This is a genomic window from Mesorhizobium sp. M8A.F.Ca.ET.218.01.1.1 (assembly GCF_004791165.1).
Taxonomy (GTDB): Bacteria; Pseudomonadota; Alphaproteobacteria; order Rhizobiales; family Rhizobiaceae; genus Mesorhizobium.
Window position 1 is genome coordinate 715,537 of the sequence record NZ_SRUZ01000002.1, and the last position, 57,671, is coordinate 773,207.

The following is a 57,671-nucleotide window of genomic DNA, read 5'->3' on the forward strand; positions in this document are numbered from 1 at the left end:
AGGCCGATGCCGAGATTGAGGATGAGGATCACGCCGAAATGCACAGGATCGACGCCATAGGCCATGACCACCGGCAGGAAGATCGGCGTCGTGATGATGATCAGCGGCGACATGTCCATGAAGGTGCCGAGAATGAGCAGCACGATGTTGATCAACAGCAGGATGACCAGCTTGTTGTCGGATACCGACTGCAGAAAGGCGACTAGCGCCGCCGGCACCCTGAGATAGGCGAGCAGCCAGCCGAAGGCCGCCGCGCAGCCGATAATCATCAGCACCATGGCGGTGGTCCGCACCGAGGCCGTCGTCGCCGCGACGAAGTCACCCCAACTCATCGAGCGGTAGATGATCAGCGTGACCAGGAAGGCGTAAACGATAGCGATGCAGGAGCTCTCGGTCGCGGTGAAGATGCCGGACCTGACGCCACCGAAGATGATGGCGATCAGGATAAGGCCCGGAATGGCGGCGACAAGCAGCTGCAAGGCCCGGCCGAAGCCCGCGAAGGGCTCCGTCGGGTAGCCGCGGCGGCTGGCGACCCAATAGGCCGTTATCATCAGCGACAGCGCCAGCAGCAGACCCGGCAACACGCCAGCCGTGAACAGATCCGCGATCGAGATACGGCCGCCGGCCGAAATCGAGTAGATGATCATGTTGTGCGAAGGCGGGATCAAAAGCGCGATGATGGCGCCGACCGAGGTGATGTTGACGGCGTAGTCGATGCCGTAGCCGCGCGCCTTCATCTGCGGGATCATCAGCCCGCCGACGGCCGACGCGTCCGCCACCGCCGAGCCGGAAATGCCGCCGAACATGGTCGACGCCGCGATGTTGACCTGCCCCAGACCGCCGCGCAAATGGCCGACCAGTGAGCCTGCCAGCGCGACCAGCCGCGCGGCGATGCCGCCACGCACCATGAGGTCGCCGGCGAAGATGAAGAAGGGTATGGCCATCAGCGAAAAAACGCTGACGCCGGAATTGAGCCGCTGGAACACCACGACCGGCGGAAGGCCTAGCGTGAGGATCGTCGCGAAGCTGGCGACGCCCAGACAGAACGCGATCGGCGTGCCGATGACCAGCAGGAACACGAAGGTGCCGAAAAGGACCATCAAGGCCATGGTTCAGACCTCCTCGCCGGTTGCATGGATGTCGGCGTCGACGGGCAGGCCGGCAAAACGCCCGGCCAGCCGTTCCAGTGAAAACAGGCAGACCAACGCGCCTCCCAGGATGACCGGCAGGAAGCTGACGCCGCCCGGCAGGGCGAGCGAAGGCATCACCGTATTCCAGGTCAGCCTCGCCAGTTGCACGCCGTAGACGATCATGCCGGCGCCGAAGGCCAGCACGACAAGATCGGAAATGCTGCGCAGCACCGCCTTGGCCGAAACAGGCAGGACATAGAGCAATACGTCGAAGCCCAGATGCGTGCGCTCGCGCACGCCGACGGCCGCACCCAGGAAGATGAACCAGCCCATCAGCAGCACCGAGAAGGATTCCGTCCAGCTCGGCGAGCGGTTCAGCATGTAGCGCGAGAAGACCTGCCAGAAGATGATGATCGTCATCAGCGTCAGGCCGGCGCCGCTGACCCACAACGCCAGCCGGGCAAGCCCGGAGAGAACGCGCTCGGCAGCGAGCCAGAAGCCTCTCGTGGCAGGGGCGTCCGAAGGCAGCGCAGGAGTCCTCGCGCTGCCTGACCTGTTAGCCCCGTTCATTTCTCGGCCTGTATCTTCGCCGCCAGATCCTTCAGTTCCGGCGTCGACAAATATTTGTCGTAGACCGGCTTCATTGCGTCGATCAGCGGCTGCTTGTCGATCTCGCTGACCTTGACGCCGGCCTTCTCGACGATGTCGCGCGACTTCTTCTCCTGCGCGTCCCAGAGCTCGCGCATCTTCACGACGCTGTCCTTGGCCGCCTGCCGCACGATCGCCTGGTCTTCCGGCGACAGCTTCTCCCAGCTTGCCTTCGACATGACCAGCACTTCCGGCACGATCTGGTGCTGGTCCATGGTGTAGTGCTTGGCCACTTCGTAGTGCTTGGCGGATTCGAAGCTCGGCCAGTTGTTCTCGGCGCCGTCGATGACGCCGGTCTGCAGCGCCGAGTAGACCTCGCCATAGGCCATCGGCGTGGCATTGGCGCCAAGCGCGTTGACCATGTCGACGAACACGTCGGACTGGATGACGCGGAACTTCATGCCTTTCATGTCCGCCATCGAGGTGATGTCCTTCTTGGTGTTGTAGAAGGAACGCGCGCCGGAATCGTAGAAGGCGAGGCCGACGAGGTCATGCGCCTCGAACGCCTTGAGTATCTGGTCGCCGATCGGCCCGTCCATGACATGGCGCATGTGCTCGACCGAGCGGAACATGTAGGGCAGCGACGGCACGGCGGTTTCCGGCACGATACCGTTGAACGGTCCCATCGAGACACGGTCGAGGTCGATGACCCCGGCCTGGGTCTGCTCGATCGTGTCCTTCTCCTCACCGAGCTGCGCCGAGTGATAGACCTCGATCGAATAGCGGCCGGCGGTGCGCTGCTTGATGAGGTCGCCCATGTACTTGACCGCTTCGACGGTCGGATAGCCGTCCGGATGGGTATCCGAGGATCGCAGCACGGTCTCGGCATTTGCAATGCCGATCAGCAGCGAACCGAAGGCGAATGTGGCCGCCGTCAATTTCGAAAAATGCAACATGACTTCCTCCCTTTGAAAAATCGGAGCGTCCCGTTCAGAGCCGGTACGCCGTCTTGGCGAGCGTGTAGGCAAGCTCCTTCGCGAGTTCATGAGCCTCGTCCTCGCGCAGCCTGTGCTCGGCGACGAGGCGCGCCAGGAACGCGCAGTCGACCCGCCGCGCCACGTCGTGACGGGCCGGGATCGAGGGAAAGGCGCGCGTGTCGTCGTTGAAGCCGACGGTGTTGTAGAAGCCGGCGGTCTCGGTGGTCATCTCGCGGAAACGGCGCATGCCTTCCGGGCTGTCGTGGAACCACCAGGCCGGCCCGAGCTTCAGCGCCGGGTAGACGCCGGCCAGCGGCGCCAGCTCGCGCGCGTAACTGCTCTCATCCAGCGTGAACAGAATGACGGTCAGGTCGCGCTCGAGCCCGACGCAGTCGAGCAGCGGCTTCAGCGCCGTCACATAATCGGTGCGGGTCGGGATATCGAAGCCTTTGTCCCTGCCGAATTTCTGGAAAATTCCAGGCGAATGATTGCGCCAGGAGCCGGGATGAATCTGCATCACCAGCCCGTCATCCCGGCTCATCTTGGCCATTTCGGTCAGCATCTGGGCGCGAAACAGCTTTCGTTCACGCTCGTCCTGCGAGCCGGAGCGAATCCGGTTGAACAGCTCCTGCGCCGCAGCATCGGAAAGGTTGGCGGTCTCGGCCGTAGGATGGCCATGATCCGACGAGGTCGCGCCGAAGCTCTTGAACAAGGCGCGCCGCTGGCGGTGCGCGTCGAGATAGCCGGCCCAGGTCCCGGTGTCGCACCCGGTGATCTCGCCGAGCCGGTCGAGATTGACCGAAAACCCCTCGAAATCGGGATCTATGACGGCGTCCGGCCGATAGGCGGTGACGACGCGGCCCTCCCAGCCGCTGTCGCCGATCATCTGGTGCCATTTGAGATCGTCGAGCGCACCTTCGGTCGTTGCGATGACCTCGATGTTGAAGCGCTCGAACAGGGCGCGGGGGCGGTAGTTCTCCCACTGCAGCACCGTCGCGATCGTGTCGTAATGGCGATCTGCGGTTGCGGCGCTCAACGGCTCTTCGATGCTGAACAGATGCGCAAGCACATGGTCGAACCACAGCCGGGTCGGCGTGCCACGGAAGAGATGATAGTGCTCGGCGAACAGCCGCCAGATCGCCCTGCCATCGGTCTCGACGGGCGCGCCATCGAGCGTTGGCACGCCGAGAGCCTCCAGCCGCACGCCCTGGCTGAACAGCATGCGAAAAATATAGTGGTCCGGCACGATGAGCAGTTGCGCGGGATCGGGGAACGGCTCGTTTAGCGCATACCAGCGCGGGTCGGTGTGGCCGTGCGGGCTGATGATGGGCAGGTCCTTGATGCCGGCGTAGAGATCGCGGGCGATCGAGAGCGGACGCGCCTCGGCTGGAAACAGCAAATCCGCATTCGTCAGTGCCACGGGCATCCTCCCAGGGTCGCTATCGGTAGGGTTGGCTGGAAATAATGTCAACATACAAAAATTGGATTGTTGTATGATGACTTTTGAGCAATGCTGAGCATTGTCGGCAGGCGCCGCCGATGTTACGCCGCTTGCGATCCGCCCGTGGCTCACCAGCCATCCCATGACCAGCCGTTCCCCGAGATGAGTGCCGCAAACCGATGACAGCCCTTCGCCTTTCCAACCGCACGGCGCAGGCTTTGCCGACCAAGGTCGCCGCGCCTCGATACGATCGTGGCGCGATTACGCCGGGCATTGTGCATCTCGGCGTCGGCGCCTTTCACCGGGCCCATCAGGCCGCGTACATCGATGAGTGCCTGGCCGCCGGCGAGACGGGCTGGGGCATAACAGGCGTGTCGTTGCGCAGCGCCGACACCCGCGACGCGCTGGCGCCGCAGGATGGGCTGTACACACTGGCGGTTCGAGGCAGCGGCGGCGAGAAGCTGCATGTCATCGGTTCCATCGGCTCGCTGCTGGTGGCGCCGGAGGACCCGGCTGCGGTGCTGGCGGTGCTGACCGATCCCCGCACCCGCATCGTGACGTTGACCATCACCGAGAAAGCCTATTTGCGGGCGGCCGGCGGCGGGCTGGACACGGCGCATCCCGACATCGTCCACGACCTGGCCAATCCGCAACAGCCGAAGACCGCGCATGGTTTTCTGACCGAAGCGCTCGCCCGGAGGCTGGCCGCCGGCACCCCGCCCTTTACCGTGCTGTGTTGCGACAACCTGCCGGCCAACGGCGCCACCTTGCACAGGCTGCTGATCGAATTCGCTGAATTGCGCGATGCCAGGCCTGGTTCGGCGGGCGGTGCTGGAATTGCCGGCCACATCGCCGGTCAGGTCGCATTTCCCTCGAGCATGGTCGACCGCATCGTGCCGGCCACGACCGATGCCGACCGGGCGCGGATATCAGGCGAACTTGGCATCGAGGACGCCTGGCCCGTGATGACCGAACCTTTCCGCCAATGGGTGATCGAGGACGACTTCCCGGCCGGGCGTCCGGCCTGGGAAAAATTCGGCGTCACCATGGTCGGCGATGTTGCCCCCTTCGAGGACATGAAGCTGAGGCTGCTCAACGGCGCGCATTCGGGCATCGCCTATCTTGGCCTGCTCAGCGGCCACCCCACGGTCGATCGCGCCTTCGCCGATCCGGCGATCCGGCGGTTCGTCGATGCGCTGTGGGAGGAGGCCAAATCGACATTGCCTGACGATGCCGGCCTCGACACATCGGCCTATACGGCCGAGCTTGCCGAGCGTTTTTCGAACACGGCACTTGCCCACCGCACGGCGCAGATCGCCAATGACGGCAGCCAGAAACTGCCGCAGCGCATCATTGCCTCGGCCATCGAGTGCCTGGAGGCCGGCACCGAGCTGGTCCACCTCACGCTGGTGGTGGCAGCCTGGATCGCCGCCTGCGCGGCGCGCGGAAAGAGCTTGCCGGAGGGCCATTTCACCGATCCGCTCGATGCGGAGCTGATGGCGCTTTTGGACCAGCAGCTGCCGGCCAACGAAACCGTGACGGCGGTGTTCGATCTGGCCGGCTTCGCCGGGGATCACGCCGAACGCCAGACGCTGATCGAACTCGTGGCCATCCATCTTGTCCATCTGCGGAGGGACGGCACGACCTTGGCCTTCGCCGCGCTCGGCATAGACGGCGAAGGACCGTAAGGCGGAGCTGGACGGGTCAACAGGCGGTACAGGACCTCGATGTCGGCGGTACGATATCGCCGCCGCAGCTGAAACGCCTGACACCCCAACAAACAAAAAAGCGAGGCAAGGCCCCGCTTTTCATCAAGTCATCTGAACCGAATTTTAGGCCGGCAGGATTGCGCCTTCCAGCGTGGTGAGCTGGCTAAGGAACTGCTCCGCCTTGCTGCGCGACTGGTCGTCCTTGGCGTCGGCGGCGTCTTCCCTGGCTTCCTTGATGCGGCGGGCGAGGTCGGCGCGGTCGACATCCTTCACCGCCACAGCCGATTCCGCCAGAAGCGTGCAGCCGGCCGGGACGATGTCGGCGAAGCCGCCGAACACGACATAGCGTTCTTCGCTGCCCGAGGCATTCTTCACCGTGACGACGCCCGGCTTGATCGTGGTCATGACCGGCGCGTGATGGGCCATGACGGTCATCTCGCCCTCGGCGCCCGGAATGACCACGGATTCGACCTCGGCGGAAACCAGCAGGCGCTCCGGCGAGACCAGTTCGAACTTGAAAGCTTCAGCCATGTCAATTTAGTGAGTAGGGAATAGTGAGTAGGAAGTAGGGAGAGAGGACAACCGCCCCGATCACCCAGCTGCTATTCACTACTGACTACTGACTACTCCCTATTCCCTTGATTAAGCCGCTTCAGCCGCGAGGCGCTGTGCCTTCTCGACCGCTTCGTCGATGCCGCCGACCATGTAGAAGGCGGCTTCCGGCAGGTGGTCATAGTCGCCGTTGCAGAGGCCCTTGAACCCCTTGATGGTATCGGCGAGGTCGACCAGTTTGCCCGGCGCGCCGGTGAACACTTCGGCGACAAAGAACGGCTGCGACAGGAAGCGCTCGATCTTGCGGGCGCGGGCCACGGTCTGCTTGTCCTCTTCCGAGAGCTCGTCCATGCCCAGGATGGCGATGATGTCCTGCAGCGACTTGTAGCGCTGGAGGATCGACTGCACCTGGCGGGCAACGGCATAGTGCTCGTCGCCGACGACCAGCGGGTCGAGCATGCGCGAGGTCGAGTCCAGCGGATCGACAGCCGGATAGATACCCTTTTCGGCGATCGAACGGTTCAGCGTCGTCGTCGCGTCAAGGTGGGCGAACGAGGTCGCCGGCGCCGGGTCGGTCAAGTCGTCGGCCGGCACGTAGATCGCCTGCACCGAGGTGATCGAGCCCTTGGTGGTGGTGGTGATGCGTTCCTGCAGCGCGCCCATGTCCGTGGCGAGCGTCGGCTGATAGCCCACGGCCGACGGGATACGGCCGAGCAGAGCCGACACTTCCGAACCCGCTTGCGTAAAGCGGAAGATGTTGTCGACGAAGAACAGCACGTCCTGGCCCTGGTCGCGGAAATATTCAGCGACCGTCAGGCCGGTCAGGCCGACGCGGGCGCGCGCGCCCGGCGGCTCGTTCATCTGGCCGTACACCAGCGCCGCCTTCGAGCCTTCGCCGCCACCCTTCTTGTTGACGCCGGATTCGATGAACTCGTGATAAAGGTCGTTGCCTTCGCGGGTGCGCTCGCCGACACCGGCGAACACCGAGTAACCACCATGCGCCTTGGCGATGTTGTTGATCAGTTCCTGGATCAGCACGGTCTTGCCGACGCCGGCGCCGCCGAACAGGCCGATCTTGCCGCCCTTGGCGTAGGGCGCGAGCAGGTCGAGCACCTTGATGCCGGTGATCAGGATCTGCGCTTCCGTCGACTGTTCGATATAGGCCGGAGCCGGCTGGTGGATCGAGCGCAATTCGACCGCGTCGACCGGGCCTGCCTCGTCGACCGGCTCGCCGATGACGTTGATGATACGGCCGAGCATGCCCGGGCCGACCGGCACGGCGATCGGGCCGCCGGTGTCACGCACTTCCTGGCCACGCACCAGGCCTTCGGTGGAGTCCATGGCGATGCAGCGCACGGTGTTTTCACCCAGATGCTGCGCAACTTCGAGCACCAGGCGATTACCGACATTGTTGGTCTCGAGCGCGTTCAGGATCGGCGGCAGATGCTCGCCGAACTGCACGTCGACGACGGCGCCGATGACCTGGCGGACCTTGCCGACAACGCCGGTCGCCTTGGTGGCCACGGCCTGCGTCTTGGCAGCGGCGGCCTTGGCCGGCGCTGCTGCCGCCTTGGCCGGAGCCGCCTTTGCTGCCGGAGCCTTGGCCGCCTTCGCGGGAGCTGCTGCCTTGGGGGCTGCCGTCTTCGGGGTCGCTGCTTTCGCCATCGTCTTTACCCTTTTCGTCCTTTGTTTCTCACGCGGTCCGGTTCGCGGGCCAATGACCCGCTGACCGCGCCTAGAGCGCCTCGGCGCCCGAAATGATTTCGATCAGTTCCTTGGTGATCTGCGCCTGCCGCTGGCGGTTGTAGGTGATCGACAGCTTGTTGATCATCTCGCCGGCGTTGCGCGTCGCATTGTCCATGGCGCTCATCTTGGCGCCCATTTCGCCCGCCGCGTTTTCGAGCAGCGCACGGAATATCTGCACCGCGATGTTGCGCGGGATGAGGTCGGACAGGATTTCGCCCGGCTCCGGCTCATACTCGTAGACGGCGCTGGCGCCATCCGCCGTTTCGGGCTGAGCCGAAGAGGCGGACGCTGCCGGAATGATCTGCTGCGCGGTCGGAACCTGGCTGATCACCGACTTGAACTGCGAGTAGAACAGCGTGCAGACGTCGAAGGCGCCCTCGTTGAACAGATGGATGACCTTGCGGGCGATCGCATCGGCATTGACGAAGCCGAGCGTCTTGACCTCGCGCAGATCGACGCGTTCGATGATCATCGCGGCATAGTCGCGGCGCAGGATGTCGAAACCCTTCTTGCCGACGCAGATGATCTTGACCTGCTTGCCGTCGGCCAGGAGCCTGCGGATATGGTCGCGGGCATGACGGGCGATCTGCGAATTGAAGCCGCCGCACAGGCCACGCTCGGCGGTGCAGACGACGAGCAGATGCACGTCGTCCTTGCCGGTTCCGGTCATCAGCGCCGGGGCATCGCCACCGCCACCGACAGCCTGGGTGATGTTGGCCAGCACGGAACCCATGCGCTCCGAATAGGGACGCGCCGCTTCCGCCGCCTCTTGCGCACGGCGCAGCTTCGCCGCGGCGACCATCTGCATCGCCTTGGTGATCTTCTGCGTCGCCTTGACCGAGGCGATACGGTTACGAAGGTCTTTTAATGAAGGCATGCTTCAAACCTGATCCCGTCTTGTCTCATCCGGACTGGCACTTCGCTCAGGCGAAGGTTTTGGCGAAGGCGTCGATCTCGGCCTTCAGCTTGGCGCGCAGATCGTCCGACAGCGCCTTTTCCTTGCGGATGGCGTCAAGCACGTCCTTGCCGGCCGAACGCATGTGGCTGAGCAGGCCGTGCTCGAACTTGCCGACCTGGTTGACCGGCAGCTTGTCGAGATAGCCGTTGACGCCGGCGAAGATCACCGCGACCTGCTCTTCCGTCTTCAGCGGCGAGAACTGCGGCTGCTTCAAGAGCTCGGTCAGGCGCGAGCCGCGGTTGAGCAGGCGCTGCGTGGCGGCATCGAGATCCGAGCCGAACTGCGCGAAAGCAGCCATTTCGCGGTACTGCGCGAGCTCGCCCTTGATCGAGCCGGCAACCTGCTTCATCGCCTTGATCTGCGCCGACGAACCGACGCGCGACACCGACAGGCCGACGTTGACGGCCGGACGGATGCCCTGGAAGAACAGGTTGGTTTCGAGGAAGATCTGACCGTCGGTGATCGAGATCACGTTGGTCGGGATGTAGGCCGAAACGTCGTTGGCCTGCGTCTCGATGACCGGCAGCGCGGTCAGCGAGCCGCCACCCAGATCGTCGTTGAGCTTGGCGGCGCGCTCGAGCAGGCGCGAGTGCAGGTAGAAGACGTCGCCCGGATAGGCTTCGCGGCCCGGCGGGCGGCGCAGCAACAGCGACATCTGGCGATAGGCGACGGCCTGCTTCGACAGATCGTCATAGCTGATCAGCGCATGCATGCCGTTGTCGCGGAAATACTCGCCCATGGTGCAAGCCGTGAACGGCGCCAGGAACTGCATCGGCGCCGGATCGGAAGCGGTGGCGGCGACGATGATCGAATATTCGAGCGCGCCGCGCTCTTCCAGCACCTTGACGAACTGCGCGACGGTCGAGCGCTTCTGGCCGACGGCGACGTAGACGCAGTAGAGCTTTTCCTTCTCGGGGCCGTTGTCGTGCACCGACTTCTGGTTGAGCATCGTGTCGAGGATGATGGCCGTCTTGCCGGTCTGGCGATCGCCGATGACCAGCTCGCGCTGGCCGCGGCCGACCGGGATCAGCGCATCGATGGCCTTGAGGCCGGTCGACATCGGCTCGTTCACCGACTTGCGCGGGATGATGCCGGGCGCCTTGACGTCGACGCGCTTGCGCTCGACCGCCTTGATCGGACCTTTGCCGTCGATCGGATTGCCGAGCGCGTCGACGACGCGGCCGAGCAGGCCGGGGCCGACAGGCGCGTCGACGATGGCGCCGGTGCGCTTGACGGTGTCGCCTTCCTTGATGTCGCGGTCGGCGCCGAAGATGACGACGCCGACATTGTCGGCTTCGAGGTTGAGCGCCATGCCGCGGATGCCGCCGGGGAATTCGACCATTTCGCCGGCCTGGACATTGTCGAGGCCGTAGACACGGGCGATACCATCACCGACGGACAGCACCTGTCCGACTTCGGAGACCTCGGCCTCCTTGCCGAAATTCTTGATCTGGTCTTTCAGAATTGCGGAAATTTCCGCGGCGCGGATGTCCATCAGCCGACCTCTTTCAGTGCAAGCTTGAGCGAATTGAGTTTGGTTTTGAGCGACGTATCGATCTGGCGCGAGCCCATCTTGACCACCAGCCCGCCGAGCAGCGACGGGTCAACGGTGACGGAAATGGCCACGTCCTTGCCGGCAACGCTTTTCAGCGCCGCCTTGAGTTCGGTCTGCTGGGCCGCGGTCAGCTCATGAGCCGACGTCACTTCGGCCGCAGCCTCGCCACGGGCTTCGGCCGCGATCTGGCGGAACGCCTTGATCATGCCGGGCACCGCGAACAGGCGGCGATTCTTGGCGACGACGCGCAGGAAATTGCCGGTCAGGCCGGTGATGCCTGCCTTGTCGGCGATCGCCGCGATGGCCTTGGCCTGGTCTTCGCTGGAGAACACCGGGCTGTTGATCAGCCGGGTGAGGTCCGCGCTCCCCGCGAGCAGTGCCTCGAAACCGTTGAGGTCGGCCTCGACCTTGGCCACGGAATTTGCTTGCGATGCCAGTTCGAACAGCGAACCGGCATAGCGCTCTGCGACACCTGAGATTGGCGATGACGATTGGGCCACGGACCGTCTTTTCTCTTGTCTGACAGGCCGCAGATTGTTGGCGCGAGCAAAAACTCTGGCTAAATCTTTGACCTTACTGCATTTTTCCAAGCACGGAGGCGCGGCTTCCGCTATCCCCGGCCGAAAGTCGATTGCCGTCTAGCACAGGCATTTTAAGACCGCAATGCGTCGTTCCGCATGGTTTTCAGGCACTATTGTCGCATCCGGCGAAAGATCAGCGTCCTGCGCGCCGGAATACCCTTGGATTCAGGGCACAAAGCCGAAGGCAAAGGCGAGCGGCAAGGCCGCGAGCGCCAATTCCACCACAATGGAAACCCAATTGAAAGGCGTATTGGCGCCATCCGACATCATCGACAGCAGCCGGCCGAAGGCAGTGAACAGCCAGGAGAAGCCGAGCGCCATGTAGACCAGCGGCTGCGCGAGCAGGATGCAGCACAGGCCGACCCCGAGATAGAAGCCCGACATGCGGCCTCGCCCCTCGGCGATCGCCGCCGCCTTCTCGGGTTTCGCCTGCAGGCGCAGGATGCGGAACGCCAAGCCCGGCGCCAGGAAAAACAGAAGGCCGAGCAGCACTGTGAAGACCGCGCTCGACCAGGCCAGCCATTCGCCCTGGCTCGTCGGCCATGGAAGCGCAAAATCCATCGTGTCCCTCGAAATGCCTATTTTGAAATCGCGGGCATTCTAGCGGAGGAAAAATGCCGCGCCAGATGGCTCAAGGCACTTTAGGAGACCCGCATCAACCGAGCGCGAATTCCACCGCCGCCTCGGCATGGATGCGCGTCGTGTCGAAAACCGGAATGTCGAAATCGCCCTGGCCGATGAGCATGGTGATCTCCGTGCAGCCCATGATGATGCTGTCGGCGGCCTCTTCACGGCGCAGGCGTTCGGCCAATTCGATATAAGCGGCCTTCGAGGCTCCGGTCACGATGCCCTGGCACAACTCGTCATAGATGACGCGATGCACCATGTCGCGCCCGGCCGCATCGGGCACGACAGGCGACAGGCCGTATTTGTCGGCGAGCCGGCCCTTGTAGAAATCCTGCTCCATGGTGAAGCGCGTCGCCAGCAGCGTCGGGCGCTGCATGCCTGCGCGCTTGACCGCCACCGCCGTGGCATCGGCAATGTGGATGAGCGGGATCGACACCGAAGCCTGCACCTGGTCAGCCAGTCTGTGCATGGTGTTGGTGCACAGAAGCAAGCCTTCCGCGCCGCCGGCCTCGAGCTTGCGCGCGGCATCGACCAGCAGCGCGCCGGCGCCGTCCCAATCACCATGATGCTGCCGCTCGGCGATCTCGGCGAAATCGAACGACCACATGAGAAGCTTCGCCGAATGCAGCCCACCCAGCCGCTCGCGCACGATCTCGTTGAGCAGGCGATAATAGATGGCGGTCGATTCCCAGCTCATGCCGCCGAGCAGGCCAAGGGTTTTCATGTGATCTTTCCGTTTCTCTCGCCGAGACAGCTGTAGCTGAAATTGCGTCCCTACAGAAAGCTCTGCGGGTCGATGTCGACCTGCACCCGGACCGAGCCGCGCTGTTTCGGTCCATTGGCCAGCATAGCTCTGATAAAACCTTGCATGTCGGCGCGGCGCTCGCCCTGGATCAGCAGGCGGAAGCGATGGCGGCCGCCGAGCAGGGACAGCGGCGCCTCGGCCGGCCCGAGCACGAACAGGTCCGACGCCTCGGGCGCGGCGCGGCGCAGGCCGCGGGCATGGCCTTCCGCCTCCGCCCGCGTCACGGCGCTGACGATGACGCCGGCCAGCCGGCCGAAGGGCGGCAAGGCAGCGCGTTCGCGCTCAGAAATCTCACGCTGGTAGAAAGATTCGGCGTCGCCGGAGACGATCGCCCGCATCACCGGATGGTCGGGCTGGAACGTCTGCAGCAGGCCCAGGCTCTTCTTGCCGGTGCGGCCGGCACGGCCGGTCACCTGGCTGAGCAACTGGAAGGTGCGCTCGGCGGCGCGCGGATCGCCATTGGCAAGGCCGAGATCGGCATCGACGACGCCGACCAGCGTCATATCAGGGAAATTGTGGCCCTTGGCGACCAGTTGCGTGCCGATGACGATATCGGCCTCGCCATTGGCGATTGCCTCCAGCTCCAGCCGCAACCGTCGTACACCCCCCATGATATCCGACGACAGCACGATGGTGCGCGCGTCCGGGAAATGCGTGACGACCTCCTCGGCGATGCGCTCGACCCCCGGACCGCAAGCGACCAGGTGGTCGAGCGTGCCGCATTCCGGGCAGGCTTCGGGACGGCGCTCATTGTGACCGCAATGGTGGCAGACCAACTGGCCGCGAAAGCGGTGTTCGACCAGCCAGGCCGAGCACACCGGGCAGCCGAAGCGATGGCCGCAGACCCGGCACAGCGTCAGCGGCGCGTAGCCGCGTCGGTTGAGGAACAAGAGCGACTGCTCCTTCTTCTCCAGCGTCCGGCGCATATGGTCGATCAGCACCGGCGACAGGAAGCCGCCACGCGCCGGTGGCGCGCGCCGCATGTCGATCGACTTGAGGTCGGGAAGTGCCGCCTCGGCGAAGCGGGCGGAAAGCACAGCCCTGGCATAGCGGCCTTGGCTGGCATTGACCCGGCTCTCGACCGACGGTGTCGCCGACGCCAGGACCACGGGGAAGCCGCCTATATGGCCGCGCACGACGGCCATGTCGCGCGCATTGTAGAAGACGCGGTCTTCCTGCTTGTAGGCGGGGTCGTGTTCCTCGTCGACGACGATCAGGCCAAGCTCCTTGAATGGCAGGAACAGCGCCGAGCGCGCGCCGGCGACGACGCGCACGCCGCCTTCCGCCACTTGCCGCCAGACTTTTTCGCGCATTCGCGGCGGCAGGTCGGAATGCCACTCGGCCGGCTTGGCGCCAAAACGCTGCTGGAAGCGTTCGAGGAAGGCATGCGTCAGCGCGATTTCCGGCAGCAGGATGAGCACTTGGCCGCCCTGCTCGAGCGCGGCCGCCACCGCCTCGAAATAGACCTCCGTCTTGCCCGAACCGGTGACGCCGTCGAGCAACGCGACATTGAACTCGCCGGCCGCGACATTGGCGCGCAGCATTGACGCGGCCTCGTTCTGGTCCGGCATCAGTTCGGGAACGGCATAGCTTGGGTCAGGCGCGGCCACCACCGGGCGCGGCGGGATCATCACCGTCTCAAACACGCCCTGCGCTTTCAGCCCCTCGATCACCGTCGACGACACGCCGGCGGCGTGCGCGAGGCCGGAGCGCGTCCAGGCCAACCCACCCTCGGCCGTCTCCAGCACGCGTGCCCGCGCATCCGTCATCCGGTCGGGCACAAGCAGGGTGCGCTGCAGCCCCTCGATCCAGGGTTCGGGATCAAAGGCCTCCGGCGCCCTGAGCAGCATGCGCGCCACCATGCCCGGCGCCGACAGCGTGTATTGCGCCACCCAGTCGACGAAGCGGCGCATGGCGCGGTCGATCGGCGGACAGTCGAAAACCTGCTCGATCGGGCGCAATTTCCTGGCATCGACCTGCTCGACCGTGCCGTCCCAGACGATGCCGGCGACCTGGCGCGGCCCAAGCGGCACGCGCACGATCGAACCCGGCACCACCCGCATGCCGGCCGGCACGGCATAGGTGTAGGGACGTTCGGCCGGCATCGGCACCAGCACCGGTGCGGCCGCGACAAAGGGCGAATCTTCGATCATGAGGCGTGACCTTGCCCTGACTTTGGTCTAGATCAAAGAGCAACGCTGAACGCGCCTTCCCAAGCACGACGAAATCGTCAGGAGACCCGCCATGAAATTTTTTGCCGACACCGCCGATATCAAAGAGATCAAGGAACTGAACGATCTGGGACTGCTCGATGGCGTCACCACCAACCCCTCGCTGATCCTGAAATCGGGCGGCAAGATCGCCGAGGTCACCAAGCAGATCTGCGACATCGTCGAAGGGCCTGTCTCGGCGGAAGTCGTGGCGATCGAATACAAGCAGATGATGGCGGAGGCCGAAGTGCTGGCCAAGATCGCGCCTAATGTCTGCATCAAGGTGCCGCTGACGCTGGACGGCCTGAAGGCCTGCAAGACCATCCGCACCGAGATGAACCGCATGGTCAATGTCACGCTGTGCTTCTCGGCCAACCAGGCGCTGCTCGCCGCCAAGGCCGGCGCTTCCTTCATCTCGCCCTTCGTCGGCCGCATCGACGATACCGGCTCGGACGGCATGGAGCTGATCCAGGAGATCCGTCAGATCTACGACAATTTCGATTTCCAGACCGAAATCCTGACCGCTTCCGTGCGAACGGTGAACCACGTCAAGCAGGCGGCTCTCATCGGCGCCGACGTCATCACCGCGCCGCCGGCGACGCTGAAGGCGCTGGTCAACCATCCGCTGACCGACAAGGGCCTTGCCGCTTTCCTCGCCGACTGGGCCAAGACCGGCCAGAAGATCGGCTGAGCGGTCCGACACCAGATACAAAAAAAGGCCGGGCAACCGGCCTTTTTTACGCGCTGCGGATCAGGAGCAGCCTGCCCGGTCAGTCCGTGCCGTCATCGGGGAGCGCGGCCGCCGGCTGGCGCTTGCCCGCCATGATCTCGCGCTTGCCGACATGGTTCGGTGCGCCGACCAGACCTTCCTTCTCCATCCGTTCGACCAGTGACGCGGCGCGGTTGTAGCCGATGCCGAGGCGGCGCTGGATGTAGGACGTCGAACATTTCTTGTCGCGCAACACCACCTTGACCGCCTCGTCATAGCTGGAATCGCCATCCTCGGCGGCAACGGCTCCCTTGTCGAAGACCGCTCCCTGGTCGCCTTCCTCTTCTTCTTCATCCTCGTCGGCCGTCACCGTCTCCAGATATTCGGGGCGGCCCTGCGCCTTCAGATGCGCCACGACATGCTCGACCTCGGCGTCGGACACGAAGGGGCCGTGCACACGGGCGATGCGCCCGCCGCCCATCATGTGCAGCATGTCGCCCTGGCCGAGCAGCTGTTCGGCGCCCTGCTCGCCCAGGATGGTGCGGCTGTCGATCTTGGAGGTGACCTGGAAGGAGATGCGGGTCGGGAAATTGGCCTTGATCGTGCCGGTGATGACGTCGACCGAAGGCCGCTGCGTCGCCATGATCAGGTGGATGCCGGCGGCCCGCGCCATCTGCGCCAGGCGCTGGATGGCGCCTTCGATCTCCTTGCCGGCGACCATCATCAGGTCGGCCATCTCGTCGACGATGACGACGATGTAGGGCATCGGCGCGAGGTCGATTTCCTGCTGTTCGAACAGCGGTTCGCCGGTGCCCTTCTCGAAGCCGGTCTGCACGGTCATGACGACCGTCTCACCCTTGTCGCGGGCTTGGGCGGCGCGCTCGTTGTAGCCGTCGATGTTGCGCACGCCGAGCCGCGCCATCTTGCGATAGCGGTCCTCCATCTCGCGCACCGCCCATTTGAGCGCGGTAACGGCCTTCTTGGGGTCCGTGACGACAGGGGTCAGAAGGTGCGGGATGCCGTCATAGACGGACAGTTCGAGCATCTTCGGGTCGACCATTATCAGCCGGCATTCTTCCGGCTTCAGCCGGTAGAGCAGCGACAGGATCATGGTGTTGATGGCGACCGACTTGCCGGAGCCGGTGGTGCCGGCGACGAGCAGGTGCGGCATCTTCGCCAGCTCGGCGATGACAGGTTCGCCGCCGATCGTCTTGCCAAGGCAAAGCGCCAGCTTGCAGCTGGTTTTGCGGAAGCCCTGCGATTCGATCAGTTCGCGGAAATAGACGGTTTCGCGGGTCTCGTTCGGCAGCTCGATGCCGATGACGTTGCGACCGGGCACCACGGCGACGCGCGCCGAGACCGCCGACATGGAGCGGGCGATGTCGTCGGCGAGACCAATGACGCGCGAGGATTTGACGCCTGGCGCCGGCTCGAATTCGTAGAGGGTGACGACCGGGCCGGGGCGCACGTGGATGATCTCGCCGCGCACGCCGAAATCCTCCAGCACGCTTTCCAGGAGATCGGCATTCTGCTCGAGCCGCTCCTGCGACATGTAGAAGCCTTGGCCCTCGGGAGGCTGCTGCAGCAGCTCCTCCGAGGGAAGCTCGTAGCCTTCGCCCGTCTCCGGCTGGGCAACCTTGCCAGCCATGGGCAGCGACGGTGCGCGCGCTGCGGGAACGGCTTCGCCCACGCGTTGCACAATCGGCGCCGGGGCGGCGCTGCTTGCGGCAGGTGCGACTGCGGCCGCCATCCGAGCCTGCCGGGCAGCCCTGCCAGCCGGAACGGACGGCTCGGCCACGGCCTTGTTGGAGTTGGCCGGAAAGACGTCGGGCTGGGCGGACGGTGCCTGGCCGGGAAGGCATTCGATGACACGGAACAAGGCGGTGACATCGGCCGCGGCGGACGCGGAGACGTCGGCTCGCGCCGCGGCAAGCGGTGGAGCCGCGACCGGTGCGCGCGGAGCCGGGCTGACCTGCCGGACCGGCGACGTCACATCGACCAGAAGGGGCGCCAGGCCCTCGAAGAAGGCGTGATCCGAAAGATAGGGCCGCCGGGCTTTTTCAGCGGTGGCTGCTTTGGCCGGCGCGCCATTCCCGGCGACGGGTGCCGGACGCGTGGCCGCTGGTGCCGTTGCGGGCACCTTCGGAGCCGCCGGCACAACGCCTTTCGACGTCTCGCCGCCGCGCGCTGGCTGAGCGGACCCGGCCGGTGACGCCCCGCGATGCATGACGGCGCCAGGCCCGGCCTGCTGCGTCGGGAGCGCCTGCGGGCAACCCTCCCCGGCAACCTCGTCCTGCTGGCGATGCTTGGGCTCATAGTCCGGCGTGCGTGTAAAACGCACATTGGGCGCAAGGAAAAAATACTCTTGCCAGGCAGGGCTTTCGGTGTCGCCGCCGAAATCGGCGACCCGCTCGGAATGACCTGCGTGAGAAGCGCCGGGCTGGCGAACATCCGCCTTGCCGCGCGGGCCGCCGGAACGCTCTCCTTGGGGGTCATCGGGCGAAACTGCGTGCAACGAATTGACCCGAGAAAAACGCCTGGCTTCCATGCTCAAGACTCACTGTGAAATGTCTGCTGAGCAATAGGGAGCGAGTGGTTAACAGTTGCTTCCTGTCAGCGTCGCTGGAGCGATCGAGACGCATCTTTCGCGGCGACGCCGCACGATGAGGAATTCGAGCAGCCGATCGTGTTTCCACAACCGGTTGCTCATCCGAATGCGGCTATTGGAAAAAGGGCGAGCCTTTGCTCGCGTGACAACCAGCGGGCGGAGATTTACATGCCGCCAAACAGCACGGCTGCCGACGAGTCCGATCGCCGGGAACAGGAAATGCGATCAAGGAGAGAGGGGCGATTCGGCCTCTTCTGATGCGGCGACTCGCGCTAGCTGGCCGTCTTGCCGTGCCGGGCCAGATCCTGGGCGATGGACAGTTGCAGGGCTTCGGCCAGTTCGCGCGCGGCACGGTTCTCGGCGTCGATCTGCGCCCGGTAGGAAGCAAACTCCTGACGCGGCCTGTCGAAGGACGAGGTGATCGCCCGCTTGCCGACCGCGATCACCGCGCCGGTTTTCGCATCGGTTAGCGTGTAGCCGGCGGTCAGTGTCACCGAACCGGCGGTCGGCTCGTCTTGATCGGTTCCAACCTGGACCAGCGCCGAGGATTCAACGGCTTCGGTCACGCCGAGATCGAGCGAATAAAGCGGCGAGGCCGGTTCGCCGGCGCCGCGCCCGAACCCGAAGATCAGATTGTTGCGCACCTGCTGGGCATAACGCGTCCGGACCGGCTTGACGGCAATCGACGCCAACTCGGCATTGGCGGTCGAGCCGGTCGACAGCGGCGCGCTGGAATAGAGCGGCCGCACCTGGCAGGCCGAGACGAGCGCAAGCGAACCGACAAGACCGGCAAGCGCGATGCGGCGCAGCAGACCGCTCAACTCTGTCTTTTCCCGATCAGGCAACGACATTGACGATCCTCTGCGGCACGATGATCACCTTGCGCGGAGCCTTACCTTCAAGTGCTTTCTGCACGAAGTCGAGAGCCAAGACCGCTTTTTCGACCGCACCTTGGTCCGCGTCGCGGGCAATTGTCAAATCGCCCCGCTTCTTGCCGTTGACCTGCACCGGATAGGTGACTTCGTTGTCGACGACCAGCGCCGGATCGAAGACCGGCCACGGCCGTTCGGCGAGCAGATCGGTGCCGCCCAGCACCTCCCAGCACTCTTCGGCAAGGTGCGGCATCACGGGCGCGATCAGATGCACCATGATCTCCACGGCCTCGCGGCAAGCGCTTTTCAGCGCCGTATCAGCCTTGCCTTCCGTCACCTCGTTGAGCGGAGTGGTCAGCGCGTTGGCCAGTTCATAGATGCGGGCGATGGCACGGTTGAAGGCGAGCTTCTCGATGTCTTCGCCGACCGCCTTCAGGATTTTGTGCGCGGCCTTGGAAACCGCTCCGGCCTCGCCATCATTGGCGGCCTTCGGTGCGATGCCTGCCAGCGTCTCGGCCGCCGTCGACACCAGCCGCCAGATGCGCTGCATGAAGCGATGCGCGCCGGCCGCACCATCGTCGGTCCACTCGACATCGCGTTCGGGCGGCGAATCCGACAGCATGAACCAGCGCGCCGTGTCGGCGCCGTAGCCATCGGTGATGTCTTCCGGGCTCACCGTGTTCTTCTTCGACTTCGACATCTTTTCGAGCGGGCCGATGGTGACCGCATCGCCGGTGGCGATGTCGATGGCGCGGCGCTTGCCGTCGACATCCTCCAGCCGCACTTCGGCCGGCGCCAGCCAGCGGCCGTTCGATGCCGAACCGACACGGTAGGTTTCGTGCACGACCATGCCTTGCGTGAACAGGCCCTTGAACGGCTCGGCCAGGTCGACATGGCCGGTCTCGCGCATGGCGCGGGTGAAGAAGCGTGAATAGAGCAGATGCAGGATCGCATGCTCGATGCCGCCAATATACTGGTCGACCGCCAGCCACTCGTTCGCTGCCTTGGGATCGGTCGGGTCATCCGCCCACGGCGCTGTGAAGCGGGCGAAATACCAGGACGAATCGACGAACGTGTCCATCGTATCGGTTTCACGGCGCGCGTCCTTGCCGCATTGCGGGCACTTCACATGCCGCCAGGTCGGGTGACGGTCGAGCGGATTGCCCGGCCGGTCGAAATCGACATCGTCCGGCAGCTTGACCGGCAGGTCGGCCTTCGGCACCGGCACCACGCCGCAATCCTCGCAATGGATCATCGGGATCGGGCAGCCCCAGTAACGTTGCCGCGAAATGCCCCAGTCGCGCAGGCGGAAGTTCACCTTGCGCTCGGCCATGGGGCGATTACCGATGGTCTTTTGTTCCAGCAGCCTGGCGACCTCGTCGAAAGCTCGGTCCGGAGTCATGCCATCAAGGAAGCGCGAGTTGATCATCGCCCCATTGTCGGTATAGGCCACGTCGATCACCTGGAAAGCCGACGGGTCCTCGCCGTCCGGCATCACCACGGGCACCACCGGCAAGCCGTATTTGTTGGCGAAGTCGAGGTCGCGCTGGTCATGCGCCGGGCAGCCGAAGATGGCGCCGGTGCCATATTCCATCAGCACGAAATTGGCGACATAGACCGGCAGCGTCCAAGTACCGTCGAAGGGATGGACGACGCGGATGCCGGTGTCGAAGCCCTTCTTCTCAGCCGTCTCCAGCGCCGCCACCGAAGTGCCCATATGGCGGACTTCGTCGATGAATTTCGCCAGCGCCGGATTGGTCTCGGCGGCCTTTTTGGCCAACGGATGATCGGCGGCGATCGCCATGAACGAGGCGCCGAAAATGGTATCGGGCCGCGTCGTGTAGACCTCAAGCTCGTGCTCGCCGGCAATTTCCGAGGCCAGCGGCCAGCGGATCAGCAGACCTTCCGAACGGCCGATCCAGTTCTGCTGCATCAGCTTCACTTTTTCGGGCCATTCGTCGAGGCCGTCGAGCGAATCCAGCAGGTCCTGCGCGAAATCGGTGATTTTGAAGAACCACTGCGTCAATTCGCGCTGCTCGACCAGCGCGCCGGAGCGCCAGCCGCGTCCGTCGATGACCTGCTCGTTGGCGAGCACCGTCATGTCCTCCGGGTCCCAGTTGACCTTGGAGGATTTGCGCGTCACCAGCCCCTTCTCGACGAAGTCGAGGAACAGCATCTGCTGGCGGTGGTAGTAATCGACATCGCAGGTGGCGAATTCGCGCGCCCAGTCCAGCGACAGGCCCATCACCTTGAGCTGCTCGCGCATGGTGGCGATGTTCTGGTAGGTCCACTCCTTGGGATGAACCTTGTTCTGCATGGCGGCGTTTTCGGCCGGCATGCCGAAGGCGTCCCAGCCCATCGGATGCAGCACGTTGAAGCCCTTGGCCCGCTTGTAACGCGCCACCACGTCGCCCATCGTATAGTTGCGGGTGTGGCCGATATGGATCCGCCCCGACGGATAGGGGAACATTTCCAGCACGTAGTATTTCGGGCGCGGATCGTCATTGTGCGCTTCGAAAAGCTTCTTTTCGGCCCAGGCCTTCTGCCATTTGGGTTCTGACGCGCGCGGATTGTATCGTTCGGTTGCCATGGGACGTTTTTCACTTAAAAGCATGCCGACTGCGGGCAAGAGCCCGGCAGTTCACGAAATGTGGTCCGGGTGTTCACCATGGTTTGGCAAACCCGTCAACCATATGGGCATCGCGTCCGACAAAAACGCGGGTCAAAACAGCGGGATTTGCATATGGGCGACACCGTTCAGCAGTTTTTCGCGGTCAAGGCGAGGATCGCCGCCGCCGAGCAGGAGGCTGGCCGTGAAGCCGGCGCGGTGACGCTGGTGGCGGTCTCCAAGACCTTCGACGCCGTCGATATCCAACCCGTGATCGAGGCCGGGCAGCGCGTCTTCGGCGAGAACCGCGTCCAGGAAACACAAGGCAAATGGCCTGACCTGAAGGAGGCTTTCCCCGACATTGAATTGCACCTGATCGGCCCGCTGCAGTCGAACAAGGCCAAGGAGGCGGTAGCGCTGTTCGACGTCATCGAAACGGTGGATCGCGAAAAGATCGCCGCCGAGCTCACCAAGGAAATTGTCCGGCAAGGTCGGGCGCCAAAACTCTATGTCCAGGTGAATACCGGTTCCGAACCGCAAAAGGCCGGCATCGAACCGCGCGAGGCGGTCGCCTTCGTCAAACGCTGCCGGGAAGTCCACGGCCTCACCATCGAAGGCCTGATGTGCATCCCGCCGGCTGACGAGAATCCCGGCCCGCACTTCGCCTTGCTGGAAAAACTGGCGCGGGAGGCCGGCGTCGCCGGACTGTCGATGGGCATGTCGGGCGATTACGAAACGGCGATCGCCTTTGGCGCCACCAGCATACGAGTCGGCTCCGCCATCTTCGGCAGCCGCTAGCCGTTGGGCCAGATCGACGAGGTCGCTGCGCCAGCACTGGAAACGAAACGTACCGTTCCTATTTGTTTCGTGTCATCACACATTTCTCTGGAGCTTTCGCCATGCGCTACAATCAGCTTGGAAATACCGGGCTTTTCGTTTCCGAACTTTGCCTCGGCACCATGACCTTCGGCGCCGCCGGCCAGAACGCCCAATGGGGCCTGATCGCCAGCCTCGACCAGAAGGGCGTCAACGAGATCGTCGGCCGTTCGATTGCCGCCGGTGTCAACTTCTTCGACACGGCGGACGTCTATTCCTTCGGCGAGTCCGAACGCCTGCTCGGCCAGTCGCTCCGGGATCTCGGCATTGCCAGGTCGAGCGTGGTCATCGCCACCAAGGTCCATGCCGCCACCGGCGATGGGCCGAACCAGCGCGGCTCCTCGCGCGGCCACATCATGGATTCGGTCGATGCCAGCCTCGAACGGCTGCAGCTCGACCATATCGATCTCTATCAGTTGCACGGCACCGACGCGGTAACGCCGATCGACGAAACGCTGCGGGCACTCGATGATCTCGTCTCCAGCGGCAAGGTCCGCTATGTCGGCGTGTCCAACTGGCAGGCCTGGCGCATCGCCAAGGCGCTCGGCATCGCCGCCCGCAAGGGCTTTGCCGGCTTCGAGACCATCCAGTCCTATTATTCGATCGCCGGCCGCGACCTCGAACGCGAGATCGTGCCGCTGATCAACGAGGAGAAGCTCGGCCTGATGGTGTGGTCGCCGATGGCCGGCGGCCTGCTGTCCGGCAAATACGGCCCTGGCGCGCCGGGCAATGGCGAGGGCCGCCGCGCGTCCTTCAACTTCCCGCCGGTCAACGAGGAGCGCGCCTGGGCAGCGGTCGCCGCCATGCGCGAGGTCGCCAGGAAGCATGATGTCAGCGTTGCCACCGTGGCGCTCGGCTATGTCCTGGCCAAGCCTTTCGTCATGAGCGTGATAATCGGCGCCAGCCGCATGGAGCAGCTCGAACAAAACCTCGCCGCCACCAGCCTCAAGCTCGATGCCGACGATCTCGCCAGGCTGGATGAGGTGAGCGCCTTGCCGGCCGAATATCCCGGCTGGATGGTCGAGCGCCAGGGCGCCGGCCGGCGTCCGGCGCCCTTCGTCCCTAAGGCATAGCCTGCGGGAAAGCCGGCCTTTTCGAAGCCGCGTATCCCATGGACGCGCGGCTCCAACTACAGCCGAACCGTCTCGGCAAGAAAGTCGAGAAAGGCCCGCACCCGTGCCGGCAGATGGCGGCCCTGGCCGACATAGACGGCGTGCGTCGCCTCCTCGTCGCCCGGGTTGAAATCCTCCAGCAGCGGCACCAGCCGCCCGGCGGCGATATCGGCCGCCACATGCCAGCGCGCCAGCCGGGAAATGCCTACCCCGGCCAGCGTCATCAGCCGCATCGCCTCGCCATCGCTGACCAGCGCGTTGCCGGTGATCGGGATCATGACGGCATTGCCCTGCGCGTCGAGGAACGGCCAGCCGTCAATGTGCCTGACGAAGCCGAAGCCCATCCGGTTGTGTGTGTCGAGATCGGCCGGCGTCAGCGGCATGCCATGCACCTCGAGGTAGGAAGGGGCCGCAACGACGACCACCGGGCTCTGCCCGAGCTTGCGCGCCACCAGCCGTGATTCGCCGAGCGGCCCGGCCCGGATCGCTACATCGGCGCGTTCGGCCATCAGGTCGATGACACTGTCGGTCAGCACCAGATCGACCGAGATTTCGGGATAGCGTTCGAGGAAGCGCGGCAGCAGCGGGATCAGCCGGTGCACCCCGAACGGCACGTAGGTGTTGACGCGCAGCCGCCCGCGCGGCGCGGCGCCCGCGGCCGCCTCACGCTCCGCCGCCGCCATGTCGGCAAGGATGCGTAGCCCGCTTTCATAAAACGCCGCCCCTTCCGGCGTCAGCAGCAGCTTGCGCGTCGAGCGGCTGACCAGCCGCGCGCCAAGCCGGGCTTCCAGCCGCGCGATCAGCTTGCTGACGGCCGACGGCGTCATGCGCAGCGCGCGCGCCGCGGCGGAAAAGCTGCCTGCCTCGACAACGCGCACGAAGACTTCGATCTCGCCGGAACGGTTTATGTCGGGTCTGGCCATCTGTGAATCTATTTCACAGAAAATATGCCCTGATCAAGTCTGGTTCACAGCACTCGGCAACACGATCTTCCCGGTCGGGGCGCGGGTTGGACAGGCGCTCATCGCCTGAACGGCCCGTCTTTCAAAGTGGAAACCGCCATGCCTCTTGCTCTCTATGCCCTCGCTGCCGGTGCCTTTGGCATCGGTGTCACCGAATTCGTCATCATGGGCCTGCTCATCGATGTCAGTAAGGATCTTGGTGTCTCGATCTCGGCCGCCGGCCAACTGATCTCGGGTTATGCGCTCGGTGTCGTCATCGGCGCACCCCTGTTGACCATCGCCACTGGCAACTGGCCGCGCAAAACCGTGCTGCTGGCGCTGATGGCGATCTTCACCGTTGGCAACCTCGCCTGTGCGCTGGCGCCCGATTACTGGACGCTGATGGGTGCCCGCATCATCACCGCCTTTGCCCACGGCACTTTCTTCGGCGTTGGCTCGGTGGTCGCCACTGGTCTGGTCGCGCCCAACAGGAAGGCTTCGGCGATCGCGCTGATGTTCACCGGCCTGACCATCGCCAACATCCTCGGCGTACCTTTCGGCACCTGGCTCGGCCAGGCTTTTGGCTGGCGCGCGACCTTCTGGGCAGTGACCGCGGTCGGCCTCGCGGCCTTCGCCGTCATCCTGGCCCTGGTGCCGCGTGGCCAGGCGACGCCGGAGAAGAGCGACTTGCGCGCCGATCTCGCTGTGCTGCGCCGAACGCCCGTCCTGCTCGGCCTCGCCACTACGGTGCTCGGCTATGCCGGCGTCTTCGCCGTCTTCACCTACATCGCTCCGTTGCTCACCGAGATCAGCGGCTTCGGGGAAGCAGCCGTGTCGCCGATTCTGCTCGTCTTCGGCGGTGGCCTCATCGCCGGCAATCTCGCAGGCGGCAAGGTCGCCGATCGCTGGCTGGTGCCGGCGGTGCTCGGCAGTCTCGTGGTGCTGGCGCTGGTGCTTGCCACGATGAGCTTCGCCATCCACAGCCAGGTCATGGCCGTGATCTATGTCGGCCTGCTCGGTGCGGCCGCCTTCGCCACCGTGGCGCCACTGCAGATGTGGGTGCTGGAAAAGGCGCAAGGCGCCGGCCAAAGCCTGGCCTCATCGTTCAACATCGCCGCCTTCAATCTCGGCAATGCCGCCGGCGCCTGGCTTGGCGGCGCGGTCATCGCCCATGGCCTTGGACTGGGTTCGCTCACTTGGGTCGCTGCCCTGCTGCCGCTCGCGGCACTCGCCGTGGCCGGACTGGCGCTGCGCCTCGATCGCGGCGCCACATCAGGCGCGCCCGCCTCCGTCCGGTTGTGACATCAGCCGACATCCGAATCGCCTCACTTCTTCACAAACCACCAGGAGCAAGAAAATGGACTATCGACGTCTCGGCGCATCGGGTTTGAAAGTCCCGGCGCTTTCATTCGGCGCCGGAACCTTCGGCGGATCCGGCCCACTGTTCGGCGCCTGGGGCAACAGCGACGCGCAAGAAGCGCGGCGGCTTATCGACATCTGCCTCGAGGCCGGCGTCAACCTCTTCGACACCGCCGACGTCTATTCGAACGGCGCCTCGGAAGAGGTGCTCGGCGAGGCGATAAAAGGCCGCCGCGACGCCGTTCTGATCTCGACCAAGACCGCGCTGCCGATGGGCGACGGCCCGGCCGACCACGGCTCGTCACGCTCGCGGCTGATCAAGTCGGTCGATGCCGCGCTGAAGCGTCTCGGCACCGACTATATCGACCTGCTGCAGCTGCACGCCTTCGATGCCGGGACGCCGATCGAGGAAGTTCTGGCGACGCTGGACGGCCTCGTTCGCTCGGGCAAGCTGCGTTATGTCGGTGTTTCCAACTTCTCCGGCTGGCAAGTGATGAAGTCGCTCGGCTTGGCGCAGACGCACGGCTACCCACGCTATGTCGCGCACCAGGTCTACTATTCGCTGCTCGGCCGCGACTATGAATGGGAGCTGATGCCGCTCGGCCTCGACCAGGGCGTCGGCGCGTTGGTGTGGAGTCCGCTCGGCTGGGGCCGCCTGACCGGCAAGATCCGCCGTGGCCAGCCCTTGCCGGAAAAGAGCCGCCTGCACGAGACCGCGAGCTTCGGCCCGCCGGTCGAGGACGAACATCTCTACAGGGTCATGGAGGCGCTTGACGCGGTGGCTGAGGAGACCGGCAAGACGGTTCCGCAAATCGCCATCAACTGGCTGCTGCAGCGCCCGACCGTTTCATCTGTTATCATCGGCGCCCGCAACGAGGAGCAACTGCGCCAGAACCTCGGCGCCGTCGGTTGGACGCTGACGCCGGAGCAGGTCAAGAAGCTGGACGCGGCAAGCGAGGTCACCACGCCCTACCCGTACTTCCCCTATCGCCGCCAGGAAGGCTTCGCACGACTGAACCCGCCGGCGGTGTGAGGGGCGAGGCCCTCAACGTCGTCATCCACGGGCGGAGCAGCCGCGAAGACCCGAGGATCCATTCCGTGACCTTGATCGTAGAGCGCGGCGGTGCAGAATTCTGGACCGTCGCGACGCTTCAGAGTCGCGGCATGGATCCTCGGGTCTGCGCCGCGTCGCTTCGCTCCTTGCTCCGCCCGTGGATGACGAAAGAGATGGGCGTTTCCGCTAGCCGCCAGCGCAAGCGAGCCGGATGCGCCACTGCTCTCAGTGCAGGACGAACTCTCCATCCACCTTGCGCCATTCATTCGGGGCGATCAGCTTCTGGTGCGTATAGACCACCGAATGCAGCGGCCCATCCAGCTTGGCTTTCCAGAATTCGATGAACCGGATCAGCACCGGAAACTTCGGAGCGATGTCGTAGTCCTGCCAGACGAAGCTCTGCAGGAGATGCGGGTGGTCGGGGAAATGATAAAGAATCTTGGCCGTTGTCAGGCCGTAGCCTTTGAGCATCAGGTCCATTTCAAGATGGTCGCGCATTGCGGTCCCCAAGGTTGATTCTCCTTTCCTCCCAGGCACCAATTGTGCGCGCCGTTACTTAACTGTCTATTGATTTTTCTTGATCGCAAAACGAACTTTTCCCGCAAAAACATGCAGTTAGCAGCGAACCGTTTCGAGTGCTGACAGTCTCGAAAAGCGCCCCTGCGGCATCCCGCCGCGCGAATCCAACGTCTAATGTTGCCGTCGCGGCGGAACTGGTAATAATGCCGCCGAATTCGCGGCTGCGTCGCCGCGATCCCGCAGGCGTTTCAAGCTGGCGGATTGGTTCGGGAGGAAAGCCAAGAAATGTCCGAGGTTCATGTCCATCGCGTCAAGCCGGCGTGGAAGAAGAACGCCCTGATCGACAATGACACCTACCTAAAATGGTATGCCGACAGCGTGAAAAACCCGGACAAGTTCTGGGGCAAGCACGGCAAGCGCATCGACTGGTTCAAGCCCTTCTCCAAGGTTAAGAACACCTCCTTCGACGGCAAGGTCTCCATCAAGTGGTTCGAGGATGGCCAGACCAATGTCTCGTACAATTGCATCGACCGCCACCTGAAGAAGCGCGGTGACCAGACCGCCATCATCTGGGAAGGCGACAACCCTTACGACGACAAGAAAATCACCTACAACGAGCTCTACGAGCATGTCTGCCGGCTCGCCAATGTGATGAAGAAGCACGGCGTCAAGAAAGGCGACCGCGTCACCATCTACATGCCGATGATCCCGGAGGCGGCCTACGCGATGCTGGCCTGCACGCGTATCGGCGCCATCCATTCGGTCGTCTTCGGCGGCTTTTCGCCCGATGCGCTTGCCGGCCGCATCGTCGACTGCGAATCGACCTTCGTCATCACATCGGATGAAGGCCTGCGTGGAGGAAAACCCATTCCTCTCAAGGACAACACCGACAAGGCGATCGACATCGCCGCCAAGCACCACGTCATGGTCAAGAACGTCGTGGTCGTGCGCCGCACGGGCGCCAAGATCGGCTGGGCGCCGGGCCGCGATGTCTGGTATCACGACGAAGTCGCGACGGTGAAGTCCGAGTGCAAGCCGGAGAGAATGAAGGCGGAAGATCCGCTGTTCATCCTCTACACGTCGGGCTCGACCGGCAAGCCGAAAGGCGTGCTGCACACCACCGCCGGCTATCTCGTCTATGTGTCGATGACGCACCAATATGTCTTCGACTATCATGACGGCGACATCTACTGGTGCACCGCCGATGTCGGCTGGGTGACCGGCCACAGCTACATCGTCTACGGGCCGCTCGCCAACGGCGCCACCACGCTGATGTTCGAAGGTGTGCCGAACTACCCCTCGCAGTCACGCTTCTGGGAGGTCATCGACAAGCACAAGGTCAACATCTTCTACACCGCGCCCACGGCGCTGCGCGCGCTGATGGGCGCCGGCAACGACCCGGTGAAGAAGACGTCGCGCAAGTCGCTGCGTGTGCTGGGCTCGGTCGGCGAGCCGATCAACCCGGAAGCCTGGGAGTGGTATTTCAACGTTGTCGGCGACGGCAAGGTGCCGATCGTCGACACATGGTGGCAGACCGAAACCGGCGGCATCCTGATCACGCCGCTGCCGGGCGCCACCGACCTCAAGCCGGGTTCGGCGACGCGGCCCTTCTTCGGCGTCAAGCCGCAGCTGGTCGACGGCGAGGGCAAGGTGGTGGAGGGTGCGGCCGACGGCAATCTCTGCATCACCGATTCCTGGCCGGGCCAGATGCGCACCGTCTATGGCGATCACGACCGCTTCGTGCAGACCTATTTCTCGACCTACAAGGGCAAGTATTTCACCGGCGACGGCTGCCGCCGCGATGCGGACGGCTATTACTGGATCACCGGCCGCGTCGACGACGTCATCAACGTCTCCGGCCACCGCATGGGTACCGCCGAGGTCGAATCGGCGCTGGTCAGCCATGAGAAAGTCTCGGAAGCCGCAGTCGTCGGCTATCCCCATGATATCAAGGGCCAGGGCATCTACAGCTACGTCACCTTGATGAGGGGCGTCGAAGCGACCGAAGATCTGCGCAAGGAACTTGTCGCCCATGTCCGCAAGGAGATCGGCGCCATCGCCACGCCCGACAAGATCCAGTTCGCGCCCGGCCTGCCCAAGACCCGCTCGGGCAAGATCATGCGCCGCATCCTGCGCAAGATCGCCGAGGACGATTTCGGCGCCCTTGGCGACACCTCGACGCTTGCCGATCCGGCCGTGGTCGACGACCTCGTCGCCAACCGGCAGAACAAGAAGGGCTGACGCCGGCCATGGCCGGGATCGGCTGCGTTGCCGAACTCTGGCGCTATCCGGCGAGTTCGCTCGCCGGCGAGCGGCTGGAGGCGATCGCGGTCGGCACCGACAGTATCGAGGGCGACCGTATGTTCGGCCTCGTCGATACGTCGGACAACGAGATCGCCCGGCCCGATCGTGACGCCAAGTGGCACAAGGTGCCGCGCATCAGGACCCGGCTGAACCATGATCGCGTCCTGGAAATCGCCGTTCCCGGCGGCGACTGGCTCAGCGCGCCGGGCCCCGAATGCGACCGCGCGGTGTCGAACTATCTTGGCTTTGCCGCCTCGATTCGCCCGTTCGGCCGCGAGAACGCCCCGCCCGCCTATGCCGGCCCGCTGACGCAGGCGCGCTACAAGAAGGCGCCGATCCATCTCCTGACCACGGCCTCGCTGGCGCGGCTGAAGGCACTGCATCCCGATGGTGCCGCCGATCCGCGCCGCTTCCGCCCCAACATCGTCGTCGACATGGCTCCAGTCGACGGCTCGTTTCCCGAAACCGAATGGATCGGCCGCAAGCTCGCCATCGGCGACCTCGTCTTGACCATCTCCGAGCCGTGCCGCCGCTGCGGCTTCACCATCATTGCCCAGGACGGTTTCGACAATGATCCCGGCATCCTGCGCAATCTGGTGCGCTACAACGCCCACAATCTCGGCGTCTATTGCACCGTCGACCAACCCGGCCGTGTCGATATCGGTGCGCCGATGCGTTTCGTGGCGGCATAGCCCCGTAGCGCGCCGCCCTGGTGCGATAGAGATGTGGCCCCCCTCTTCACGCTGCCTGTAATACGCATGACAGAAAACCGCGCCATACAGCTGGCGCGGCTCGCCTTGTCGCTTCCGTCGTCCGCCAATTTCAGATCCCACCAATCGGAGTGCCTATGACTTCCTTGCCCATCCTTGGCGCGGCCATGACCCTGGACGACCTTGAGATCCACCGCGACTGGCTTTTCGAAAGGCAGCGTGACCTCGAATTGCAAAGCTTCGCCGAGGCCAACGTTCTCAACGGCGACTGGTCACCGCTCGCCTCCCGCGCCAGAAAGCTTCTCGACGGCCACAAGGGGCGGCTCGGGATTCACGGACCTTTCTGGGGCTTCACCATCGCCTCGCAGGACCCCGATATCCGCGGCGTCGTCAGCAAACGCCTGCTGCAAGGTCTCGATGTCTGCGCCGCCGTCGGCGCGACGCACATGGTCGTCCATAGCCCCTACACGACCTGGTCCTATAACAACCTCGACAACAATCCCGGCGAGCGCGAAAAAATCACCGAGTACTGCCACCTGACACTGCGCGACGCCGTCAAGCGGGCCGAAGACATCGGCTGCACCATGGTGCTCGAAAACATTGAGGACAAGGATCCGCACATCCGCGTGGCCTTGGCCGACAGCTTCAAGTCGCCCGCGGTCGCGGTCTCCATCGACACCGGCCACGCCTACTATGCCCATGGCTCGACCGGCGCTCCGCCGGTGGACTACTTTGTGCACGCCGCCGGCAACCGCCTGCAGCATGTCCATCTGCAGGATGCCGACGGCTACGCCGATCGTCATTGGAGCCTCGGCGAAGGCACGATCCAATGGCGTTCTGTCTTTGCCGCGCTCGCCAGGCTCGAAAGCAATCCGCGCCTCATCATCGAGATCAGGGACAAGTCCCGGATACCGGCTTCGGCGGCCTATATCGCCTCGCTCGGCATCGCCGAATAAGGCCCGAGCTCGGCGCGCCGCGCTACCGGTAGAGATCCGCCCGCGTCGGCGGCAAGCCACTTGGACCCCGCGCGCGCTTTGTGGCGACGGTCTGGAATATCTGAGCCGAGGCGCGTTCGAAGGTGATGGAGCAACCGCTCAGGTAAAGCAGCCACAGCCGCGCCTTGGCTTCGCCGACCTCGGCGATCGCCTCGCCGAACCGCGCCTGCAGACGCTCGGCCCACAGCCTGCAGGTGCGGGCATAGTGCTCGCGCAAATTCTCGACATCGTAGACGAGGAAGCCGTGTGCTTCGAGATTGCCGAGCGTCATGCCGATCGTGTCCAGCTCGCCACCCGGGAAGATGTATTTGATCAGTGCCTTGTATTCCGGCCCCTTGCGCAGGGTCTTCTTGATGTCGCCCTTGCTGCGCCTTGTGATGGCGTGATGCAGATAGATGCCGCCCGGCTTCAGCAGCCGGTGGACGGCGGAGAAGTAGGCCGCATGGTTTGCCAGGCCTAGATGTTCGAACATACCGATGGACGATATCTTGTCGAAGGTGCCGGTCAGCTCCGCGTAGGACTTTATCTCGATGGTGATCTTGTCCTCCAGACCCTCGGCGCGAATGCGCTCGCGGGCTAGCGAGGTCTGGGCTTGCGACAGCGAAACGCCGTGTCCGACGACACCATAATTTTTCGCGGCGTGGATCAGCATCGCGCCCCAGCCGCAGCCGATATCGAGCAATCTTTCACCGGGTTTCAGCCGAAGCTTGCGGCAGATATGGTCGAGCTTGTCGACCTGCGCCTCGTCGATGCCGTTTGCGAAATCCTGGAAATACCCGCAGCTATAGACCATGCGCTCGTCGAGAAAGAGCCCATAGAAGGCATTCGAGATATCATAGTGATGCTGGATCGCCTCCTTGCTGGAGCCGCTGACGAACGGGTTGCGACCGGCGAGATCTACCCGCGACGTCATCTGCTTTCTCGAAAACAACACCGCCGGCAAGTCACGCAGAAGCGCCCGTTTCGGCAAAGTCTTCAGCTTCGGCCGCAGCTTGCCCGTCGAAGGCAGGGCATAGAAATCGAACAGCGATCCGTCTTCGATGTCGACTGCCTTGGAAATCCACATCTCGATAAGGGTCGACAGGGACGGTCGGCGAACGATCTGCCAGACAATGTCGTGGTCGTTGATGATCAGCACGGGGCCGGTGGCGGGGCCGATCCGCTCACCTGTCCACAGCCTGACCGCGAAGCTGGGTTTCACCGCCTCGACTACCGTTCTAACGATGCGCGCCGCTCTTTCGGTGGCGTCCATGTCCTTCCCCCCCGCGGTCGATGGCTCAATCTTGTCCGTTTAAGACCTGGATCGCAAGCCGGAGCATGCGGCGCCATCTTCCGGCAAGGACGCCTTTTTCAGCAGGGCACTTGTCATTTGCTGCAACGCACCCCATCATGAAGGTGTGTTCAACGAACTGAAAGGAGGTGATCCGATGTCGAGTGATTTCGTTTTCCAGAACGTGGCCTCAGCGGATTGCACTTTCGGGAAGCAGTCTTCCCGTTAAGGCGCGAGATGCGCGGCGGGTGACGTGAACGTCACCGCCATTGAGCCGCGCCATGGACGGAAACACGGAAGGCCGCCGGCTTCGAAAGAAGCGGCGGCCTTTTCCGTTTCGCGGATTATTGGGTCAGTATGACCTTTTCGGTGTTGCGGATGATTTCCTGAAAGGCATCGTCCAATTCACTTCCGGTGGACACCTCGAAATAATGTTTCTCGGTGGCGGAGGAGTCTTTCGACGAACAATCCTTTAGCACCGCCTTTGCCTGGTCCCGCTCGGTTGCCGACATGTCCTTATCGTTCAGGTCGAAGCCGATGGTGAAAATCTCGATGCCGTCATTTTTCATGTTGCCGCACAGCGTTTCAGCATTGCCGCGCGCAAGGTTACCCTGGCCGTTGTAGCTCCCGGCGGCACCCGCGAAGGCCGTATTGAACTGGCCATCGGTCATCAGGATTGCGACCTTGGCAATCTTCTTTCCATTGGCATTCGAAGCGCCGTTGCCGAGGCCGGCATTCTTGATCGCGCTGCGCCATTGCGGCGACAGCATATAATAGGTCCACTGAATGGCGATTGCGCCGGCTGTATAACCACCGGCCCGGAAGTCGTCGATCGAATCAAGCAATGCATCGGAATCCGCGGTCAGCGGGATCACTTGCGCGTCAGGACACCTGTTCATTCCTTCGCCGCCGAGATGATCATCCCGATTGACCAGGGCATAATATTTCTTGCCGTTCCTGTCTGTGCGAACAGTGTCTGGGCCGTCGGCACTCAAATCCGGGTCGCCGTTTTTGTTCTTGCGCTCCGTAGCGCAATTATCCGGGCGCGGTATGGCCGCACCAACAATGGAGATGTAGTCGCTGAAGGACGGCAGCAGATTTTTGCCCGTCTTGGCAACCAGAAGCGAACTGCCGGCGACGGGTGGCAGCTCAGAACTCCCTTGCTTTTCGGCATAGACGTTCTCCGCCAGTTTGCCGGCGTTCACGCCAGATGCATAAGGCACAATCGCGACACGAACGCGGGGGTTCTTCGAGTCCTGGTTCTCGAGCATCGTCTGGACGGCATTTCGCGCAGCTGCTTTCAGGTCGCCGATCTTGTTGACGTTGCCCCGTTTGGCCATCGATCCCGTTATGTCGAGCATCATGGCCACCTCTATCTGCTTGTCGGAATAGAGCGCTGTGGTGGAAGCGCCGACGCGCTGCATGGCACCGGTGCTGAACAACGGGAAATAGAGGCCGACATCGACGTGGGCATCCGCCTGGACCGTATTGGCGGTCCTGTCGACGATCAGCTTGTCGAGCACGATCTGGCCGGCGTGCAGCATGCCCGCCGTGCTGTTGGCTTCCAGAAAAGCCTGCACGGATTTGTTGGCGTCGGCTTCCTTGATGGCACCGGTGGTCAGGTCACGCGCCGTCGATGTTACAGCCGCATCGACCACGCCCTGCAGGCTCGATTTGGCATTGTAGAGCTGGGTCACATTGACCGAAAAGCCCGCGACCAGCGCCAAGACCGAGGCGGCAAAGCCGAACAGGACCGCGAAATTTCCACCGCGATCCCTGGCCAACTCGCCGACCGCGTGAACAAGACCCCCGTAATTCCGCATCCAACAGCCTCCGCTTGCCTCGGCCTCGTCGCCGCGGACAGGGCAATGCAGGATTCCAGCCGGATGACGCGGCGATCGGACCGCAGACCAGGAGTTCGCCAGCAGAACATTGTTTTTGTTGGATTTCACAGCGCAGGAAGGTGAATGACCGGTAAACGTCGGACTGTATTCGCGCGCGCGTTTACCGGACGCTTACCATGCGAGACCAAAGACCTCGTGGGGTGTGCGGCGACGTCTTGTTGCGGAACAGCGTCTCTGTGCCGCAACGGGTCAACTGTACCAGGACAGCTGTGTTGAGATTCAGGTGAGGCAATTGCAGGCCGCCTCATCCGAATATCGACATGCCTAGGCCAGCATCTGTGCGCTGGCCGTCCTGTCGATACCGTGGTGGGGTGGATTGAACAGCCTGCCTTCCTGCTCGTAGGTCCATACCTTGAACAAGGTAAGCCGGTGCGGGCCGAAACTGTGCAGCAAGGGAACGTCGGTGGCATCGCGGCCGCGCGCGATGACGACGCGACCAATCCTGGGCCGGTTATGGCGCGGATCGAACGTGTACCACTTGCCGTCGAGGAATGCTTCCATCCAGGCTGAGAAATCCATCGGCGCCGGATCGGCCGGCACGCCGATGTCGCCGAGATAGCCGTTCACGTAGCGCGCCGGAATGTTCATGCAACGGCAAAGCGTGATCGCCAGATGGGCGAAGTCGCGGCACACTCCGACACGTTCCTCGTGCGCCTGCGCGGCGGTGCGAGTCGAACGCGCATAGCCGTAGCCGAAAGACAGCCGGTTGTGGACATAATCGACGATTGCCTGTACGCGCGCCCAGCCGGAGGGAAGATGGCCGAAAAGCTGCCAGGCGAGATTGCTCAAATGATCTGTCTCGCAATAGCGGCTGCCGAGGAGATAGCCGAGCACCTCGTCGGGCAATTCGGCGACCGGCATTTCCCTGGCCAGCGTATTGATCTCGTCCGTCTCGCCGCTGTCCTCGATCACCGCGTCGTAGAGGATGCGAAAGCCGCCGGCGGGGGCAGTGAAGCGGCGGCAGGCATTGCCGTGCAGGTCATGGTAGAGCCGAGTCGGCACCGAAGGCGACGTCAGCACCCGCGTCTGCCGCTTGATATCGGCCTGCCTGTCCCGGTGAATCTCGAGCAGCGAAATCACCGGCGTCGGCTCTGTGCATTCAATGGCGATTTCGTAGCCGAGCCGTATCAGCATCGCGTCCCCCTTCGATGGTCATGGAGATAGTGTGGCTGAAACGCGGTTGGGGGATGGTGGTTCCCTGGACCGTCCGAAAAGGCGTTTTCGCGCCTTTCCATGCCGGCGCCTGGAAGATACGGTTGCGCTCTTCCCCAAGGCACACCCCGCAATCCAAGGAAAATCATGTACCCAGGCAAGAAATTCGCCGCCTTTCTCTTTGACATGGACGGCACGCTCATCAATTCCATCGCCTCGGCGGAGCGGGTATGGAGTGATTGGGCACGACGTCACGGCCTCGACGTCGCCGCCTTCCTGCCGACCATCCATGGCGTGCGGGCGATCGAGACCATCACCGCCCTGGCGCTCCCGGGCGTCGATCCGACGCACGAAGCCGACCTGCTCCTGAAGGCGGAAGCGGCCGATCTGGATGGCATTCTCCAGATCGCCGGCGCCGTTGCGTTCCTCAATTCGCTGCCACCGGAGCGCTGGGCGATCGTAACCTCGGCGCCACGCTCGCTGGCGCTTGCACGCATGAAGGTCGCCGGCATTCCTGTCCCAGCGGTCCTCGTCGCCGCGGAGGATGTTTCCCGCGGCAAGCCGGCGCCCGATTGCTTCCAGCTCGGCGCGAGACGGCTTGGCTTCGACGCGCGCGATTGTCTGGTGTTCGAGGATGCGCCGGCCGGCATTGCGGCGGCCGAGGCGGCGGGCGCTTCGGTCATGGTGATCAACGCCACGCACCAGCACGCGCTGCAGACCCCGCATGCCGCGATATCGGCCTATGACATGGTCGGCCTCACGGTCGACGAGCAAGGCTGGCTGGCGCTCGAGCCCCAGCGCAGTGCCGCTTAGTCTGGGCGCACCAGCTATGGCGAGATACGCCGGCCGGCCTCAGCTGAATATCGACACACTCTAAAAGTCGCTGGTCAGGCCTTTGATCTCCCAGTCGCCATAGCGGCCGGGCTCCTTGCCGCCACGGCCACCGATCTCTTTCGGCAGGGCGGCTTCCTGCGCGAGATAGTCGGTGCGTCGTGCGTCGGCTTCCGCCAGCGCCCGGCGGGCGGCTGGCGTCAAATCTTTCCGCGGCGCATTGCCATCGCCGGCGTGCGTTTTACTGGTTTCGTCGTTCATGCGATATTTCCCGCGGATTGAAACAGGAACAGGCGTTTCCCATCATATAGCGATGACCTCGCAAGGATCGACCCTTTTTCACCACCATCGCGACAGGAGCAGACGATGAACACCATTCGCACCGCCATGCTTCTCGCCGCCATGACGGCGCTGTTCATGGGCGTCGGCTTTTTGATCGGCGGCTCGGGCGGCATGATGGTCGCGCTGGTGGTCGCCGCCGGTACCAATCTGTTCAGCTATTGGAACGCCGACAAGATGGTGCTGTCGATGAACCGCGCCGTCGAGGTCGACGAGAAGAACGCGCCGGAATATTACGCCATCGTCCAGGCACTGGCCAAGCAGGCCGGGCTGCCGATGCCGAAAACCTATCTGATCGACAATCCGCAGCCGAATGCCTTTGCCACCGGCCGCAACCCGCAGAACGCGGCGGTGGCCGCCTCGACGGGCCTGTTGCAGCGGCTGACCCACGAAGAGGTCGCCGCCGTGATGGCGCATGAGCTCGCCCACGTCCAGCACCGCGACACGCTGACCATGACCATCGTCGCCACCTTTGCCGGTGCCATCTCGATGCTCGGCAATTTCGCCTTTTTCCTCGGCGGCAACCGCGAAAACAATCCGTTCGGCTTTGTCGGCGTGCTGGCGGCGATGATCGTGGCGCCCTTCGCGGCCATGATCGTGCAGATGGCGGTCAGCCGCACCCGCGAATATGAGGCCGACAGGCGCGGCGCGGAAATCTGTGGACACCCGCTGTGGCTGGCCTCCGCGCTTGACAAGATCGCCCGCGGGGCCGAACGCATTCCCAACCCCGACGCCGAGCGCAATCCGGCAATGGCGCATCTCTTCATCATCAACCCCCTGCATGGCGAGCGTATGGACAGTCTGTTCTCCACCCATCCGAGCACCGACAACCGCATCGCCGCGCTGCAGGCGATGGCGCGCGAAATGGGCGATGGCGCTGCGCGGGCCACGCAGCGCCAGACACAGACGCCGCCGCGGGCGGACGAGCCGCAGGCGGCCGGACCGTGGGGCAAGCCGGCCGAACCGGAACAACAGGCCGAACCGGCCAGCCCGAAATCCAATCCGTGGGGCCGTAACCCGACCGGACCCAAGGGCCGGTGGTCGTGAGCGTGGCGGGCAGAGCACCTCGACGCACGGTTTCAGGCGATCAGGAACACAATGCCGGCGGCGAGTTCGTTGCCGGCCTTGCCGCGCGCAAGGCGGCGGCGCGGCTGCTGGCCGCCGTCATCGACGCCCGCACGCCGCTTGATGGCCTGACCGACCACGAGAACGGCCATCCGCAATACAAGGCGCTCGATTTGCGCGACCGTGGCCTGGTGCGCGCCATACTGGTCACCGCGCTGCGCTACCGCATGACCATATCGGGATTGCTGGCGCGGCGCCTGGAAAAGCCGCTACCGCCCAACGCGACCGCCTTGTCGCACATACTGCATGTGGCGGCGGCGCAGATCCTGTTCCTCGACATTCCCGATAGCGCCGCCGTCGACCTCGCCGTGACGCACGCCAAGTCCGACCCCCGCACGCAGCGTTTTTCCGGCCTGGTCAACGGCGTGCTGCGCACGCTGGCGCGCGCCAAGGAAGCCGAACTTCCGGCCGTGCTTGCCGCCACCGACGAAGCGCCGAAATGGTTTTCCGACCGGCTGAAGGCGGCCTACGGCGCCGAGAAGGCCCGGCTGATCCTGGCCGCTCATCGCCACGAGGCGCCGGTCGACTTCACGGTCAAGGCCGATGCCGGGCTCTGGGCCGAAAAGCTCGGCGGCATTGTCCTGCCGACCGGCACGGTGCGCGTGGAGAAGCTTGCCGGCGCCGTCACCGAACTGCCTGGCTTCGCCGAAGGCGCCTGGTGGGTCCAGGATGCTGCGGCCAGCTTGCCGGCAAGACTGTTCGGCGATGTCGGCGGATTGCGCGTCGCCGATCTCTGCGCCGCGCCCGGCGGCAAGACCGCTCAGCTGATCCTGGCCGGCGCCAGGGTCACCGCCGTCGATACCTCGAAGAACCGGCTTGCGCGGCTGGAGCAGAACCTCGACCGCCTCGGACTGTCCGCCGAAATCGTCCAGGCCGACCTGCTCAAATACGAGCCGGCGGCGTTGTTCGACGCCGTGCTCCTCGACGCACCATGTTCCTCGACCGGCACGGTGCGGCGGCATCCCGACGTGCCGTGGACCAAGACGGCGGCGGACGTCGAAAAACTCGCCGACCTGCAGCGCAGGCTGCTCGCCCGCGCCGTCACGCTGGTCAGGCCCGGCGGCCGGATCGTCTTTTCCAATTGTTCGCTCGACCCGCTCGAAGGTGAAGAACTGCATCGTTCCTTCCTCAAGGACACGGCTGCGGTCATTGACGATCCGCTGCATCAGGGCGAGATCGCCGGCATCGATTCGTTCCTGACGCAGCAAGGCACGCTGCGCACCACGCCCGCCGACCTCGACCTCGGCGCGCCGGAGCGCTCCGGTCTGGACGGCTTCTTCGCCGCGCGTATGCGCCGCGCCGGCTAAGCGTGTAACCTCCCGGATTTGCTGACTTTTTTAGGACGAGTCAGGGTTAAGACCGGGTTAACTGGACCCGTTGCCAGGAATTCGCCTTCGCACGCTACGTTCAATCATGTAAACTTGTGCCGGGGTAGAGGACGACCAGGAGGGGTTTTGGCACTTGCTGCCGGCAACACGACGCGTCTGTGGACGCTGGTCGCGAAGGAGTTCTGGCGCAAGACGCGCCGGCGCCTGCGTGCCGGGCCGGTTTATCGCTGGCGCTATTCCGGCCGCACGCCCGAACGCGTCCTGATCGCGCCGCCTGACCTGCGCCTCGCCGATCCGCAGATCGCACTTGAGATCTATTACGGCCGCTATCCCCTGTCTGGCCATCTGGTCGAGACCGGCGGCAAATCCCCTTTCCAGATCAATGTCCCCAATCACGGTTGGCAGAAGACCCTGCATGGCTTCCGCTGGCTGCGCCATATGCGTGCCGCCGGCACGGAGCTGGCCGCGGCAAACGCCCGCGCGCTCGTTTCCGACTGGATCACCATGCATGGCAGCCATATTTCGGGCATTGCCTGGGAGCCAGGCACGACGGCCAAACGCATCATCGCCTGGCTGCAGCATTCTTCCGTCGTGCTGCAGGGCGCCGAATTTCCCTTCTACCGGGCCTTCCTGAAATCGCTGGCGATGCAGATCCGCTATCTCAAGTCCATGGCGCGCGAAATGCCCGACGGCAAGGACCGGCTACGCGCTCGCATCGCGCTGGCATTCGCCGCACTGTCCCTGCCGGCGCCGGCCTCGGCGCTGCGCGGCGCCACCCGCAACCTCGCCGAAGAACTCAATCGCCAGATTCTTGCCGACGGCGGCCATGTCTCGCGCAATCCGATGGTGGTGCTGGAAATCCTCGCCGACCTTCTGCCGCTGCGGCAGACCTATGCCAACCAGGCCGAAGCGCCGCCGCAGGCGCTGATCGGCGCCATCGACCGCATGCTGCCGGCGCTGCGCTTCTTCCGCCATCAGGATGGCAGCCTCGCCCGCTTCAACGGCATGGGCGCCACCATCCATGACCGCATCGCCACCATCCTGCGCCACGACGACACCGCCGGCTCGCCGCTGCTGCATGCGCCGCATTCGGGCTATGAGCGGCTGGCGATCGGTGGCACCACGGTCATCGCCGATACCGGCCTGCCGCCGCCGGTCGACGTGTCCAATGCAGCCCATGCCGGCTGCCTCGCCTTCGAACTGTCGTCCGGGCGCCAGCATTACATCGTCAATGCCGGCATCGACACCTACGGCGCCGCCGAGTTCAGGCCGCTGGCCCGCGCCACCGCCGCGCATTCGACAGCCACCATCAACGACACGTCTTCGGCGCGTTTCACCCATGCGCTGCGGGTCAACGACCAGTTGGGTTCACCGCTAATCGGCGGCCCGCAGCAAGTGCAGTGCAAACGCATCGACCAGAAGGGCGTCCACGGCTTCATCGCCCGTCATGATGGCTATCTCCAGCGTTTCGGCTTCCTGCATGAGCGTGAACTGAAACTCTCCTCGGACGGCAATGTGCTGGCGGGCCGGGACCGGTTCCAGCGACCCGGCAACGCCGCGGTCCGCAACAACGGCCGCGATTTCATCACCGTGCGTTTTCACATCCATCCGGACATCAATCTGCTGCAGGACGAACAGGAGCGGCTGATCCTGACCGCCGATCAGGCCGACACCTGGGTGTTCACCTCCAGCGAAGTGATGCCCGAGGTGGAGGAATCGATCTATTTCGCCGGTCTGGGCGGTCCACGCCGCAGCCGCCAGATCGTGCTCGCTTTCAGGGCGTCCGAAATTGCCGAAGTCCATTGGCAGCTGACGCGGACAAAGATCACCGGTTATCCCGAAAACAACTGAGCTTGCGGCGGCAATGGCATGCCGTGAAAAAGCGAACGCTTGATTTCCGGGCCTCATGTGCTACGGCGCGGGCTTGCTCCTCCAGACTTGAAAGGCCGCCAGCCCATGGCCGTTCCTGCCAAGAACATTCCCGCCCCCGACCTCGTTCCGGTCCGCCGCGCGCTGCTGTCTGTCTTCGACAAGACCGGCATGCTCGACTTTGCCAGGGCGCTGGCCGCGGCCGGCGTCGAGCTGGTCTCCACTGGCGGCACGGCAAAAGCGATCGCCGAGGCCGGCATGGTGGTACGCGACGTCTCCGAGCTCACCGGCTTTCCCGAGATCATGGACGGCCGCGTCAAGACGCTGCACCCGTCGGTGCACGGCGCGCTGCTAGGCGTGCGCGATGATCCCGAGCATGCATTGGCGATGCGCAAATATGGCATCGAGCCGATCGATCTCGTCGTCTCCAATCTTTATCCCTTCGAGGAAGTCCGCCGCTCCGGCGCCGACTACGCGGCGATCGTCGAGAATATCGACATTGGCGGCCCGGCGATGATCCGCGCCTCGGCCAAGAACCACGCTTACGTCGCCATCGTCACCGATCCCGGCGACTACGCCGCGGTGCTCAACGCGCTGGAGATGAACATCGGCTCGCTGTCGCTGGATTTCCGCAAGAAGCTGGCGGCCAAGGCCTTCGCCCGCACCGCCACCTATGACGCGGCAATCTCGGGCTGGTTCGCCGAGGCGCTGGAGATCGAGCATCCGACCTGGCGCGCCTTCGGCGGCAGGCTGGCCGAAGTCATGCGCTATGGCGAGAACCCGCATCAGGGCGCCGGCTTCTATGTCAATGGCGACAAGCGGCCGGGCGTCGCCACGGCGCGGCAGCTGCAAGGCAAGCAGCTATCCTACAACAACATCAACGACACCGACGCCGCCTTCGAACTGGCCGGCGAGTTCGACCCCAACCGCTCGGCCGCCGTCGCCATCATCAAGCACGCCAATCCCTGCGGCGTCGCAGAGGGCGCGTCGCTGAAGGCGGCCTACGCCAAGGCGCTCGCCTGCGACCCGGTCTCGGCCTTCGGCGGCATCGTCGCCTTGAACCGCACCCTCGACGCCGAGGCGGCGCAGGAAATCGTGAAAACCTTCACCGAGGTGATCATCTCGCCCGACGCCACCGACGAGGCCGCGGCAATCATCGCCGCCAAGAAGAATTTGCGCCTGCTGGTCACCGGCGGCCTGCCCGATCCGCGTACAGCAGGCACGACGGTCAAGTCCGTCGCCGGCGGCCTGCTCGTCCAGGGCCGCGACAACGCCGTGGTCGACGACCTCGAACTGAGGGTGGTGACGAAGCGCGCGCCGACGCCGGCCGAAATGGCCGACCTCAAATTCGCCTTCCGCGTCGCCAAGCACGTCAAGTCGAACGCCATCGTCTATGCCAGGGACGGCGCCACCGTCGGCATCGGCGCCGGCCAGATGAGCCGCGTCGATTCCTCACGCATCGCCGCCCGCAAGGCGCTCGACGCGGCGGAGGCCGCCGGGGTGACTGAGCCGCTGACCAGGGGCTCGGTGGTCGCTTCGGACGCCTTCTTCCCCTTCGCCGACGGCCTGCTGTCGGCCATCGAGGCCGGTGCCACGGCCGTGATCCAGCCGGGCGGTTCGATGCGCGACGACGACGTCATCGCCGCCGCGGATGAACATGGCATCGCCATGGTGTTCACGGGCGTGCGGCATTTCCGGCATTGAGCACCCCCATCCTTCTCCCCTTGTGGGAGAAGGAAGTGGCGCTGCTACTCAACCGGCCGATCCGCCGGATATGGCGTTCCAACCAGGATCGCCATGCCGATGCCGAGGAACAGGATGATCGCGGCCATGCCGAGCCGTGGCGAATCGCTGAGCGTGGTGATGGTCGCCACCATGAACGGCGCCAGGAAGCTGGTGGCCCGCCCGGCCAGCGCGTAGATGCCGAAATAGCGCCCGGATTCGGCGGCGGTGACGCTGCGCGCCATGTAGGAGCGCGACGAGGCCTGCACCGGACCGAAGGCGAGGCCGATCAAAAGGCCATACATGATGTATGCCTTTTCCGCGGCGGTGCCGAACAGCCCGCCTGAATCGGCGGTCGACAGCGGTATAAGGCCGAGCAGTGTGAAGCCCGGTCCGGTCGAGACGACGCCGACGGTGGCGACCGAAAGCATGACCAGCGCAACCATCACGACGTGCTTCGAGCCGAGCGCGGTATCGAGCCGCGCCGCGATCCAGCAGCCGAAGATGGCGACGACGTTGAGGATGATGCCGAACAGGCCGATCTCGGTGATCGACCAGTGGAACATGCCGGCCGCGAACGTGCCGCCCAGCGCCAGCAGCGCGTTGACGCCGTCCTGATAGATCATCCGCGCCGCGAGGAAGCGCAGGATGCCGCTGCGGTTGCGCACTTCGGCGAGTGTCGACTTGAGTTCCGACAGGCCCTCGCGCACCGCCGGCCCGATCGGGATGCCCTTGACGGCGTCGGGCGTGAAGAAAAACATCGGCAGGATGAACAGGAAATACCAGCCGGCCGACATCGGTCCGGTGAAGCGCGCGTCCTCGCCAAGCTTCGGATCGAGCCCGAACAGCGGGTCGATGCCGATAAGCGTCTTGCCGGTCTCCAGATTGCCTGCCAGGAACAGGACGACGAAGATCAGCGCGATCATACCGCCGAGATAGCCAAGTCCCCAGGCCATGTTGGAGATCCTGCCGATCTCGGCCTTCGGCACCAGGCGCGGCATCATGGAATCGTTGAACACGGTCGAGAACTCGGCCGCCACCGAAGCCAGCGAGAACAACAGCACGACCAGGAACAGGTTCGAACCGGGCGCGGCGAACCACAGCAGGGTGAGGCTGACGATCTTGATCGTCGCGAAGAAGGCGATCCACGGCTTGCGCGGCCCGGTCTGGTCGGCGATCGAACCGAGGATGGGCGACAGGATCGCGATGACCAGCCCCGCCGCGGCGATACCATAACCCCAGGCCGCCTGTCCGGCGGTCGGGTCGCTCGCCATGCGCGAGACGAAATACGGTCCGAAAATGAAGGTGGTGACGACGGTGAAGAACGGCTGCGCCGCCCAGTCGAAGAACATCCACCCCCAGATGCCGCGCCCCGACGCCCGCTGCACTGTCTCTACCGCCGCCATGCTGATTCCCCCGGCCCGCCCGCGTCGGGCGTCATGTCTGCATGTTTTTCATGGGCATGCAAACTGGCAAATGTTCGTGCCGCCCCTCACCTGCCTTTCGGCATCCTCTCCCCGTATAGAGACGGGGAGAGGGGCGCCGTCACTGCGGATTTCGCCAATCACCAGCGTCCCAAAAGAAGGCGCCGAGGCCGCGGCCAGCCCTTTCTCCCCGTCACTATGCGGGGAGAAATGCCCGGCAGGGCAATGAGGGGCGGCGCCGGCGTTTCGGAGATGCTCACATCCCCGTCAAATCGCTCATCAGCCCCGACGCGACCGACAGCCGCGACACGGTGATGTCGCCGCCTTCGGTCAACGCCTGCAGCCGTTCGCGGATGCGCGCCACCCGCTCGCCGCCCGCTTCGAGCCAGGCCGCCACCGGATCCGCGGCCTTGGCATGGCCGGTGAGCGCGGCCACCGCGATGCCGCGCCGCGCCGCGCCGATCGTGTCGGTGGCGCGGGACAGAGCGAGTTGATCATAATAGTCCGATGGCGTGATCGAGCGCGCCGCATCCTCGACGCGTGGGATGCGGAAGGCATCGCTGACGGCGAAGAACGCCTTGGCGGCCGCGACGATATCGGCACCGGAGGTGCGCGCCGTCAGCGCGATGTCGGGAATGAGCTCCGCCGCCTCGCTCATCGCCAGCTGCTCGGCGAGCTTTTCCGGAGCGCCCGCCTTGAACAGCCCGTGCCGCTTCTCCTCGATCCGCTCGCGCGAAAAAGCCGGCAGCAGCGATACCAGTTTGGGCTCCAGCGCCTTGCGTGCATCCTGTAACTCGGCGATGCGTTGGCCAAGCGATGCCGTGCCGGCATCGTTTTTCAGATACCAGCCGCTGCTCATATAGATAAGCCGGCTCACCATCTGGTAGAGATCGAGCTGCACCTGGCCGTCGATCTGGTTATCGAGCGCGTCGATCTCGCGATAGAGCGCCGGCAGCGCAAAGCCGTCGCGCACCACGGCAAAGGTGCGCACCACGTCGGCGGCGGTGCGCCCCGTCGCTTCCTGCAGCCGGTTGACGAAGGATGGGCCGCCGCGATTGACCAGATCGTTGGCGACGACTCGGGCGATGATCTCGCGGCGCAGCCGGTGGCCATGAATCTCGGAAGCGTATTTCTTCGCCATCCGGTCCGGGAAATAGCCCATCAGGTCGCGGTCGAAATGCGCATCATCCGGCACGTCGCTGGCGACGATGTCGGAAAACAGCACGATCTTGGCATAGGCGAGCAGCACGCCGAGTTCGGCCCGGGTCAGCGGCTCGCCGCGCGCCTCGCGCTCGGCAAGGGCCGCCGGCGACGGCAGCGTCTCGACCACGCGGTCGAGCAGGCCACGCGCCTCCAGCGCGGTCATGAAGCGGCTTTGATGCGCGATGTCGGCGAGGCCGCGCTTGCGGGCGATCGAAAGCGCCAGCGTCTGCTGGTAGTTGTTGGACAGCACCAGGCCGCCGACCTCGTCGGTCATTTCGGCCAGCAGCTTGTTGCGCGCCGGTCGCGTCAATGATCCCTTGCGCATGGCCGACGCCAGCGCGATCTTGATGTTGACCTCGACGTCGGAGCAGTTGACGCCGCCCGAATTGTCGATGGCGTCGGAATTGCAGCGGCCGCCATTCATGCCGAACTCGATGCGTGCCCGCTGCGTGACGCCGAGATTGGCGCCCTCGCCGATCACCTTGGCACGCACGTCGAGCGCCGTGATGCGGATGGCATCATTGGCGCGGTCGCCGACTTCGGCATTGGTTTCGGTTGATGCCCTGAGATAGGTGCCGATGCCGCCGAACCACAGGAGATCGACGGGCGCCTTGAGGATGGCGGTCATGATCTCGACCGGCGTGGCGGTCGTCTTGGCGAGGCCGATCGCGGCCGCCGCGGCAGCCGGCAAGGTGATCGACTTCTGGCTGCGCGAGACGATGACGCCGCCTTCCGACAGCTTGGTCTTGTCATAGTCCTGCCAGCTCGAACGCGGCAACGCGAACATCCGCTCGCGCTCGGCCATCGAGGCAGCCATGTCAGGATCGGGATCGATGAAGATGTCGCGATGGTCGAAGGCTGCGATCAGCCGCGTCTTCGGCGACAACAGCATGCCGTTGCCGAACACGTCGCCCGACATGTCGCCGACACCGACGACGGTGAAGGGCGAGGTCTGGATGTCGCGGTTCATCTCGCGGAAATGCCGCTTGACCGCTTCCCAGGCGCCCTTGGCGGTGATGCCCATCTTCTTGTGGTCGTAGCCGGCCGAACCGCCGCTGGCGAAGGCATCATCGAGCCAGAAGCCATGCTTTTCCGAGATGGCGTTGGCGGTGTCGGAGAAGGTTGCCGTGCCCTTGTCGGCGGCGACGACGAAATAGGGATCGTCCTGGTCGCGGCGCACGACACCGGCCGGCGGAATGACACCGTCCAGCCCGATATTGTCGGTGATCGACAAAAGGCTGGAGACGAAGTTCTTGTAGGCGGAGGTGCCGGCCTCGAAGATGGCGTCGCGTCCGGCGCTCATCGGCAGTTTCTTGGGATAGAAGCCGCCCTTGGCACCGACCGGCACGATGACGGCGTTCTTGACCTGCTGCGCCTTGACCAGGCCGAGCACTTCGGTGCGGTAGTCCTGGGCGCGGTCCGACCAGCGCAGGCCGCCGCGTGCGACCGGGCCGAAGCGCAGATGCAGGCCTTCGACCTCGGAACCGTAGACGAAGATTTCCCGCCATGGCCGCGGCGCCGGCAATCCCTCGACCGCTTGCGACTCGAGCTTGATCGCCAGCGACTGGCCTTTCTCTTTCGTATCGGCAACGAAATGATTGGTGCGCAGCGAGGCTTCGATCAGGTTCAGGTAGCGCCGTATGATCGTGTCGTCGTCGATGTTGGGGACATCTTCGAGCGCATCCTTGATCTTGGCCTTGAGGTGCTTGGCCGCCACCACGCCTTCCGTTTCCGCCGTCGGGCCGAGGCGGGCGATGAACAGGTCATGCAGGCCGCGCGCGATTTCGGGATAGCGGTTGAGGGCGGCGGCGATGAAATCCTGGCTCTGCGGAATGCCGACCTGCTGCAAATAGCGGCCATAGGCCCGCAGGATGGTAATCTCGCCCGACCACAGGCCGGCGGTTTGCGCAAGGCCGTTATAGCCGTCATTGTCGACGTCGCCGCGCCACACCGACAGGAACGCGTCCTCGAACAGCGCGCCGCCGTCGGCGAGGTCTATTCGCGCGCCGTAGCTGTTCTCCAGCTCCATGTCGTGGATGAAGACCATCCCGGAGGCTTGGTCGCCGACTGCGAAAGTCCGCTCGCTGATGACGCGGAAGCCGATGTTCTCCAGCACCGGAACGCGCCGCGACAACGCCACCGGACTGCCATGGTGATAGATTTTCAGCGCCGCCTGCTGCGGTTTCTGCCCGGTATGGCGGTAATAGTCGATGGCGATCGGATTGCTGGCGCTGATCTTGGCGATGCGCCCGGCATCGGCCAGCGCCACCGCCGCGCTGAACGAATCCCGGTAGCTTTCCGGCAGCCGCGCGGCGATGGCTTTCAACGCCGGGTCGCTGCCGTCGGCTTCGGCCGCATCGGCAAGCGCATCTTCCCAGGTGCGCACGATGTCGCGGATCGCCGCCTCGATCGTAGCCTGCTCGACCTTCGGCGTCTTGCCGCCGGACCGGCCGATGATGAAGTGCACACGCGCCAGCCCGCCTTCGGGGAAGGCCGGATAATAGGCCGACAGCCGGCCCTCGAATACGGTTTTCAGATAGGCGCCGATCTTCTCGCGCACGACGCTGTCGTAGCGGTCGCGCGGCACGAAGACGAGGATCGACACGAAACGATCGAACTGGTCGGCACGCACCAGCGCCCGCACGCGCGGCCGCTCGATCAGCCCGAGAATGGCAGCGGCATGCTTGCGCAGGATCGGCACCGGCACCTGGAACAGCTCGTCACGCGGATAGCTTTCCAGCACGTTGATCAGCGCCTTGCCGGAGTGATCGTGGCGGTCGAAACCCGACTTGGCGATAATGGTTTCGGCCTTGGACCTGAGATACGGGATCTTCATCACCGAGCGCGTGTAGGCGGTCGAGGTGAACAGGCCGACGATGCGCAGTTCGCCCGCCAACGTGCCCTTGGCGGTGTAGGTTTTGACGCCGATATAGTCGAGATAGATGCGCCGGTGCACCAAGGACTTGGCATTGGCCTTGGTGACGATCAGCGGCTCCGGTCCGTGCAGGAACGCGCGGATTTCCGGTGTCGTCGTCACTGCCTCGGTGCCGCGCCTCAGCACCAGCACGTCCGGGTCGGTCAGGATGCCGAGGCCGGGTTTTTCGGAGCGCTCCAGATTGCCGCTTTCCTCGCCGCCGATGTACTTGAATTCACGCATGCCGAGGAAGGTGAAATTGTCGTCGCGCAGCCACTCCAGGAAGGCTATGGCCTCGGCGACGCTCTTCTTGTCGAGCGGCACCGCAGAATAGCGGAATTCGGAGATGGCCTGATCGAGCCGGGCGAGCATCGGCCGCCAGTCGTTGACCGCGGCGTGGACCTGGCCAAGCATCTTGCGCAACCGCTCGGTCAAGCCATTTGCCTGTGCTGACGTCAACCGGGGAATGTGCACATGGATCACGCTCAGCCGGTCGTGGCTGCCGTCGTCCTTGGCGAAATTGCCATCGCCGAGGATTTCGTCCACACCCGTTTTGCCATGGCGAACCGTGATCACCGGATGGGTGACCAGGGTCGGTCCCCCTGATGTCTCCGTGACTTCGCCGAGGATGGAATCGAACAGGAACGGCATGTTGTCGTTGACGACCGTGATGACCGTCACCGGGCGGCCTTCGCGAACGACGCCCGAATCGGCTTCGACGGCGACGACGCACTCACCCTTTTTGTGGCCGGCGACCGCCTTGCCGGCGAGATCGGCGGCGCGTTCGAGGTCGGCCACGTCATAGGCGGCGATATCCTCAGCCGGCGCGCGGGCGAGCAGATAGTCGGCAAGCCTGGCCGGTCTGTCCTCCGTCTTCGCCGCCGTTGCCTTCTTCTTCGACTTAGCTGCGGACTTCACGCTGGCCATGACGCTTCTTCCCTCCCGTCGCATGCTTTTGCGACTATGGTAGCAGATGACCGCTGTTTGGCGACAAAGGTTTGACGGCTTGCCAAGAATTATCGGAATTCGGCGGCAGGCCATCGCGTGACGAGGAGAAATGATCCATGACAGGCAAAATCACCGCGCTTGACCTGGCCCCGGCAGAGCCGAGCGAACCGACAAAAGCCTATTTCGCCAAATGCGAGGAGAAGCTCGGCCTCGTCCCCAACGTCCTCAGGGCCTATGCCTTCGACGACAAGAAGCTGCGCGCCTTCACCGACATGTACAATGATTTGATGCTGGGCGAATCCGGCCTGTCGAAACTGGAACGCGAGATGATCGCGGTCGCCGTCTCCTCCATCAACCACTGCTACTATTGCCTGACCGCGCATGGCGCGGCGGTGCGCCAGCTCTCGGGCGACCCCTTGCTTGGCGAGACGATGGTGATGAATTTCCGCGCCGCCGACCTTTCGCCGAAGCAAACGGCGATGCTCGAATTCGCCGTCAAGCTGACCGAAGAACCGGCCAGGATCGTCGAGGCCGACCGCGCGGCGCTGCGCCAGGCAGGCTTCAGCGACCGCGACATCTGGGACATCGCCTCGACCGCGGCCTTCTTCAACATGTCGAACCGCGTCGCGGCGGCAATCGACATGCGGCCCAACGACGAATACCACGCCATGGCGCGATAGGGCCACGCGGGCTGCACCGTCAGTCCTGCTCTCATCAAGCGTTGACAGGCGAATGCAGCCAGTTAGTTTTCCGGGAAACAAAATTTCCGAGGGGTGAAACTTCGTGCCCGAGGCTAACGCTTCGAGAATAGGAGCCCTTATGCTTGAGCGAATTGCCCAACCCCGGATTTTTCTCTGCGCCCTGACCATGACACTGGCGCTCGCCACCCCACCCGCTCATGCCTTCGAGGCAGCGACCACCTATCAGCCCATTTTCGAGACCGCGGCAGCCAAGACAGTAACGTTGACCGGGCATGACCTGACTATCGATCAGGTCATCGACATCGCCCGCAACGGCGCCAAGGTCGAGCTTAGCCCGGAAGCGCTGCAGCGCTCGGCGGATGCCTATGGCCTGCTGCTCGAGGGTGCGGCCGAAGGTATCACGATCTACTGGTTCAACCGTGGCGCCGGCGATCAGCGCGAAACGGTGATCTTCTCCGGCGATCCGACGACGCCGGAAAACAGCAAGCTCCTCAAGGAGCAGCAGCTCGCCCGCTTCAAGGGCGGGGTCAACAGAGGCTACGGGCCGGAACTGCAGGAAGAAGCGCTGGTGCGCGCGATCATGGCGATCCGCGCCAACACCATGTCCTACGAAGCCGCCAGCCCGCAGCTGACGCATATGCTTGTCGACATGCTGAACAAGCGGGTGACGCCGGTGGTGCAATCGCGCGGCACGCTCGGCGAAGGCGACCTCGCGACACTCGGCAATATCGGCGCGACGATGGTCGGCGAGGGCGAGGCCTATTTCAACGGCACACGCATGCCCGCCTCCCAGGCCCTCTCCCAGGCCGGCCTGAAGCCGCTCGAACCCTTCGCCGCCGACCAGGCCGCGCTGATCAGCACCAATGCCTATGCCCAGGCGCAAGCCGTGCTCTTGCTCGAGGACGCGCGAAAACTGCTGGAATGGACCGACCTCAGCTACGCCATGGGGCTCAACGGCATGAACTCCAGCGTGACGCCGATATCGGTGCCGGTGCAATCCATGCGGCCTTACCCGTGGCTGACATGGGACGCGGCGAGGATCATGGACATGATCAAGGGCAGCTATCTCTTCGACGAGGATCCGGCCCGCATCATCCAGGACCCGGAAAGCATGCGCGCCTCCAGCCAGCGCCAGGGCTCGGCCTGGCAGGCCTGGGCGGATCTGCGCCAATCCGTGCTGCTTTCGATCAATTCGTCGGATCACAATCCGGCCATCCTGCCGGGCCTGACGCCGCAGAGCTCGCCGGAGCTGAGCACGCCGCAATTCATGAAATATTACATCAAGGGCGGGCCGCTGAGTAACGGCAAGTCCGGCTATATCTTCTCCAACGCCAACTGGGATCCCTATCCCATGGCCAATCAGGTCGAGGCTTTCACCATCTCGCTGACCAATCTTGGCGTCGCGGTGGCGCAGCGCATCGAGCGCTTCCGCAACCCCTTCTTCACCGTGGTCAAGCCGGCCGATGTGCTGAAGCCCGAAGAGCGCAAGGACATCCCGACCTTCGACGGCTATCTGCCGACCGATCTCTGGCAGGAGCTGGCCGACCTCGGCACCCCGGTGACGCCGAATGGCCAAGCGATCGTCGCCACCGTCGAGGACCTGGAAGCGCAAACCCGCATCAAGACGCAACGCGCCCGTGAGGCGGTCGACGTGTCGTTCCACCTGCTGGCGCAGGACCTGTTGACGGCAAGCTATTGGATGGAAATCCGCAAGGCGCAGAACCCGCAGCGGAAATTCGGCGCGGCGCCAACCGCGGCACTCGAGGCGCTGCGCCAGGTAATCCCCTGGCATCAGGCGGCATCGGAACGGCAAAAGCGGCCGCTCGGCATGGTCGCCTACGATTTCATGCAGGAGAACCCGGCTTCGAAATTCTATTCCGGCGGGCCGCTGGCCCCGAAGAGTGCTTCACTTCCGACGGCCGGCGTTCTGCCCAACTGATGAAGCTTGCCGCAAGGCGGTATTCCAGGAGCCGGCGCGCCACCCTTCAGAATGGCAGGAGGGCGCAAGGCGATCACCTCGCGGCAGCACGAATATCAGCGATTGGGTATTTTCGTTGCCCACTCGTCATTTTGGTCCGATGATCGGCATGCGGCATGACCGCGTGCCGGTTCGATGCCGCTCATCAAGGGAGGAGAACATGGCGAAGTTTCTCTACGTCTATCACGGCTCCGGCAAGATGCCGACGAGCGACTCCGAGCGAAAGGCGATGACCGACGCCTGGACAGACTGGTTCGGAAAACTCGGCTCGGCCGTGGTCGAGCGCGGCAATCCTGTCGGCATGTCGAAGACGGTGCTGCCCGGCGGCAAGGTCGAAAACAATGGCGGCAGCAACCCGACCGGCGGCTACTCGATCATCGAGGCCAGGGATATCGACGAAGCCGCCGAGAAGGCCAAGGGCTGCCCGATGCTGGCCATGCCAAACTGCAACGTCGAGATCGCCCCCATCATCAACATGATGGGCTGACGGGTCGCCTCAAGAGCGCGCCGCGATGGCCGCCGCGGCACCGGCCATCGTCGTGGCGCTGACGCGGTTGGCGATCTTCATGGCGCGCTTGCTCCTGAGCAGTTTGCGCGCCTGCGAGGCGGCGAGCACCCAGGCGAGATCGATGGCGATCAGCACCACCGCCATGGTCGCCGTCAGTTCGACCCAGCCGACGAGACTGACCGAAGCGAGGTCGATGATGGTCGGCAACAGCGCCAGGTAGAACATCATGATCTTGGGATTGCCGAGCGTGACAGCCATGCCGGCGAAGAAAAGCTTCGCCGGCGAGTCTTCACGCGGCATCTCGCCCTCCTTGGCATCGACGGGCGCCGTCCACATCTTCCAGGCGAGGTAGGCGAGATAGGCGACGCCAGCCCATTTCACCGCGACGAAAGCGAGATGGAAGGTCTGCGCCACCACGGCAAGCCCGAACACCGCCAGCGAAAGCCAGATGCCTTCGCCGATCCACATGGCAAGCAGGAACGGGAACACGTCGCGAAAGCCCTTCGAAATGACGCGCGCGACGAGCGCCGCGATCGATGGACCGGGCGAACCGGCGGCCACGAACAAGGCGGCGGCGAAGATCAGGAGCGAGGTGAGGTGCATGGCGAGGGTCTCTGTCTGGCAACCTTTGAAGCCTGACACTAACGCAAGCGATCGAGCCGCGGTAGCGCCGACAAAATGACGCTTGTCCGCGCGGCGTCACGCCGCTAGAAGGGCCGCCGCGAAACAATTTCGAGCTTCACTTTGCCTCAGTAACCGCCGGTCTCGTCAACTCCCCCGACACACCTGCATGGCGCCGCATCAGCAGTGCCTGTTTCATTTTTCATGTGTTCCTCTGGGCGGCGGTTCGAGACCGGTTTGGCACTGCTGAACCGCTGTCGCGCGCTTTTCGCCCAGCGACACCCGACTTCACGATCTCCGCAGCCACCCGCCACGCCGCGCCCGCACGGGCATCTCGACATCGCCGACCGGATGAACTTCCCGACGGGAAGGACTTACCGGCATGTCTTCTATCCTGCGCATCCACTGGACGATCGCGCCTGAAATCGCACCGCGCCCATTGATCAACTGCAATCGCTGCGGCGGCGTGAAAGCCTATCGCTGCAGCGGGAAATTCCGCGTCAACGCCAATGGCAAGCGCATCGACGTCTGGCTGATCTATCGTTGCGCCGACTGCGACAATTCCTGGAATTTCGGCATTTTCGAACGCTGCAACCGCCGTGACATCGAGCCGGCGCTGCTCGCGGCGCTCGAGAGCAACGATCCGGAGTTGGCACGTCGCCATGCCTTCGACATCGTCGCCCTGCGCAACCAGGTTGGGCGTGTCGAGGAATTCCCTGATGCCGCCGTGCGCAAACAGGTGATCGGCGGGATGAAGCAGAGCGCGACGGCGCTGGAACTTCGGCTGGGTTTGGAAGTGCCGATATCGCTGAGGCTCGACCGCTTGCTGGCCAGCGAATTCGGCATCTCGCGATCGCGGCTCCAGGCGCTGGAGGAGCGACGGCTGCTGGTCGTTGATCCCGAGGGGAGCAAAGCCCTTCGCAAGCCAGCCCGCGAGGGGACGACGATCCGCGTCAATCTTGCCAGCGAACCAGATCGGCAGGCCATCATCCTGGCCGCTGGGGGATGAAAAAGGGGTGAGGCACCGATGTGCCTCACCCCTTCCGTCAGTTCCGTAAAATGGAAAATTACGCCGCGCCGACCGCCTTCGACGACTTCTCGAAGCGCTTGCGCTCGTTCGGGTCGAGATAGAGCTTGCGCAGGCGAATAGTCTTCGGCGTCACCTCGACCAGCTCGTCGTCCTGGATCCAGGCCAGCGCGCGCTCCAGCGTCATGCGGATCGGCGGGGTGAGCTTGACCGCTTCATCCTTGCCGGCGGCGCGGATGTTGGTCAGCTTCTTGCCCTTCAGCACGTTCACTTCGAGGTCGTTGTCCCTACTGTGGATGCCGATGATCATGCCCTGATAGACCTTGACGCCCGGATCGATGACCATCGGGCCACGGTCTTCCAGGTTCCACATGGCGTAGGCGACCGACTCGCCCTGCTCGTTGGAGATCAGCACGCCGTTGGTGCGGCCGGGCAATTCGCCCTTGTAGGGCTCGTAGGCATGGAACAGCCGGTTCATCACGGCGGTGCCGCGCGTGTCGGTCAACAATTCCGACTGGTAACCGATCAGGCCGCGCGTCGGCGCGTGGAAGACGATGCGCTGGCGGTTGCCGCCCGAGGGCCGCAGCTCGACCATTTCGGCCTTGCGCTCCGACATCTTCTGCACGACGACGCCGGCATGCTCCTCGTCGACGTCGATGACGACTTCCTCGACCGGCTCCAGCAATTCGCCGTTCTCGCCCTTCTGCATCACGACGCGTGGACGCGAGACGGCGATTTCGAAGCCTTCGCGGCGCATGGTCTCGATCAGCACGGCGAGCTGCAATTCGCCACGTCCGGAGACGAAGAACGAATCCTTGTCGGGCGATTCCTCGATCTTCAGCGCGACATTGCCTTCGGCCTCGCGCAGCAGCCGGTCGCGGATGACGCGGCTGGTCACCTTGTCGCCTTCGGTACCGGCGAGCGGGCTGTCGTTGACGAGGAAGGACATGGTCACGGTCGGCGGGTCGATCGGCTGCGCATGCAGCGCCTCGGTCACCGCCAGGTCGCAGAACGTGTCGGCGACGGTCCCCTTGGACAGGCCGGCAATGGCAACGATGTCACCTGCCTGCGCCTCTTCGATCGGCTGGCGCTCGAGGCCCCGGAAAGCAAGGATCTTCGAAATGCGGCCGGTTTCGATCTGGGTGCCATCATTGTGCAGCACCTTGACCGCCTGGTTCGACTTCAGCGTGCCGCTCTCGATGCGGCCGGTGATGATGCGGCCGAGGAACGGGTTGGCTTCCAGGATGGTGCCGATCATGCGGAACGGGCCGGGATGAACGGTCGGCGCCGGGACATGCTTGATGACGAGGTCGAACAGCGGCGCAAGCTGCTGGTCCTTCGGGCCTTCGGGATTTTCCGACACCCAGCCGTCGCGGCCCGAACCATAGAGGATCGGGAAGTCGAGCTGCTCGTCGGTGGCATCGAGCGCGGCGAACAGGTCGAACACCTCGTTGACCACCTCGACATGGCGGGCGTCGGGACGGTCGATCTTGTTGATGACGACGATCGGCTTCAAACCGACCTTCAGCGCCTTGCCGACGACGAACTTGGTCTGCGGCATCGGCCCTTCGGCGGCGTCGACCAGCACGATGGCCGAATCCACCATCGAGAGGATGCGCTCGACCTCACCGCCGAAATCGGCGTGGCCGGGGGTGTCGACGATGTTGATGCGGGTGTCCTTCCAGTCGACCGAGGTCGCCTTGGCCAGGATGGTGATGCCGCGTTCCTTTTCGAGGTCGTTGGAATCCATGGCGCGCTCGGCGACGCGCTGGTTGTCTCGGAAAGACCCGGATTGCTTCAAAAGCTGGTCGACCAGGGTGGTCTTTCCATGGTCGACGTGCGCGATGATCGCGATATTACGGAGGTTCATGATTCTGGTCTCGGAAGCGTTGCAGGCAGCAGGCCAAAGGCGCTGCCTCTTTCGGTTGCGCGGCTCATACAGGGTTTTTCGCAGTTGCGAAAGGGGAAGCGCGACACCAAATACTCATCAAATCTTAAGCATCTGCGTGTGAAATGATTTTGTTAACCAAGGCGGGAACCTTTGAGGGCCCGGACAGTTCGAACGTCATGACCGATAAACTCAACCGATTTTGGCCGCTGATCGCGTCCGCCGCCTTTGCCGTCCTGCTGGCGGCCAATGCCGCGCAATCAGCCGCGACGCTGAAGGAAGCGCGTGCCGTCCTGCCGGCTGACGCGCCTTCCGCGCAACAGGCCTTTGCCGACGCGCCCGATGGCGTCGACCCGGTGGTGACCGGCCCGGTCAGCGCCGCCTTCAAGCAGAGACAGGCCAGCGCCAATTGTGATGCGGCGGTTTGGCCCAACATTCCGATGGTCTGCTATCCCGACTGAAAGTTCGCGCCGTTCCGCGAAGCTGCCGATCTCCCCCTCGTGGGAAGATCGGCCATTCTGCCTGCCGCCTCAAGCCGGCTGCGGTTCCGGATCGAAAGCCGGCCGGCTGGTGTTGATCAGGAGCGAAATACAGGCGGCGGCGATCGCCGTCATGCCGGCAATCAGGAACGCCAGTTCGTAATTGCCCTGCAGTTCGCGCATCGTACCGCCGAAGGCGGCGGCGGTGGCGGCACCCACCTGGTGACCGGCGACGATCCAGCCGAACACGATCGGCCCGCTACGGTCGCCGAAGGCTTCGTTGGCGAGCCGCAGCGTCGGCGGCACGGTGGCGATCCAGTCGAGACCGTAGAGCACCGCGAAGATGATCAGGCTGGTCGCCGAGAAGCCGGAATAGGGCAGGTAGATGAGCGAGAGACCACGCACCGCGTAGTAGACGCCAAGCAGTTTGCGCGGGTCGTAACGGTCGGTGAGCCATCCTGACAGCGTCGTGCCGATCAGGTCGAAAATGCCCATCATCGACAACAGGCCGGCCGCTTGCATCTCCCCGATGCCCATGTCGCCGCAGAACGCGATCAGATGTGTGCCGACGAGACCGTTGGTGGTGAAGCCACAGACGAAGAAGGTGGCGAACAGGTACCAGAACACCCGCGTGCCGGCGGCCCGGCGCAACGTGTTGAGCGTATGCGCCAGGAAGTTGCCTTGTGACGCGGGCGAAGTCGGCGGCACATCATCCGCCTCTGCGCCATAACGCACCATGCCGATCGAGGCCGGGCGCTCCGGCACCAGCAGCCAGACCAGAGGGATCAACGCCGTGGTCGCGATCGCGACGGCGATGACGACAGGCTGCCAGCCGCCTGCCTGCGCAAGCGAGGCGATCAGCGGCAGGAAAATCAGCATGCCGGTGGCACTGGA

Annotated in this window: 45 protein-coding genes (2 of these 45 only partly in view); 19 read left to right on the forward strand and 26 right to left on the reverse strand. The window is 64.2% G+C overall.

The annotated features are described in order from the left end of the window. The 4 genes in view from EN861_RS09720 to uxaC are tightly spaced (at most 34 nt apart) and all read right to left on the reverse strand, a layout consistent with a single transcriptional unit that may run on beyond the window. Positions 1-1,109, reverse strand: the 5' portion of a protein-coding gene (locus tag EN861_RS09720; RefSeq protein ID WP_127275635.1) for a TRAP transporter large permease. The gene continues 172 nt to the left of window position 1, outside the view; 1,109 of the gene's 1,281 nt are visible here — the first part of the coding sequence; the start codon lies at positions 1,107-1,109; its stop codon lies beyond the left edge, outside the window. Positions 1,110-1,112: 3 nt separating this feature from the next. Further along, on the reverse strand, positions 1,113-1,700 hold the full coding sequence (locus EN861_RS09725; RefSeq protein WP_189343590.1) for a TRAP transporter small permease: 588 nt from the start codon (positions 1,698-1,700) through the stop codon (positions 1,113-1,115). Continuing rightward, positions 1,697-2,674 (reverse strand): TRAP transporter substrate-binding protein, encoded by a 978-nt coding sequence (locus EN861_RS09730; protein ID WP_127275636.1) that lies wholly within the window; start codon positions 2,672-2,674, stop codon positions 1,697-1,699. The genes EN861_RS09725 and EN861_RS09730 overlap by 4 nt, the downstream gene beginning before the upstream one ends. Positions 2,675-2,708: 34 nt before the next feature. Beyond that, entirely contained in the window at positions 2,709-4,121 is a 1,413-nt protein-coding gene (uxaC, locus tag EN861_RS09735) for a glucuronate isomerase (protein ID WP_189343591.1), read from the reverse strand. Positions 4,122-4,315: 194 nt separating this feature from the next. Here uxaC and EN861_RS09740 point away from each other — a divergent pair, with 194 nt between their 5' ends. Further along, entirely contained in the window at positions 4,316-5,824 is a 1,509-nt protein-coding gene (locus tag EN861_RS09740; RefSeq protein ID WP_135863284.1) for a mannitol dehydrogenase family protein, read from the forward strand. Between the two features lie 144 nt (positions 5,825-5,968). Here EN861_RS09740 and EN861_RS09745 read toward each other — a convergent pair whose 3' ends face one another. From EN861_RS09745 to EN861_RS09780, 8 genes are all read right to left on the reverse strand, one after another. Further along, positions 5,969-6,376, reverse strand: coding sequence for a F0F1 ATP synthase subunit epsilon (locus EN861_RS09745; RefSeq protein WP_135863286.1), 408 nt, complete (start codon positions 6,374-6,376; stop codon positions 5,969-5,971). Positions 6,377-6,487: 111 nt separating this feature from the next. Further along, entirely contained in the window at positions 6,488-8,062 is a 1,575-nt protein-coding gene (atpD, locus tag EN861_RS09750) for a F0F1 ATP synthase subunit beta (protein ID WP_167531538.1), read from the reverse strand. Between the two features lie 70 nt (positions 8,063-8,132). Beyond that, positions 8,133-9,020: a F0F1 ATP synthase subunit gamma gene (locus tag EN861_RS09755; protein ID WP_127275642.1), complete on the reverse strand. Its 888-nt coding sequence runs from the start codon at positions 9,018-9,020 to the stop codon at positions 8,133-8,135. A 46-nt stretch (positions 9,021-9,066) separates the two neighbouring features. Beyond that, positions 9,067-10,596, reverse strand: coding sequence for a F0F1 ATP synthase subunit alpha (gene atpA, locus EN861_RS09760; RefSeq protein ID WP_127275643.1), 1,530 nt, complete (start codon positions 10,594-10,596; stop codon positions 9,067-9,069). Next, positions 10,596-11,156, reverse strand: coding sequence for a F0F1 ATP synthase subunit delta (locus EN861_RS09765; RefSeq protein ID WP_127275644.1), 561 nt, complete (start codon positions 11,154-11,156; stop codon positions 10,596-10,598). Before EN861_RS09765 ends, atpA begins: the two co-directional genes overlap by 1 nt. A gap of 246 nt (positions 11,157-11,402) precedes the next feature. Beyond that, complete coding sequence (locus EN861_RS09770; protein ID WP_127275645.1) at positions 11,403-11,798, reverse strand: DUF4345 family protein; 396 nt, start codon at positions 11,796-11,798, stop codon at positions 11,403-11,405. A gap of 94 nt (positions 11,799-11,892) precedes the next feature. Continuing rightward, positions 11,893-12,588, reverse strand: a complete 696-nt coding sequence (locus EN861_RS09775) for an aspartate/glutamate racemase family protein (protein WP_127275646.1) — start codon at positions 12,586-12,588, stop codon at positions 11,893-11,895. Positions 12,589-12,638: 50 nt separating this feature from the next. Next, positions 12,639-14,822, reverse strand: coding sequence for a primosomal protein N' (locus tag EN861_RS09780; protein WP_127275647.1), 2,184 nt, complete (start codon positions 14,820-14,822; stop codon positions 12,639-12,641). A 91-nt stretch (positions 14,823-14,913) separates the two neighbouring features. On the opposite strand from EN861_RS09780, the gene fsa reads away from it, so the two are divergent. Beyond that, entirely contained in the window at positions 14,914-15,570 is a 657-nt protein-coding gene (gene fsa, locus EN861_RS09785; RefSeq protein WP_127275648.1) for a fructose-6-phosphate aldolase, read from the forward strand. A 79-nt stretch (positions 15,571-15,649) separates the two neighbouring features. On the opposite strand, the gene EN861_RS09790 is transcribed toward fsa, so the two are convergent. From EN861_RS09790 to leuS, 3 genes are all read right to left on the reverse strand, one after another. Beyond that, a complete protein-coding gene (locus tag EN861_RS09790; RefSeq protein ID WP_135863288.1) occupies positions 15,650-18,136 on the reverse strand; it encodes a DNA translocase FtsK in 2,487 nt (828 codons plus the stop codon). 332 nt (positions 18,137-18,468) lie between these two features. Then, entirely contained in the window at positions 18,469-19,047 is a 579-nt protein-coding gene (lptE, locus tag EN861_RS09795) for an LPS assembly lipoprotein LptE (RefSeq protein WP_127279371.1), read from the reverse strand. Next, positions 19,034-21,658, reverse strand: coding sequence for a leucine--tRNA ligase (gene leuS / locus EN861_RS09800; protein WP_135863291.1), 2,625 nt, complete (start codon positions 21,656-21,658; stop codon positions 19,034-19,036). Before leuS ends, lptE begins: the two co-directional genes overlap by 14 nt. A gap of 153 nt (positions 21,659-21,811) precedes the next feature. Here leuS and EN861_RS09805 point away from each other — a divergent pair, with 153 nt between their 5' ends. After that, the gene (locus tag EN861_RS09805; RefSeq protein ID WP_127873373.1) at positions 21,812-22,474 is read left to right on the forward strand and encodes a YggS family pyridoxal phosphate-dependent enzyme; all 663 of its coding nucleotides are present in this window, start codon (positions 21,812-21,814) and stop codon (positions 22,472-22,474) included. A gap of 101 nt (positions 22,475-22,575) precedes the next feature. Further along, the gene (locus tag EN861_RS09810; RefSeq protein ID WP_135863294.1) at positions 22,576-23,625 is read left to right on the forward strand and encodes an aldo/keto reductase; all 1,050 of its coding nucleotides are present in this window, start codon (positions 22,576-22,578) and stop codon (positions 23,623-23,625) included. A 56-nt stretch (positions 23,626-23,681) separates the two neighbouring features. Here the strand turns inward: EN861_RS09810 and EN861_RS09815 are convergent, their stop codons facing one another. Next, positions 23,682-24,587 carry a LysR family transcriptional regulator gene (locus tag EN861_RS09815; RefSeq protein WP_135863295.1) on the reverse strand — a complete coding sequence of 302 codons (906 nt, stop codon included), beginning with the start codon at positions 24,585-24,587 and terminating at the stop codon, positions 23,682-23,684. Between the two features lie 138 nt (positions 24,588-24,725). Here EN861_RS09815 and EN861_RS09820 point away from each other — a divergent pair, with 138 nt between their 5' ends. Together EN861_RS09820 and EN861_RS09825 are read left to right on the forward strand one after the other, a co-directional pair. After that, positions 24,726-25,907 carry an MFS transporter gene (locus tag EN861_RS09820; RefSeq protein ID WP_135863297.1) on the forward strand — a complete coding sequence of 394 codons (1,182 nt, stop codon included), beginning with the start codon at positions 24,726-24,728 and terminating at the stop codon, positions 25,905-25,907. A gap of 55 nt (positions 25,908-25,962) precedes the next feature. Then, on the forward strand, positions 25,963-26,997 hold the full coding sequence (locus tag EN861_RS09825) for an aldo/keto reductase (RefSeq protein WP_135863299.1): 1,035 nt from the start codon (positions 25,963-25,965) through the stop codon (positions 26,995-26,997). A 246-nt stretch (positions 26,998-27,243) separates the two neighbouring features. Here EN861_RS09825 and EN861_RS09830 read toward each other — a convergent pair whose 3' ends face one another. Continuing rightward, entirely contained in the window at positions 27,244-27,516 is a 273-nt protein-coding gene (locus EN861_RS09830; RefSeq protein WP_023784217.1) for an usg protein, read from the reverse strand. 306 nt (positions 27,517-27,822) lie between these two features. On the opposite strand from EN861_RS09830, the gene acs reads away from it, so the two are divergent. The 3 genes from acs (at position 27,823) to EN861_RS09845 (ending at position 31,507) form a co-directional block, all read left to right on the forward strand. Continuing rightward, on the forward strand, positions 27,823-29,778 hold the full coding sequence (gene acs, locus EN861_RS09835; RefSeq protein ID WP_135863301.1) for an acetate--CoA ligase: 1,956 nt from the start codon (positions 27,823-27,825) through the stop codon (positions 29,776-29,778). 8 nt (positions 29,779-29,786) lie between these two features. After that, entirely contained in the window at positions 29,787-30,533 is a 747-nt protein-coding gene (locus tag EN861_RS09840; protein ID WP_135863303.1) for an MOSC domain-containing protein, read from the forward strand. Positions 30,534-30,688: 155 nt separating this feature from the next. After that, positions 30,689-31,507 (forward strand): sugar phosphate isomerase/epimerase family protein, encoded by an 819-nt coding sequence (locus tag EN861_RS09845; RefSeq protein ID WP_135863305.1) that lies wholly within the window; start codon positions 30,689-30,691, stop codon positions 31,505-31,507. 22 nt (positions 31,508-31,529) lie between these two features. On the opposite strand, the gene EN861_RS09850 is transcribed toward EN861_RS09845, so the two are convergent. The 3 genes from EN861_RS09850 to EN861_RS09860 form a co-directional block, all read right to left on the reverse strand. Continuing rightward, the gene (locus EN861_RS09850; protein ID WP_135863311.1) at positions 31,530-32,798 is read right to left on the reverse strand and encodes a cyclopropane-fatty-acyl-phospholipid synthase family protein; all 1,269 of its coding nucleotides are present in this window, start codon (positions 32,796-32,798) and stop codon (positions 31,530-31,532) included. 362 nt (positions 32,799-33,160) lie between these two features. Then, positions 33,161-34,639 carry a pilus assembly protein gene (locus EN861_RS09855; RefSeq protein WP_135863313.1) on the reverse strand — a complete coding sequence of 493 codons (1,479 nt, stop codon included), beginning with the start codon at positions 34,637-34,639 and terminating at the stop codon, positions 33,161-33,163. 345 nt (positions 34,640-34,984) lie between these two features. Beyond that, positions 34,985-35,854, reverse strand: a complete 870-nt coding sequence (locus EN861_RS09860) for a transglutaminase family protein (protein ID WP_127277740.1) — start codon at positions 35,852-35,854, stop codon at positions 34,985-34,987. Positions 35,855-36,019: 165 nt separating this feature from the next. Here EN861_RS09860 and EN861_RS09865 point away from each other — a divergent pair, with 165 nt between their 5' ends. Then, positions 36,020-36,685, forward strand: a complete 666-nt coding sequence (locus EN861_RS09865) for an HAD-IA family hydrolase (RefSeq protein ID WP_127277741.1) — start codon at positions 36,020-36,022, stop codon at positions 36,683-36,685. A 60-nt stretch (positions 36,686-36,745) separates the two neighbouring features. Here EN861_RS09865 and EN861_RS09870 read toward each other — a convergent pair whose 3' ends face one another. Continuing rightward, on the reverse strand, positions 36,746-36,964 hold the full coding sequence (locus EN861_RS09870; protein WP_135863315.1) for a DUF1674 domain-containing protein: 219 nt from the start codon (positions 36,962-36,964) through the stop codon (positions 36,746-36,748). Between the two features lie 105 nt (positions 36,965-37,069). On the opposite strand from EN861_RS09870, the gene htpX reads away from it, so the two are divergent. The 4 genes from htpX (at position 37,070) to purH (ending at position 43,068) form a co-directional block, all read left to right on the forward strand. Continuing rightward, the gene (htpX, locus tag EN861_RS09875; RefSeq protein WP_135863317.1) at positions 37,070-38,089 is read left to right on the forward strand and encodes a zinc metalloprotease HtpX; all 1,020 of its coding nucleotides are present in this window, start codon (positions 37,070-37,072) and stop codon (positions 38,087-38,089) included. Beyond that, entirely contained in the window at positions 38,086-39,474 is a 1,389-nt protein-coding gene (locus EN861_RS09880) for an RsmB/NOP family class I SAM-dependent RNA methyltransferase (RefSeq protein WP_189343592.1), read from the forward strand. The genes htpX and EN861_RS09880 overlap by 4 nt, the downstream gene beginning before the upstream one ends. Positions 39,475-39,621: 147 nt before the next feature. Then, complete coding sequence (locus EN861_RS09885; RefSeq protein ID WP_135863321.1) at positions 39,622-41,346, forward strand: heparinase II/III family protein; 1,725 nt, start codon at positions 39,622-39,624, stop codon at positions 41,344-41,346. Between the two features lie 105 nt (positions 41,347-41,451). Then, entirely contained in the window at positions 41,452-43,068 is a 1,617-nt protein-coding gene (gene purH, locus EN861_RS09890; RefSeq protein ID WP_135863323.1) for a bifunctional phosphoribosylaminoimidazolecarboxamide formyltransferase/IMP cyclohydrolase, read from the forward strand. A gap of 44 nt (positions 43,069-43,112) precedes the next feature. Here the strand turns inward: purH and EN861_RS09895 are convergent, their stop codons facing one another. After that, positions 43,113-44,492, reverse strand: a complete 1,380-nt coding sequence (locus EN861_RS09895) for an MFS transporter (protein WP_127278614.1) — start codon at positions 44,490-44,492, stop codon at positions 43,113-43,115. Between the two features lie 274 nt (positions 44,493-44,766). Beyond that, positions 44,767-49,554, reverse strand: coding sequence for an NAD-glutamate dehydrogenase (locus tag EN861_RS09905; RefSeq protein ID WP_135863325.1), 4,788 nt, complete (start codon positions 49,552-49,554; stop codon positions 44,767-44,769). Positions 49,555-49,691: 137 nt separating this feature from the next. On the opposite strand from EN861_RS09905, the gene EN861_RS09910 reads away from it, so the two are divergent. The 3 genes from EN861_RS09910 to EN861_RS09920 all read left to right on the forward strand — a co-directional run bounded on the left by EN861_RS09910 (position 49,692) and on the right by EN861_RS09920 (position 52,741). Continuing rightward, positions 49,692-50,255: a peroxidase-related enzyme gene (locus tag EN861_RS09910; RefSeq protein WP_127278616.1), complete on the forward strand. Its 564-nt coding sequence runs from the start codon at positions 49,692-49,694 to the stop codon at positions 50,253-50,255. A 139-nt stretch (positions 50,256-50,394) separates the two neighbouring features. Continuing rightward, positions 50,395-52,215: an aromatic amino acid ammonia-lyase gene (locus EN861_RS09915; RefSeq protein WP_127278617.1), complete on the forward strand. Its 1,821-nt coding sequence runs from the start codon at positions 50,395-50,397 to the stop codon at positions 52,213-52,215. A gap of 199 nt (positions 52,216-52,414) precedes the next feature. Beyond that, complete coding sequence (locus tag EN861_RS09920) at positions 52,415-52,741, forward strand: YciI family protein (protein ID WP_127278718.1); 327 nt, start codon at positions 52,415-52,417, stop codon at positions 52,739-52,741. Positions 52,742-52,750: 9 nt separating this feature from the next. Here the strand turns inward: EN861_RS09920 and EN861_RS09925 are convergent, their stop codons facing one another. Then, positions 52,751-53,365: a LysE family translocator gene (locus EN861_RS09925; protein WP_127278719.1), complete on the reverse strand. Its 615-nt coding sequence runs from the start codon at positions 53,363-53,365 to the stop codon at positions 52,751-52,753. Positions 53,366-53,765: 400 nt separating this feature from the next. Between EN861_RS09925 and EN861_RS09930 the strand changes: the two genes are divergently transcribed. Continuing rightward, on the forward strand, positions 53,766-54,392 hold the full coding sequence (locus EN861_RS09930) for a DUF1062 domain-containing protein (RefSeq protein WP_127278720.1): 627 nt from the start codon (positions 53,766-53,768) through the stop codon (positions 54,390-54,392). Between the two features lie 58 nt (positions 54,393-54,450). On the opposite strand, the gene typA is transcribed toward EN861_RS09930, so the two are convergent. Beyond that, positions 54,451-56,280 carry a translational GTPase TypA gene (gene typA, locus EN861_RS09935; protein ID WP_027145159.1) on the reverse strand — a complete coding sequence of 610 codons (1,830 nt, stop codon included), beginning with the start codon at positions 56,278-56,280 and terminating at the stop codon, positions 54,451-54,453. 197 nt (positions 56,281-56,477) lie between these two features. On the opposite strand from typA, the gene EN861_RS09940 reads away from it, so the two are divergent. After that, positions 56,478-56,759 (forward strand): hypothetical protein, encoded by a 282-nt coding sequence (locus EN861_RS09940; RefSeq protein WP_245464393.1) that lies wholly within the window; start codon positions 56,478-56,480, stop codon positions 56,757-56,759. Between the two features lie 69 nt (positions 56,760-56,828). On the opposite strand, the gene EN861_RS09945 is transcribed toward EN861_RS09940, so the two are convergent. Continuing rightward, a protein-coding gene (locus EN861_RS09945) for an MFS transporter (RefSeq protein WP_189343593.1) crosses the window boundary here: on the reverse strand, positions 56,829-57,671 show its 3' portion. Its footprint extends 441 nt past the window's final position; only the last 843 of its 1,284 coding nucleotides appear in the window; its start codon lies beyond the right edge, outside the window; the stop codon is at positions 56,829-56,831.

Excerpts from the sequence above, each read along its gene's own strand:
- EN861_RS09860 (WP_127277740.1), bottom strand. The coding sequence starts at position 35,854 with ATGCTGATACGGCTCGGCTACGAAATCGCCATTGAATGCACAGAGCCG.
- EN861_RS09810 (WP_135863294.1), top strand. The coding sequence starts at position 22,576 with ATGCGCTACAATCAGCTTGGAAATACCGGGCTTTTCGTTTCCGAACTT.
- uxaC (WP_189343591.1), bottom strand. The coding sequence starts at position 4,121 with ATGCCCGTGGCACTGACGAATGCGGATTTGCTGTTTCCAGCCGAGGCG.
- EN861_RS09815 (WP_135863295.1), bottom strand. The coding sequence starts at position 24,587 with ATGGCCAGACCCGACATAAACCGTTCCGGCGAGATCGAAGTCTTCGTG.
- leuS (WP_135863291.1), bottom strand. The coding sequence starts at position 21,658 with ATGGCAACCGAACGATACAATCCGCGCGCGTCAGAACCCAAATGGCAG.
- EN861_RS09730 (WP_127275636.1), bottom strand. The coding sequence starts at position 2,674 with ATGTTGCATTTTTCGAAATTGACGGCGGCCACATTCGCCTTCGGTTCG.
- EN861_RS09910 (WP_127278616.1), top strand. The coding sequence starts at position 49,692 with ATGACAGGCAAAATCACCGCGCTTGACCTGGCCCCGGCAGAGCCGAGC.
- acs (WP_135863301.1), top strand. The coding sequence starts at position 27,823 with ATGTCCGAGGTTCATGTCCATCGCGTCAAGCCGGCGTGGAAGAAGAAC.
- EN861_RS09915 (WP_127278617.1), top strand. The coding sequence starts at position 50,395 with ATGCTTGAGCGAATTGCCCAACCCCGGATTTTTCTCTGCGCCCTGACC.
- EN861_RS09925 (WP_127278719.1), bottom strand. The coding sequence starts at position 53,365 with ATGCACCTCACCTCGCTCCTGATCTTCGCCGCCGCCTTGTTCGTGGCC.
- EN861_RS09895 (WP_127278614.1), bottom strand. The coding sequence starts at position 44,492 with ATGGCGGCGGTAGAGACAGTGCAGCGGGCGTCGGGGCGCGGCATCTGG.
- EN861_RS09855 (WP_135863313.1), bottom strand. The coding sequence starts at position 34,639 with ATGCGGAATTACGGGGGTCTTGTTCACGCGGTCGGCGAGTTGGCCAGG.
- htpX (WP_135863317.1), top strand. The coding sequence starts at position 37,070 with ATGAACACCATTCGCACCGCCATGCTTCTCGCCGCCATGACGGCGCTG.
- EN861_RS09725 (WP_189343590.1), bottom strand. The coding sequence starts at position 1,700 with ATGAACGGGGCTAACAGGTCAGGCAGCGCGAGGACTCCTGCGCTGCCT.
- fsa (WP_127275648.1), top strand. The coding sequence starts at position 14,914 with ATGAAATTTTTTGCCGACACCGCCGATATCAAAGAGATCAAGGAACTG.
- EN861_RS09920 (WP_127278718.1), top strand. The coding sequence starts at position 52,415 with ATGGCGAAGTTTCTCTACGTCTATCACGGCTCCGGCAAGATGCCGACG.
- EN861_RS09805 (WP_127873373.1), top strand. The coding sequence starts at position 21,812 with ATGGGCGACACCGTTCAGCAGTTTTTCGCGGTCAAGGCGAGGATCGCC.
- EN861_RS09820 (WP_135863297.1), top strand. The coding sequence starts at position 24,726 with ATGCCTCTTGCTCTCTATGCCCTCGCTGCCGGTGCCTTTGGCATCGGT.
- EN861_RS09905 (WP_135863325.1), bottom strand. The coding sequence starts at position 49,554 with ATGGCCAGCGTGAAGTCCGCAGCTAAGTCGAAGAAGAAGGCAACGGCG.
- EN861_RS09780 (WP_127275647.1), bottom strand. The coding sequence starts at position 14,822 with ATGATCGAAGATTCGCCCTTTGTCGCGGCCGCACCGGTGCTGGTGCCG.
- EN861_RS09840 (WP_135863303.1), top strand. The coding sequence starts at position 29,787 with ATGGCCGGGATCGGCTGCGTTGCCGAACTCTGGCGCTATCCGGCGAGT.
- purH (WP_135863323.1), top strand. The coding sequence starts at position 41,452 with ATGGCCGTTCCTGCCAAGAACATTCCCGCCCCCGACCTCGTTCCGGTC.
- EN861_RS09825 (WP_135863299.1), top strand. The coding sequence starts at position 25,963 with ATGGACTATCGACGTCTCGGCGCATCGGGTTTGAAAGTCCCGGCGCTT.
- EN861_RS09770 (WP_127275645.1), bottom strand. The coding sequence starts at position 11,798 with ATGGATTTTGCGCTTCCATGGCCGACGAGCCAGGGCGAATGGCTGGCC.
- atpA (WP_127275643.1), bottom strand. The coding sequence starts at position 10,596 with ATGGACATCCGCGCCGCGGAAATTTCCGCAATTCTGAAAGACCAGATC.
- EN861_RS09740 (WP_135863284.1), top strand. The coding sequence starts at position 4,316 with ATGACAGCCCTTCGCCTTTCCAACCGCACGGCGCAGGCTTTGCCGACC.
- EN861_RS09790 (WP_135863288.1), bottom strand. The coding sequence starts at position 18,136 with ATGGAAGCCAGGCGTTTTTCTCGGGTCAATTCGTTGCACGCAGTTTCG.
- EN861_RS09940 (WP_245464393.1), top strand. The coding sequence starts at position 56,478 with ATGACCGATAAACTCAACCGATTTTGGCCGCTGATCGCGTCCGCCGCC.
- EN861_RS09850 (WP_135863311.1), bottom strand. The coding sequence starts at position 32,798 with ATGGACGCCACCGAAAGAGCGGCGCGCATCGTTAGAACGGTAGTCGAG.
- typA (WP_027145159.1), bottom strand. The coding sequence starts at position 56,280 with ATGAACCTCCGTAATATCGCGATCATCGCGCACGTCGACCATGGAAAG.
- lptE (WP_127279371.1), bottom strand. The coding sequence starts at position 19,047 with ATGTCGTTGCCTGATCGGGAAAAGACAGAGTTGAGCGGTCTGCTGCGC.
- atpD (WP_167531538.1), bottom strand. The coding sequence starts at position 8,062 with ATGGCGAAAGCAGCGACCCCGAAGACGGCAGCCCCCAAGGCAGCAGCT.
- EN861_RS09775 (WP_127275646.1), bottom strand. The coding sequence starts at position 12,588 with ATGAAAACCCTTGGCCTGCTCGGCGGCATGAGCTGGGAATCGACCGCC.
- EN861_RS09830 (WP_023784217.1), bottom strand. The coding sequence starts at position 27,516 with ATGCGCGACCATCTTGAAATGGACCTGATGCTCAAAGGCTACGGCCTG.
- EN861_RS09755 (WP_127275642.1), bottom strand. The coding sequence starts at position 9,020 with ATGCCTTCATTAAAAGACCTTCGTAACCGTATCGCCTCGGTCAAGGCG.
- EN861_RS09845 (WP_135863305.1), top strand. The coding sequence starts at position 30,689 with ATGACTTCCTTGCCCATCCTTGGCGCGGCCATGACCCTGGACGACCTT.
- EN861_RS09930 (WP_127278720.1), top strand. The coding sequence starts at position 53,766 with ATGTCTTCTATCCTGCGCATCCACTGGACGATCGCGCCTGAAATCGCA.
- EN861_RS09870 (WP_135863315.1), bottom strand. The coding sequence starts at position 36,964 with ATGAACGACGAAACCAGTAAAACGCACGCCGGCGATGGCAATGCGCCG.
- EN861_RS09865 (WP_127277741.1), top strand. The coding sequence starts at position 36,020 with ATGTACCCAGGCAAGAAATTCGCCGCCTTTCTCTTTGACATGGACGGC.
- EN861_RS09745 (WP_135863286.1), bottom strand. The coding sequence starts at position 6,376 with ATGGCTGAAGCTTTCAAGTTCGAACTGGTCTCGCCGGAGCGCCTGCTG.